General features: G+C 62.0%; 51 protein-coding genes, 2 pseudogenes and 1 riboswitch (2 of these 54 running past the window's edge). Of the genes and pseudogenes, 24 read left to right on the top strand and 29 right to left on the bottom strand.

Features of this window, described 5'->3' with window-relative positions; all coding sequences use genetic code 11:
- The 3 genes from B5T_RS03695 to B5T_RS22185 all read right to left on the bottom strand — a co-directional run.
- Positions 1 to 447, bottom strand: partial view of a FecR domain-containing protein gene (locus tag B5T_RS03695; protein WP_081586820.1) — the start only. It extends 546 nt beyond the left edge of the window; the window shows 447 of its 993 coding nt (coding positions 1–447); it begins with the start codon at positions 445 to 447; its stop codon lies beyond the left edge, outside the window.
- The gene (locus B5T_RS03690) at positions 426 to 932 is read right to left on the bottom strand and encodes a sigma-70 family RNA polymerase sigma factor (protein WP_014993119.1); all 507 of its coding nucleotides are present in this window, start codon (positions 930 to 932) and stop codon (positions 426 to 428) included. The genes B5T_RS03695 and B5T_RS03690 overlap by 22 nt, the downstream gene beginning before the upstream one ends.
- Positions 933 to 1,021: 89 nt before the next feature.
- A complete protein-coding gene (locus B5T_RS22185; protein WP_014993118.1) occupies positions 1,022 to 2,332 on the bottom strand; it encodes a peptidoglycan DD-metalloendopeptidase family protein in 1,311 nt (436 codons plus the stop codon).
- 283 nt (positions 2,333 to 2,615) lie between these two features.
- Positions 2,616 to 2,806: riboswitch (FMN riboswitch) on the top strand.
- 102 nt (positions 2,807 to 2,908) lie between these two features.
- Between B5T_RS22185 and B5T_RS03680 the strand changes: the two genes are divergently transcribed.
- Positions 2,909 to 3,400, top strand: a complete 492-nt coding sequence (locus B5T_RS03680) for a 6,7-dimethyl-8-ribityllumazine synthase (protein ID WP_014993117.1) — start codon at positions 2,909 to 2,911, stop codon at positions 3,398 to 3,400.
- 224 nt (positions 3,401 to 3,624) lie between these two features.
- On the opposite strand, the gene hpxZ is transcribed toward B5T_RS03680, so the two are convergent.
- The 9 genes from hpxZ to atzD are packed head-to-tail and all read right to left on the bottom strand — an operon-like array spanning position 3,625 to position 12,198.
- Positions 3,625 to 4,020 carry an oxalurate catabolism protein HpxZ gene (gene hpxZ / locus B5T_RS03675; RefSeq protein ID WP_014993116.1) on the bottom strand — a complete coding sequence of 132 codons (396 nt, stop codon included), beginning with the start codon at positions 4,018 to 4,020 and terminating at the stop codon, positions 3,625 to 3,627.
- Entirely contained in the window at positions 4,017 to 4,694 is a 678-nt protein-coding gene (locus B5T_RS03670) for a cysteine hydrolase family protein (protein WP_014993115.1), read from the bottom strand. The genes hpxZ and B5T_RS03670 overlap by 4 nt, the downstream gene beginning before the upstream one ends.
- Positions 4,688 to 6,217, bottom strand: coding sequence for an ABC transporter ATP-binding protein (locus B5T_RS03665; RefSeq protein ID WP_014993114.1), 1,530 nt, complete (start codon positions 6,215 to 6,217; stop codon positions 4,688 to 4,690). Before B5T_RS03665 ends, B5T_RS03670 begins: the two co-directional genes overlap by 7 nt.
- 2 nt (positions 6,218 to 6,219) lie before the next feature.
- Complete coding sequence (gene biuH, locus B5T_RS03660; protein WP_014993113.1) at positions 6,220 to 6,909, bottom strand: biuret amidohydrolase; 690 nt, start codon at positions 6,907 to 6,909, stop codon at positions 6,220 to 6,222.
- A 5-nt stretch (positions 6,910 to 6,914) separates the two neighbouring features.
- Positions 6,915 to 7,937: a formamidase gene (locus tag B5T_RS03655; protein ID WP_014993112.1), complete on the bottom strand. Its 1,023-nt coding sequence runs from the start codon at positions 7,935 to 7,937 to the stop codon at positions 6,915 to 6,917.
- An 11-nt stretch (positions 7,938 to 7,948) separates the two neighbouring features.
- Positions 7,949 to 8,869 carry an ABC transporter permease gene (locus B5T_RS03650; protein WP_014993111.1) on the bottom strand — a complete coding sequence of 307 codons (921 nt, stop codon included), beginning with the start codon at positions 8,867 to 8,869 and terminating at the stop codon, positions 7,949 to 7,951.
- The gene (locus tag B5T_RS03645) at positions 8,862 to 9,977 is read right to left on the bottom strand and encodes an ABC transporter permease (RefSeq protein WP_014993110.1); all 1,116 of its coding nucleotides are present in this window, start codon (positions 9,975 to 9,977) and stop codon (positions 8,862 to 8,864) included. The genes B5T_RS03650 and B5T_RS03645 overlap by 8 nt, the downstream gene beginning before the upstream one ends.
- A gap of 3 nt (positions 9,978 to 9,980) precedes the next feature.
- Positions 9,981 to 11,090 (bottom strand): BMP family ABC transporter substrate-binding protein, encoded by a 1,110-nt coding sequence (locus tag B5T_RS03640; protein WP_014993109.1) that lies wholly within the window; start codon positions 11,088 to 11,090, stop codon positions 9,981 to 9,983.
- Positions 11,091 to 11,115: 25 nt separating this feature from the next.
- Positions 11,116 to 12,198, bottom strand: a complete 1,083-nt coding sequence (gene atzD / locus B5T_RS03635) for a cyanuric acid amidohydrolase (RefSeq protein ID WP_014993108.1) — start codon at positions 12,196 to 12,198, stop codon at positions 11,116 to 11,118.
- 124 nt (positions 12,199 to 12,322) lie between these two features.
- Between atzD and B5T_RS03630 the strand changes: the two genes are divergently transcribed.
- From B5T_RS03630 to urtE, 9 genes are all read left to right on the top strand, one after another.
- A complete protein-coding gene (locus B5T_RS03630) occupies positions 12,323 to 13,225 on the top strand; it encodes a LysR family transcriptional regulator (protein WP_041717285.1) in 903 nt (300 codons plus the stop codon).
- Between the two features lie 174 nt (positions 13,226 to 13,399).
- Positions 13,400 to 15,181 (top strand): allophanate hydrolase, encoded by a 1,782-nt coding sequence (atzF, locus tag B5T_RS03625; protein WP_014993106.1) that lies wholly within the window; start codon positions 13,400 to 13,402, stop codon positions 15,179 to 15,181.
- A gap of 12 nt (positions 15,182 to 15,193) precedes the next feature.
- Positions 15,194 to 18,850: an urea carboxylase gene (gene uca, locus B5T_RS03620; protein WP_014993105.1), complete on the top strand. Its 3,657-nt coding sequence runs from the start codon at positions 15,194 to 15,196 to the stop codon at positions 18,848 to 18,850.
- Positions 18,847 to 19,575 (top strand): GntR family transcriptional regulator, encoded by a 729-nt coding sequence (locus B5T_RS03615; protein WP_014993104.1) that lies wholly within the window; start codon positions 18,847 to 18,849, stop codon positions 19,573 to 19,575. The genes uca and B5T_RS03615 overlap by 4 nt, the downstream gene beginning before the upstream one ends.
- Positions 19,576 to 19,635: 60 nt before the next feature.
- Positions 19,636 to 20,934 (top strand): urea ABC transporter substrate-binding protein, encoded by a 1,299-nt coding sequence (urtA, locus tag B5T_RS03610; protein ID WP_014993103.1) that lies wholly within the window; start codon positions 19,636 to 19,638, stop codon positions 20,932 to 20,934.
- Between the two features lie 94 nt (positions 20,935 to 21,028).
- Entirely contained in the window at positions 21,029 to 22,645 is a 1,617-nt protein-coding gene (gene urtB, locus B5T_RS03605; protein ID WP_041716798.1) for an urea ABC transporter permease subunit UrtB, read from the top strand.
- Positions 22,645 to 23,811, top strand: coding sequence for an urea ABC transporter permease subunit UrtC (urtC, locus tag B5T_RS03600; protein ID WP_014993101.1), 1,167 nt, complete (start codon positions 22,645 to 22,647; stop codon positions 23,809 to 23,811). Before urtB ends, urtC begins: the two co-directional genes overlap by 1 nt.
- Positions 23,798 to 24,628 (top strand): urea ABC transporter ATP-binding protein UrtD, encoded by an 831-nt coding sequence (gene urtD, locus B5T_RS03595; RefSeq protein ID WP_014993100.1) that lies wholly within the window; start codon positions 23,798 to 23,800, stop codon positions 24,626 to 24,628. Before urtC ends, urtD begins: the two co-directional genes overlap by 14 nt.
- 33 nt (positions 24,629 to 24,661) lie before the next feature.
- Complete coding sequence (gene urtE / locus B5T_RS03590; RefSeq protein WP_014993099.1) at positions 24,662 to 25,357, top strand: urea ABC transporter ATP-binding subunit UrtE; 696 nt, start codon at positions 24,662 to 24,664, stop codon at positions 25,355 to 25,357.
- Between the two features lie 101 nt (positions 25,358 to 25,458).
- Here urtE and B5T_RS03585 read toward each other — a convergent pair.
- A pseudogene (locus tag B5T_RS03585) lies at positions 25,459 to 25,653 on the bottom strand (NIPSNAP family protein); the annotation flags it as partial.
- Positions 25,654 to 25,924: 271 nt separating this feature from the next.
- Here B5T_RS03585 and B5T_RS03580 point away from each other — a divergent pair.
- Together B5T_RS03580 and B5T_RS03575 are read left to right on the top strand one after the other, a co-directional pair.
- Positions 25,925 to 26,353, top strand: coding sequence for a MarR family winged helix-turn-helix transcriptional regulator (locus tag B5T_RS03580; protein ID WP_014993096.1), 429 nt, complete (start codon positions 25,925 to 25,927; stop codon positions 26,351 to 26,353).
- 4 nt (positions 26,354 to 26,357) lie between these two features.
- Positions 26,358 to 27,206: an alpha/beta fold hydrolase gene (locus B5T_RS03575; RefSeq protein WP_014993095.1), complete on the top strand. Its 849-nt coding sequence runs from the start codon at positions 26,358 to 26,360 to the stop codon at positions 27,204 to 27,206.
- 444 nt (positions 27,207 to 27,650) lie between these two features.
- On the opposite strand, the gene B5T_RS03570 is transcribed toward B5T_RS03575, so the two are convergent.
- The 6 genes and pseudogenes from B5T_RS03570 to pdxH form a co-directional block, all read right to left on the bottom strand.
- Positions 27,651 to 28,124: a GNAT family N-acetyltransferase gene (locus B5T_RS03570; protein ID WP_014993094.1), complete on the bottom strand. Its 474-nt coding sequence runs from the start codon at positions 28,122 to 28,124 to the stop codon at positions 27,651 to 27,653.
- A 124-nt stretch (positions 28,125 to 28,248) separates the two neighbouring features.
- Complete coding sequence (locus tag B5T_RS03565) at positions 28,249 to 28,704, bottom strand: GFA family protein (protein WP_014993093.1); 456 nt, start codon at positions 28,702 to 28,704, stop codon at positions 28,249 to 28,251.
- A 55-nt stretch (positions 28,705 to 28,759) separates the two neighbouring features.
- The gene (locus B5T_RS03560; protein WP_014993092.1) at positions 28,760 to 29,038 is read right to left on the bottom strand and encodes a hypothetical protein; all 279 of its coding nucleotides are present in this window, start codon (positions 29,036 to 29,038) and stop codon (positions 28,760 to 28,762) included.
- Positions 29,039 to 29,225: 187 nt separating this feature from the next.
- A complete protein-coding gene (locus tag B5T_RS03555) occupies positions 29,226 to 29,669 on the bottom strand; it encodes an SRPBCC domain-containing protein (protein WP_041716795.1) in 444 nt (147 codons plus the stop codon).
- Between the two features lie 847 nt (positions 29,670 to 30,516).
- Positions 30,517 to 30,741, bottom strand: a pseudogene (locus tag B5T_RS23885) (hypothetical protein); the annotation flags it as partial.
- 476 nt (positions 30,742 to 31,217) lie between these two features.
- Complete coding sequence (pdxH, locus tag B5T_RS03550) at positions 31,218 to 31,847, bottom strand: pyridoxamine 5'-phosphate oxidase (RefSeq protein ID WP_014993090.1); 630 nt, start codon at positions 31,845 to 31,847, stop codon at positions 31,218 to 31,220.
- 306 nt (positions 31,848 to 32,153) lie between these two features.
- Here pdxH and hemH point away from each other — a divergent pair, with 306 nt between their 5' ends.
- Together hemH and B5T_RS03540 are read left to right on the top strand one after the other, a co-directional pair.
- Positions 32,154 to 33,239, top strand: coding sequence for a ferrochelatase (gene hemH / locus B5T_RS03545; RefSeq protein WP_014993089.1), 1,086 nt, complete (start codon positions 32,154 to 32,156; stop codon positions 33,237 to 33,239).
- The gene (locus tag B5T_RS03540; RefSeq protein ID WP_014993088.1) at positions 33,236 to 33,793 is read left to right on the top strand and encodes a gamma-glutamylcyclotransferase; all 558 of its coding nucleotides are present in this window, start codon (positions 33,236 to 33,238) and stop codon (positions 33,791 to 33,793) included. Before hemH ends, B5T_RS03540 begins: the two co-directional genes overlap by 4 nt.
- A gap of 3 nt (positions 33,794 to 33,796) precedes the next feature.
- Here B5T_RS03540 and B5T_RS03535 read toward each other — a convergent pair whose 3' ends face one another.
- Positions 33,797 to 34,819 carry an AraC family transcriptional regulator gene (locus B5T_RS03535; RefSeq protein WP_014993087.1) on the bottom strand — a complete coding sequence of 341 codons (1,023 nt, stop codon included), beginning with the start codon at positions 34,817 to 34,819 and terminating at the stop codon, positions 33,797 to 33,799.
- Positions 34,820 to 34,982: 163 nt separating this feature from the next.
- On the opposite strand from B5T_RS03535, the gene B5T_RS03530 reads away from it, so the two are divergent.
- Complete coding sequence (locus B5T_RS03530; protein WP_014993086.1) at positions 34,983 to 36,179, top strand: alkane 1-monooxygenase; 1,197 nt, start codon at positions 34,983 to 34,985, stop codon at positions 36,177 to 36,179.
- A 233-nt stretch (positions 36,180 to 36,412) separates the two neighbouring features.
- Here B5T_RS03530 and B5T_RS03525 read toward each other — a convergent pair whose 3' ends face one another.
- Positions 36,413 to 36,844: a MarR family winged helix-turn-helix transcriptional regulator gene (locus tag B5T_RS03525; RefSeq protein WP_148279196.1), complete on the bottom strand. Its 432-nt coding sequence runs from the start codon at positions 36,842 to 36,844 to the stop codon at positions 36,413 to 36,415.
- A 92-nt stretch (positions 36,845 to 36,936) separates the two neighbouring features.
- Here B5T_RS03525 and B5T_RS03520 point away from each other — a divergent pair, with 92 nt between their 5' ends.
- Positions 36,937 to 37,722, top strand: a complete 786-nt coding sequence (locus tag B5T_RS03520) for a siderophore-interacting protein (protein WP_014993084.1) — start codon at positions 36,937 to 36,939, stop codon at positions 37,720 to 37,722.
- Positions 37,723 to 37,737: 15 nt separating this feature from the next.
- Here B5T_RS03520 and B5T_RS03515 read toward each other — a convergent pair whose 3' ends face one another.
- The 5 genes from B5T_RS03515 to B5T_RS03495 all read right to left on the bottom strand — a co-directional run bounded on the left by B5T_RS03515 (position 37,738) and on the right by B5T_RS03495 (position 45,823).
- Entirely contained in the window at positions 37,738 to 38,355 is a 618-nt protein-coding gene (locus B5T_RS03515) for a flavin reductase family protein (RefSeq protein ID WP_014993083.1), read from the bottom strand.
- A 71-nt stretch (positions 38,356 to 38,426) separates the two neighbouring features.
- Complete coding sequence (locus tag B5T_RS03510) at positions 38,427 to 39,398, bottom strand: bestrophin family protein (protein ID WP_014993082.1); 972 nt, start codon at positions 39,396 to 39,398, stop codon at positions 38,427 to 38,429.
- Positions 39,399 to 40,008: 610 nt separating this feature from the next.
- Positions 40,009 to 41,445 carry an efflux transporter outer membrane subunit gene (locus B5T_RS03505; protein WP_014993080.1) on the bottom strand — a complete coding sequence of 479 codons (1,437 nt, stop codon included), beginning with the start codon at positions 41,443 to 41,445 and terminating at the stop codon, positions 40,009 to 40,011.
- The gene (locus B5T_RS03500; RefSeq protein ID WP_014993079.1) at positions 41,438 to 44,623 is read right to left on the bottom strand and encodes an efflux RND transporter permease subunit; all 3,186 of its coding nucleotides are present in this window, start codon (positions 44,621 to 44,623) and stop codon (positions 41,438 to 41,440) included. Before B5T_RS03500 ends, B5T_RS03505 begins: the two co-directional genes overlap by 8 nt.
- A 75-nt stretch (positions 44,624 to 44,698) precedes the next feature.
- Positions 44,699 to 45,823 carry an efflux RND transporter periplasmic adaptor subunit gene (locus tag B5T_RS03495; RefSeq protein ID WP_373287311.1) on the bottom strand — a complete coding sequence of 375 codons (1,125 nt, stop codon included), beginning with the start codon at positions 45,821 to 45,823 and terminating at the stop codon, positions 44,699 to 44,701.
- 948 nt (positions 45,824 to 46,771) lie between these two features.
- Here B5T_RS03495 and B5T_RS03490 point away from each other — a divergent pair.
- The 7 genes from B5T_RS03490 to B5T_RS03460 all read left to right on the top strand — a co-directional run bounded on the left by B5T_RS03490 (position 46,772) and on the right by B5T_RS03460 (position 52,569).
- The gene (locus B5T_RS03490) at positions 46,772 to 47,626 is read left to right on the top strand and encodes an AraC family transcriptional regulator (RefSeq protein ID WP_014993077.1); all 855 of its coding nucleotides are present in this window, start codon (positions 46,772 to 46,774) and stop codon (positions 47,624 to 47,626) included.
- 395 nt (positions 47,627 to 48,021) lie between these two features.
- Positions 48,022 to 49,035 carry an isocitrate dehydrogenase gene (locus B5T_RS03485; RefSeq protein ID WP_014993076.1) on the top strand — a complete coding sequence of 338 codons (1,014 nt, stop codon included), beginning with the start codon at positions 48,022 to 48,024 and terminating at the stop codon, positions 49,033 to 49,035.
- Between the two features lie 294 nt (positions 49,036 to 49,329).
- Positions 49,330 to 49,599 (top strand): DUF883 family protein, encoded by a 270-nt coding sequence (locus B5T_RS03480; protein WP_014993075.1) that lies wholly within the window; start codon positions 49,330 to 49,332, stop codon positions 49,597 to 49,599.
- Entirely contained in the window at positions 49,596 to 50,081 is a 486-nt protein-coding gene (locus B5T_RS03475) for a hypothetical protein (RefSeq protein WP_148279195.1), read from the top strand. Before B5T_RS03480 ends, B5T_RS03475 begins: the two co-directional genes overlap by 4 nt.
- Positions 50,082 to 50,260: 179 nt before the next feature.
- A complete protein-coding gene (locus B5T_RS03470; RefSeq protein WP_014993073.1) occupies positions 50,261 to 50,722 on the top strand; it encodes an OsmC family protein in 462 nt (153 codons plus the stop codon).
- Between the two features lie 29 nt (positions 50,723 to 50,751).
- The gene (locus tag B5T_RS03465) at positions 50,752 to 51,549 is read left to right on the top strand and encodes an enoyl-CoA hydratase (RefSeq protein WP_014993072.1); all 798 of its coding nucleotides are present in this window, start codon (positions 50,752 to 50,754) and stop codon (positions 51,547 to 51,549) included.
- 21 nt (positions 51,550 to 51,570) lie between these two features.
- Positions 51,571 to 52,569 carry a LysR family transcriptional regulator gene (locus B5T_RS03460; RefSeq protein ID WP_014993071.1) on the top strand — a complete coding sequence of 333 codons (999 nt, stop codon included), beginning with the start codon at positions 51,571 to 51,573 and terminating at the stop codon, positions 52,567 to 52,569.
- On the opposite strand, the gene B5T_RS03455 is transcribed toward B5T_RS03460, so the two are convergent.
- Positions 52,566 to 53,555 carry an aldo/keto reductase gene (locus B5T_RS03455; RefSeq protein WP_014993070.1) on the bottom strand — a complete coding sequence of 330 codons (990 nt, stop codon included), beginning with the start codon at positions 53,553 to 53,555 and terminating at the stop codon, positions 52,566 to 52,568. The two genes, B5T_RS03460 and B5T_RS03455, sit on opposite strands and share 4 nt — an antisense overlap.
- Before the next feature lie 136 nt (positions 53,556 to 53,691).
- Here B5T_RS03455 and B5T_RS03450 point away from each other — a divergent pair, with 136 nt between their 5' ends.
- Positions 53,692 to 54,606 carry a LysR family transcriptional regulator gene (locus B5T_RS03450; protein WP_014993069.1) on the top strand — a complete coding sequence of 305 codons (915 nt, stop codon included), beginning with the start codon at positions 53,692 to 53,694 and terminating at the stop codon, positions 54,604 to 54,606.
- A 22-nt stretch (positions 54,607 to 54,628) separates the two neighbouring features.
- On the opposite strand, the gene B5T_RS03445 is transcribed toward B5T_RS03450, so the two are convergent.
- Together B5T_RS03445 and B5T_RS03440 are read right to left on the bottom strand one after the other, a co-directional pair.
- Complete coding sequence (locus tag B5T_RS03445) at positions 54,629 to 56,617, bottom strand: acetoacetate--CoA ligase (RefSeq protein WP_014993068.1); 1,989 nt, start codon at positions 56,615 to 56,617, stop codon at positions 54,629 to 54,631.
- Between the two features lie 34 nt (positions 56,618 to 56,651).
- Positions 56,652 to 57,462 carry the 3' portion of a TRAP transporter large permease gene (locus B5T_RS03440; RefSeq protein ID WP_014993067.1) on the bottom strand. Its footprint extends 560 nt past the window's final position, so only the last 811 of its 1,371 coding nucleotides appear in the window; its start codon lies off the right edge, out of view; the stop codon is at positions 56,652 to 56,654.

Raw genomic sequence — 57,462 nt, 5'->3', positions numbered from 1 at the left:
ATCAAACACCACATCCACGGCGCTGTCGGTGTTCAGATACATCCTGCCGCCGTCGGGCAGCGCTATATCACGCTGCTCCCCCGCCGCGGTCCGATACTCCGCCGTCCAGACCGACCAGGGTAACCGCCGCCAGGCCGCCCAACCGCCCCCGCCGGCCACCATCACCGCCATCAGCGACTTGAACACAGTGCGACGATCAACCCGCTCACGACCGAGCACGGGGGTGCCGACGCCATCGGGAACCGCCGCCACCAACCCCTTCAGTTCCATCGCCGCCTGCCACGCCTGTCGATGCAGAGGGCTCCGCGCGCACCAGGCTTCCAGACGCTCTCTTTCCCCGGCACTGAGTTCACCCTTATCCAGCCTCACCAGCCAATCCGCGGCTTCCTCGATGACCTGGCGACGAGAGGCGGAATCCACGGTATTCACAGCATCAGCGCCAGACATTGGCCAAACGCCTGACGCATATAGCGTTTGATGGTGCGTTCCGACAGCCCCATGCGTTCGGCGATCCGGCGATAGCCAAGGCCCTCCAGTTGAGAAAGAATGAAAGCCTGACGGACCCCGGCGGGCATGCGATCCAGCATGGCATCGATTCGATGCAGGGTTTCGAGAAGGATCTCCCGTTCTTCCGGCGAGATGACCGATGGCTCCGGCAAAGCGGCAAGTGTTTCCAGGTAGGCGTTCTCCAGAGAGCGTCGACGGAAGTAATCCGTCACCAGACCACCGGCGATAACGCGCAAATAAGCCCGTGGCTCGCGCACATCCCGGTCGTGGCCGTCACGTTGCCGGGTCAGCAGGCGGACAAAGGTGTCCTGGGCTATATCAGCGGCCTGGGAGGAACAGCCGAGCCGGCCGCGAAGCCAAGCTTGCAGCCACCTGTGGTGGTCCCGGTAGACCGTTTCAATGGATTGGTTCGACGGAGGCGACATCCCGATCCGTATGCATGACAGATCGGCAAACAATAACGATTTTCATTTCCAGAAGCCAGTGGCAGGGCCTCCGTAACACACGGTCAGCCTCAGCCGGCGTTATCGCGGCGGTTGCCGTTACCCGCCACGGCGGTGGCATTCTCCTGCTCGTGCAGGTCGAAATAGGCCGCGTACTGGTTCTGGAAGCGGCGCAATTCATCCGCTTGCAGCCGTTCGCGGGACGGCAATGAAGCGGTCATCGGGTTCAGCGGGCGGCCGTTGAGACGCAGCTCGTAGTGCAGGTGGGAGCCGGTGCTGCGGCCGGTATTGCCGCTCAGCGCGATGACATCGCCCGGCTTTACTTCCTGCCCGGGCCGCACTTGCGCCTTTTGCAAGTGCAGGTAGCGAGTCTGATAGCCCTGGCCGTGATCGATCACCACGAAGCGCCCCGCCAACGGATGGTAGGACACCGTGCGCACCACGCCCTTGGCCGGCGCCAGCACCCTGGTACCCACCGGCATGGCGAAATCCGTTCCCAAATGGGGCGTCACGCGCCCGGTGATGGGGTGATGGCGATGCAGATTGAACGGTGAACTGATGCGGTACTCACTGTTGAAGGGGGTCCGGCGGAAGCCCGGCAGCAGACTCTTGCCTTCCGGCGTATAAAAACGGTCATCGTCGAAGCGGGCGGCACGCACCGAGATCTGCTCCCCCTCGTAATCAAACCCCGCCAACCGGGCCGCGTAGGCCCCTTCAGCGTCGTCGATATACTCCAGGTCCACCAACAGGGAAAACCGGTCGCCCTTGCGGGCCTTGCTGGCCAAAGGCAGCAATTCCCCCATCTCGGCGGCGATGGCCTGGGCACGGCCGCCCAGGGATGGCATCTCCGCCAGCGCGGCGGACAGGGAGGTACGGATCTCGCCACGCACCGCCACCTGGTGCAGATTCCGCTCGTAGGTCAGCGCCGTTCGGTGCAACTGGCCACTCCGCAGATTCCATTCCCACCCTTTGGAAGGGTCCGTCCACAATCTCAATGCCAGCAGGCGGCCTTCACCATCGGCGCGCCATTCCAGATGCTGACCGGGACTGACCTGCCGCAGAATGTCCGCGCTCCTGGGATCATTGAGCAAGGTGTAGAGGGCAGCTTCCGGCAATTGCCACTGGTTGGTCCAGAGATTGGCCAGGGAGTCCCCCTGGGCGATGGTGTAGTGCTCCCATACCGTGGGGGCCGGGTCCACATCGACGGCATAAAGGTCGGAGTCCTCGATCAACCCCAGCAGAGCGCGGTCGGTCATCAAGGCGGCGTCGCCGGAAGGCGCCCACCACCAGGACGCCAACGCAATGGCGGCCGCCAGAGCGGGCACCATGGCGCGCAGCAGGGGCGGTCTTGAGGTCCGTGTTGTGGCGGTGGATTCCGTCATGACAACCGTGATCTGGGACCGGCCGTGCCGGTCGGTCTGTTTCTGTATTCATGAACAAGGGTTCAGAACCAAGCGGCCGTGGCCCGGCCGGGGCGCGAAAACAAGGGCGCCACCATACCCGATCCCGAGGTCAGGCCCAAGCACCGGAAGCACCGGGGTTCAGGGCCGCACGGTCAGCGGGCATCCCGGTTATCGACAACGGCCTGGCGATTTGGTTGCAAATCCGCTTTTGACTCAGGGCAACAGACTTTCTATATTGCCTTGCCCGGCGGCCCTGTCGCCGGATCGTTCTCGGGGCGGGGTGAAAGTCCCCACCGGCGGTAAGGGAGCCTCTCCCAAGCCCGCGAGCGCCCGCGGCCACAGGCCATCGCCATTGTCTCCATCGGCGGTCCGGTCTGCCTCATGGTCACGGGGTCAGCAGATCTGGTGTGATTCCAGAGCCGACGGTGATAGTCCGGATAAGAGAGAACGGGACGGTTTCCCCTGCCTCCGTGGCGGCACGCCCATGCGTCGCCTTCACGCCGGCACCGGCCCACGTTCGCCCTGATTCATCTCAACGCCACTCAGGAAAACGGCATGAATCAGACCCAGAGTTCCACCCAGCCTTACCATCCCGAACAACAGCGCCTGGCCTTTATCCATGCCAGTTGGCACCAGGACATCGTGCTCCAGTGTCTGACCGGCTTTCGCGAAGAGCTGGGTCGCCTCGGCTACGGCGACGACCAGATCGACGTGATCGCGGTACCCGGCGCCTACGAAATCCCCCTGCAAGCCAAACTGCTGGCCAAATCCGGACGCTACGCGGCGATCGCCTGCAGCGGCCTGGTGGTGGATGGCGGTATTTATCGCCATGACTTCGTCGCCACCGCGGTCATCAACGGCCTGATGCAGGTGCAGCTGGAAACCGAAGTGCCGGTTCTCACCGCGGTGCTCACGCCGCATCATTTCCATGAACATACCGAGCACCATGATTATTTTTCCCGGCACTTCGTCACCAAGGGGCGGGAGCTGGCGAACGCCGCCGACGGCGCCATGCGCCGCACCTCCGACGCCAAATCCTTCCTGTAGGGTGCAGTTTGACGCCGGTGAACACTCGCGGTTTCCCCAGCGGTGACGGTAAGTGCCACCCCCGGGGAAATCGCGGTTGATCGACCGCTGGCACGCTAGCACGCCACATTCGCGAGCAAGCTCGCTTCCCACAGCGACATCGTAGCCCCCTGTGGGAAGCGAGCTTGCTCGCGAATACAGTGCGAATTCATGTCCCCAAGACCACGCTGTAAGCGCGCCGCCCCCTATTCCAGAGTCGCCAAATCCACGCTGACATGGGCCGCCACCACCTTCCAGCCGTCCTCGAAACGAATCCAGGTCTGCATCTGGCGCCCCAATTGCTGACTGTCACCGTTGCGAAATTGAGTGCTGACCGTGGCGGCATCAGCACCATAAGTGGTGATCACGGTATTCAGCAGCCGGCGACTGGCGGGCACCGGCTCGCACTGACGCCGATAGCGGGCGATGGTATCGGCACCGTATAAATTCTCGGCGACGCCGTAGCGCACCGTTGCCTCCGCGTCCCAGAAGGCCCGATCCAGCGCCGCCAGCCGGTTGGCCAACAGCGCCGCTTCATACGCCTCGAAGGCGGCGCGCACCTCGGCCACCACCGAGGGAATATTGATGTCCTGACCGGTCATGCACTCACTCCTTGTTGGAAAGCCCGGCGCAATGCGTCCAGTGAGGCGCACCGTCCGACGATGCCGCCCTGGGCCACGATCATCGCCAGAGTGGCGGCTTTGAATTCGGGGAAGTAACTTTCCGTGGCATCCTCGATCACCAGGCAGTCATAGCCCCGATCGCAGGCCTCGCGCATGCTGGTTTGTACACAGACTTCGGTGGTGACGCCGGCGAAAATCAACTGAGTGATACCCGCGTCACGCAGGCGCTGATCCAGCCCGGTGGCATGGAACATGCCTTTCCCCGGTTTATCCACCTGCCATTCACCGGGCTCGGGCGCCACCGCATCGAGGATCCGGTTGCCGGGCTCGCCGCGCACCAGGATCCGTCCCATTGGCCCGTCATCGCCAATGCGGCGCCCTGCTGGCAGCTTGTTCCGTTTCAACGGCGGGCAGTCGGACAGATCCGGCAGATGCGATTCCCGGGTGTGGATCACCGTCAGCCGCTGTTCCCGGGCCAGCGCCAGCAGCGCCGCCACTCTCGGCACCACCGGCGCCAGCCGGGACACGTCATTGCCGAGCGCCGCGCCGAACCCGCCGGGTTCGATGAAATCCCGCTGCATATCGATCACCACCAAGGCGCAGTGACCGGGGTCGAGGGGAAAAGCATCCGGCTTCGCGGTGACGCTCAACATGCCTCCGCCTCCACGCCGGCCATGTGACGTCCCAGTTCAACCCGGTTGGCGTCGGCGGCGCGGGTCTGGTAGCTGATGTGGCCGTCATGGATCACCAGGATCTGGTCCGCCAGCTCCAGCAGCTCATCCAGGTCTTCACTCAGCAGCAACACTCCGGCGCCACGATTGCGCGCTTCCAGCAGACGCTGGTGGATCATCGCCACCGAGGCGAAATCGAGGCCGAACACCGGGTTGGATACGATCAGCACCGCCACCTCCTCGGTCAGTTCCCGCGCCAGTACCACCCGTTGCACGTTACCGCCGGAAAGAGTCTGGATCGGACGCGCCGGGTCCGCCGGGCTGACCTGGAAGCGTTCGATACGTTCACCGGCCTGTTTGTCGATGGCGGCCCGGTTCATCCACCAGCCCCAACGGCACAGCGCGGGTTGATCAAACTGCCGCAACGCCAGGTTCTCCGCCACGCTCATGGTGCCGATACAAGCATTACGCAAAGGTTCCTCCGGCAGGCTGTGCACTTTCTCCCGCAGCATTTCTTCACGGCGGCCATGGTAGGGGCGGCCGTTGATCCAAACCGCCCCGCTCTCCGCCTGCCGCTGACCGAGCAGCACTTCGGTAAGCTCTTTCTGACCATTACCGGAAATACCGGCGATGCCGACGATTTCCCCGGGGCGCACCGACAGGGACACCCGGTGCACCGCCTCAACGCCCTTATCGTTATGCGCCACCATGTCCGTGACCCGCAGGCACGGTTCCGTCTTCTCGTTCACCGGCGGCCGCTCCACCGTGGTGTTATGGGTTGGCGCCCGCCCCATCATCCAGCCGGACAGCGCCTCCACCGTGGTGTCCGCCACCGCGCAGCTGCCCACCATGGCGCCCTTGCGCAGCACGGTCACGTCATCGGCAAACGCGGTGACTTCCCGGAATTTGTGCGTGATCATCAGAACCGATACTTCCCCGGCGTGAGCGAGGTCCCGCATCAGCCCGAGCACTTCATCCGCCTCCTGCGGCGTCAGCACCGAGGTCGGTTCATCGAGGATGATGAGACGGCGCTGCAAATAAAGCTGTTTGAGAATTTCCAACTTCTGTTTTTCGCCGGCGGCGAGCCCGCTCACCGGACGGTCCGGGTCCAGCTGGAACGGCATATCGTCCATGAACGCCCGCAGCCGGTCGCGTTCCGCTTTCCACCGGATTCGCAATGGCGGATCGTCGCGGGACAACACCAGGTTCTCCGCCACGCTAAGGCCCGGCGCTACCGTGAAGTGCTGGTAGACCATACCGATGCCGAGCGCATGCGCCTCGCGCGGCGCCCGGATCTGCCGCTCACGATCGCTCACCAGAATCGACCCGCTATCCAGCGGATCGTAACCCACCAGACCTTTCACCAGCGTGCTTTTACCGGCACCGTTCTCCCCCAGCAGCGCATGCACGGTACCGGCCCGCACCTTCAGGGATACCCCATCGAGCGCGCGAAAATGTCCGTAGGATTTCCCCGCGCTCAGAGTTTCCAGGCTCAGTGCCCGCATGATCAGACTCCGTCCAGGGTTCGCAACAGGGCTTCGGAATCCGACACCGCGCCGAACACGCCTCCCTGCATCTTCACCATGTTGATCGCGGCGGTGTGATTGCCGGTGTCGGTGGCACCGCAGCAGTCCTCCAGCAGCAGACACTCGAAACCCCGGTCATTGGCTTCCCGCATGGTGGTGTGCACGCACACGTCGGTGGTGATACCGGTCAGGATGAGGTTTTCGATACCACGGGTACGCAGAATCAATTCAAGATCGGTGGCGCAGAACGAACCCTTACCGGGTTTGTCGATGATCACTTCACCGTCCAGTGGCGCCAGCTCCGGAATGATCTCCCACCCCGGTTCGCCACGGACCAGAATACGGCCGCAGGGTCCCTGATCGCCGATACCGGCGCCGATGCGCCGCGAACGCCAGCGCTTGTTGGCGGGCAAGTCGGACAAATCCGGGCGATGCCCTTCGCGAGTATGAATGATGCAGAATCCTTGCTCCCGCATCAGCGTCAGCACCGCTTTGATCGGTTCAATCGGCGCCCGGGTCAGCGACAGATCGTAGCCCATGGTGTCGACGTAACCGCCGGCGCCGCAGAAATCGGTCTGCATATCGATCACGATCAGCGCGGTATTTTCCGGCGTCAGTTCGCCGTTGTACGGCCACGGGTAGGGTTCCGAATCCAGGTAACGTGGTGGCATGACATTCAATCCTTCTGGTCGACGTGATCGCCGCTGGGCGAGTAAAGGCGTTCCGGCGCATCGAACCCGAAAGCGCGTCCGTCGGTGTGCATCACCTGCTCTTCCCACGGCAGCCGGTAACGGCCGGCGGCCAGGTCGTGCATGTAGGTATAGGGGCAGTCTCCAGCTCCGCCTTTCACCGCCACGTAACCGCGATGGCCGAACTGATAGATATTGTTTTCCACGCCCCAGTGCCGCCGCGCCTCGCGCACCAGATCAGGACGCAGCTCGCAGCAGACGATTTCATCGGCCCGGCCACTTCCTTCCACCAGTGGTACGCCGTCGAAGTTGACGAACATGGCTTCGCCCATGGAATCGAAAGTGCCGTCGGAGCCGCACATGCAGACGCTGGCGGTTTGCATCAGGTTGCAGAACGCATTGGCCTGGTTGGTGATTTTCCAGGAATGCCGGATGGGCGCGGTGTAGCCGGCGGTGCGGATCATGATTTCCGCGCCTTTGTAGGCGCACTCCCGCGCCATTTCCGGGAACATGCCGTCATGGCAAATGATCAACGCCAGCTTGCACCCTTTGGGGCCGTCGCACACCGGGATTCCCAGGTCGCCTGGCTCCCAAGGCTCCACCGGCACCCAGGGATGCAATTTGCGGTAGTACAACTGAATCTCGCCCTGATCATCGATGATCAGACCGCTGTTGAACGGATTGCCCCCGGGATTGGTTTCCATGATCGAGAAGCAGCCCCAGATGCGGTTTTCCACGCACGCCTCCCGCAGCGCGCCGACTTCCGGACCATCAAGGGAACACAGGACCTCATCGGAGGTATCCATGGACAACCCGTGCAACGAGTACTCGGGAAACACGATCAGATCCATCTCCGGCATACTGCGCCGGGCCTTGCCAATCATCCGGATGACGTTCTGTGTTTGTTGCCACACTTCGTCGCGACTGTGCGGATCCGGTAACTCCAGTTGCGCCAGGCCGACAACCACGCCGTCGGGGGATTTGTTCAAGCCACCAAGGCCGCTGCTCATGTCATCGTCTCCTATCGGTTGAGACTCAACTCACCGGGCGCACCGCTGAGGGTTTGATTGGGTCGGCAGGACAGGTACATCACCAGCAGAGTGAGGGCGTAAGGCATGGCCGCGAACAGGTAATAACCACTGCTGATGCCCACCGCTTGCAACGCCGGGCCGACCGCGCCGGACGCGCCGAACAACAAAGCCGCCCACAAACAGTTCAATGGTTGCCAGCGGGCGAAAATCACCAGCGCCACGGCCATCAGCCCCTGGCCACTGGAAAGCCCTTCATTCCAGCTGCCGGGGTAATAGAGAGACAGATAGGCGCCGCCAACACCGGCCAGGAAGCCGCCGCTGGCGGTGGCCAGGGTGCGCACCAGCGCCGGCCGGTATCCCAGGGCCCGGGCGGATTGGGCGTGATCTCCCACCAACCGCAGCACCAATCCCCAACGAGTGGCGCGCAACCCCCAGTGCATCAACAACGTCAGGGCCACGCCGATAAAGAACAGAACATTCACCGACAGAGCGGAGCGCACCCGGGCGTCGTCGCTCCAGGCCCCCAGCTCGATGGACGGCAACGACGGCGCCTGCGGCTGGATGAACGCCTTGCCGAAAAAGAACGCCAGACCGGTACCCAGCAGGATCAGGGCGATACCGAAAGCAATGTCATTGACCCGCGGCAGTGAGCAGATCACGCCATGGAAAGCACCGAGCGCGCAGCCGGCACAACCGGCGGCCAGCACACCGAGCCAGGCGGAATCGGTGAGATAGGCCACAGCGTAGCCGCTCATGGCGCCGACCACGAGAATGCCTTCCAGACCCAGATTGATGCGCCCGCCTTTCTCGGTCAGACATTCGCCAAGACTGACGAACAGGAACGGTGTTCCCACCCGTATGGCGCCGGCCAGCAAAGCCAGCAGCAATACTGAATAGTCGATTTCAGCCATGTTGCACCACCCCTCCGGCCGGCGCCCGGCCCCGCTCCCGCCAGTGAATACGCCAATGCAGAACGCGGCCGTTCAACGCTTCCCAGGCCAACAGATTGACGAACAGCACGCCTTCGAGAATCAAAGTGGTGGCGTCGGGCAGCCCCAGCCGCCGTTGCAGCAGACTGCCGCTGGCTTCGACCCCGCCGAGCAGAATCGCACAGACGATGATCGCCAACGGGTTATGGCGGGCGGCGAAGGCCACCAGAATGCCACTGGTGCCATAACCCGCGATCAAAGCCGCGTTGGCGCTGCCCTGAACCGCCGCCACTTCGAACATGCCGGCAAGGCCGGCGGCGGCTCCGCCCAGCGCGCAGGTCACCAGCACCAGACGGTTTACCGGCAACCCAAGCATACGGGCGGCACGCACATTGCCGCCGACAATGGAAAAGGCGAAACCGGAAACACTGTGACGGACCAGCACATGGGCCAGCACGCAAACCACCACGCCGGCCACCAGCCCCCAGTGCACATAGAACGTATCGCTGATCACGCCCACGCTGTAGGCGTCCGGCAACGGTGCCGTGGACGGCTTGTTGAGACTGGCGGGATCCCGCAGCGGGCCTTCCACCAGATGTCGGAACACCGCCAGGGCGATATAGGAAAGCAGCAGGCTGCCGATGGTCTCGTTGACACCGCGCCGCTGGCGCATCCAGCCACTGAGACCGATCCAGAAGCCGCCCACGGCCATGGCGGCGGCGGCCATCGCCACCCACATCAGCGAGGCCGGCAATGCCGGCAGCCACAGCGGCGTCACCGCCGCCGCCAACCCGCCCAGCACCAGCGCGCCTTCGCCGCCGATGATGATCAGGCCGGCCCGCGCCGGCAGCGCCACGCATAGCGCCGTCAACATCAGCGGCGCCGCGCGCAGAAGGGTGTTTTCCCAGGAAAAGGCCGAACCGAAGGCCCCCTGATAAATCAGCGCGCCGGCTTCCAGAACCGGTATTTCCCGGGCCCAGAGAAACACGGAGAACAACAGCACGGTCGTGGCCACGGCCACCACGGTGGGCAGCGCGGGCAGGCCCAAAGCCAGCCCCCGAGCGGCAACGGGAGGAATACGTATCGACATCGGTCAGATCTGGCCGCGCACGCCTTCCACCAGATAGTCCATCCTCTCCAGTACCACATCCGTTTGTGTCAGCACCGTCCCCTCGGCCACCATCACCTCGCCGGTGTTGTTCCTGATCGGCCCGGTAAAGATGGAGAACTCGTTCTTGAGCATACTGGCCTTGACGGCATCCGCCGCCGCCTTGGCCGCGTCACTCACCGCCGGCCCGTAGGGCGAGGTCTTGACGAACCCTTCCTTCAAACCGCCACGCATGAAGTTGTTCATTGGCGCTCCGGACTGCAGAGCCATCACGTGGGCGCGGTAGGGCGTCTCCCAGTTCCATTCGGCACCGGTGAGATACCCTTTCGGCGCCAGCGCAGCCTGGCTGGCGTGGTAGCCGCAGGTCATCACGTCGCGTTTTTCCGCGGTTTCCACCAACACTTTGGGGCCATCGACGTGACAGGTGAGCACATCACAGCCCTGATCGATGAGGCTGTTGGCAGCTTCCGCTTCCTTCACCGGCAGCGACCAGTCGCCGGTGAAAATCACCGTGGTGGTGATCTCCGGATCCACCGAACGCGCGCCAAGCGTGAAGGCATTCAGGTTACGCAATACCTGCGGGATCGGCTTGGCGGCCACGAACCCCAGCTTCTTGCTCTTACTCATGTGTCCGGCGACGACACCGTTGAGGTACTGGCCCTCGTCGATGTAGCCGAAGAAGCTGCCGGCGTTGTCCGGGTGAACCCCTTTTTGCCAAAGCCCGCCGCAATGGGCGAAACGTACCTCCGGATACTTGCGCGCCACTTTAATCACATGCGGGTCGAAGTAACCGAACGAGGTGGGGAAAATAAGCTGAGCACCGTCCTGGCGGATCATCGCCTCCATGGACCGTTGCACCGCCACCGTTTCCGGAACGTTTTCCTCCTCGATCACGGTGACGTTGGGTAACCCCTTGATGATCGCCGCCGCCTCGGCGTGGGCCTGGTTATAGCCGAAGTCGTCCTTGGCGCCGACATAAATGAACCCCACGGTCACCGGTTTGTCGGCGGCGCGGGCCAGACTGACCGGCAGTGCCGTGCTGGCACCGAGCACACCGGCGGCCTTGATAAAAGTACGACGATTCAGGATTGGCATCGGAGAGACCTCGTAAATTGGATCATTAAGAAATCAGCGCGCGAGTAATCACCGCCAAAGGGCCGCCACCATCGGGCCCCTGATGTTCGGCGCCCCCGGAAACAAACAAAGCGGTATGCCCGGTACGTCCCGCCAACACCCCGCCAACCAGAGCTCGGGCATGGCGGGTGGCATTAATGTCACTGTCATCCCACATGATGTGGCGGTGACCACGAATCAGGCCGTTGCGCGACGGCTCAGCCTTGGCCAGCAGCGCCACCAGTTCACCGGCGCCATCACCGGGCACCCGGGCAAGCGCGCGGGCCACGGCATCCGCATCCAGGGCATCGGCCATCACGTCATGGCCGATCCGGAATTCCGAGTCCCATCCCGGCGCGTTACCGAGTACCAGGATTTCGTTGCGCATCAGTTCAATCCCGGCGGAAGTACTGGCGCGGCCGGAGTACAGGCCGAACTCGTGACAGACGGCGGCGTCCCGCAATTGCGCCGGCTCGAGCTCTCCCAATGCAAGCGCCACGCCAAGCGCCGAAGCGCCACGCGAATACGCCATCGACTCATAGGTATCGGTAGTAGCGACGGCGGCACCACGCCGGGCCGCTTCGTCACAGCGGGCGGAGGTCAGCAGCGGACATTTGATCTGTACGAAATGCACGTCCTCGTTGCGCTCGATGCCGGCGCGGGCCATGGCCTCGCGTACCGCTTGCGCGGTGGCATCGATCTGCGCCCACCGACCGATCTGCTCCGGCAGAAAGGCCGGTGTGAACGCGACGCCCGCCGCCAGCCCCGGCGACGTCGAGAGCGCGGGTTCGTCCATCACCTCGAACACCAGAATATGCGGTGACAATCCCCCTTCGGTGCCACCGGACATGACCAATGCAATGCGTTCCGCCACCGCCTCGTCGCTCAGACCCAGAACCTCGGAGAAAAGCCGGGTCAGCGCCAGGGTGGACAGCGCGCGGGTGAAGTCGTTGACACAACCATTGCCTTCGGTCTTGCCGAGAACCGCGATCACCTTATCCGCGTTGACCTCGCCTTCGCCCAGCGCCCGTCGCAGAGGGGAAACATCGTCCGGGGCGGCGGTGGCGAAGCGGTGAACGCGGGTTTTCATGACAGGCAATCTCCGGTGGGCCTGGAAACGGGAGCACGATAAGATTTATCCGGCGATTCAAACCAGCGCTATTTATTCACCATTGCGATGCCGTTACGGCATCACTCAGTCGGAGAGCCTGTTCATGTATAACCTGCGTCTGCTCCGTTACGTTGACGCCGTTGCCCGCAGCGGCTCCATTCGCAAAGCCGCGGAACAGCTCAACGTGGTGTCCTCGGCGGTCAATCGCCGCATCCTGGATATCGAAGATGAAATCGGCACGGCGTTATTCGAACGGCGTCCGCGTGGCGTGCGGCTCACCGCCGCCGGTGAACTGTTCATTGCCTACGCCCGCAAGCAGATCGCCGACTCGGAACGCATGCTCTCGGAGATAGAGGACTTGCAAAGTGTGCGGCGCGGGGAAGTCCGCATTGCCGCCATCGAGGGCATGGCCGCCGAGTTCCTGCCCAGGACCATAGAGGCCTTTCAGCAGCGCCACCCCAAGATCCGTTTTCGCGTTTACATCTGCGGGCGTGGCGACATCCATACCCGGCTGAAAGAGTTCGAGGCGGACATCGGCCTGGTATTCAATCCACCGGCCGATGCCGAAATCCGGCCGCTTCTCGAAGTGGAGCAACGGCTCTGCGCGTTCGTGGCACCGGATCATCCGCTGGCGGCACGAGAGTCGGTTCGTCTGTCCGACTGTATCGCCTACCCTCTGGCGGTGCCGGACACCTCACTGGGCGGGCGTGCTCTGCTGGATGAATTTCTGGCCCGCCGCTCGCTACGGCTGGAACCGGCGCTGGAATCCAACTCCTTCGAGATGATGCGGAACTTCGCCATCAAAAGCGGCGGCGTGTGCTTTCAAATACAAAGCGGCATGCCACCGGCTCATCTGCCCGGCGGCATGCATGCGCTGCCGTTGTCCGACCGGGGCCTGCGGCGCGGCCGCCTGACCTTGTGCATGGAGCATTCCCGCTCGCTGCCAGTAGCCACCGCGCGCTTCGCCGAATATTTGAAGCAACGTCTGCGGGAGGAAACCTCCTGATGCCTGCCCCTTTCTGGGGCCAGCGCCCCAGAACAGCGCACGACGGCCCCGGATAATCACCACTCCGGCGCCGGCGAATAGGCGATATTTCCCCATTTATAGCGCACCGCTGCGGGTTGGCACCGCCTTTGCACTGACTCGCATACCTACTGGTATACAACGAGGTATGCGAACGTGCTTGGCTGGACTCTGGAACAATGGCGTGACGCCTATCAGACGGGAGACTACACGCCGGTCTCGGCAATGAAAGCGCTGTACACGACTCTGCGTGACAGCGAGCGGAGTCTGTGGATTCACCTGCTGGACGAGTCCGATCTGGTGGCCCGGGCCGAGCAACTGAGCGATCCCTCCCTGCCTCTTTACGGCGTTCCGTTCGCGGTGAAAGACAACATCGACGTGGCCGGTCTGCCGACCACCGCCGCCTGCCCCGCTTTCACTTATACCGCTGAACACACCGCCCCGGTGGTACAGGCATTGCTGGATGCCGGCGCCATTCTGGTCGGTAAAACCAATCTGGATCAGTTGGCCACCGGGCTGGTCGGCGTGCGCTCGCCCTACGGCGCGGTGCCCAATCCGTTCAATCCGGACTACATCACCGGCGGCTCCAGCTCCGGCTCCGCCGCCGTGGTTTCCCAGGGGCTGGTACCGTTCGCGCTGGGCACCGACACCGCCGGTTCCGGTCGTGTGCCCGCCGGTTTCACCAACACCGTCGGCCTGAAACCCACCAAGGGCAGCATGAGCGCCCGTGGCGTGGTACCGGCTTGCCGCACTCTGGATTGCGTCAGCGTATTCGCCCTGTCAGTGGCGGATGCGGAAACCGTTTACGACCTGTATCGCGGCTACGATGCCGAGGACGGCTACAGCCGCCCGGACCCGGCGGCACGCCCCAAGGCCCTGCCGGCGCGGCCGAAGCTCGGTATTCCCGATCAACTGCCCTGGTTCGGCGACACTCAGGCGGAGCAGGTTTGGCAGCAACAGCTCAGCGCCATGGCCGAAATCGCCGAATTAGTGCCGCTGGATCTGCAGGTGCTGCACGACACCGCTGCCCTGCTCTATCAGGGCCCCTGGGTAGCCGAGCGTTACTCCGTGGCGGAACCCTTGATGCAAGAACAGGACGCGCTGCTGCCGGTGATCCGCGATGTCATCGGCGTGGCCGAGGGCATGAGCGCGGTCGATGCTTTCCGTGCTCAGTACAAACTGGCGGATCTGAAACGCCAGGCCGATGCCCTGCTGTCCCAGGTGGATGCGCTGCTGGTGCCGACCTCACCGGGCATCTATCGCATCGGCGACGTCAACGCCGATCCCATTCGTCTCAACAGCCAGCTCGGTGTTTGGACCAACTTCGTCAATCTGCTGGATCAATGCGCCCTGGCCCTGCCCGGCGGCTTCCGCGAGGACGGTCTGCCCTGCGGAATCACGCTGATTGGCCCGGCCTGGCACGACGCCGCCCTGGCCGAGTTCGGGCGCCGCTGGCAACGGCATCAGCCCTGGCAGGCCGGTGCCGTTGGCAGCGATCTGCCGCAAGTCCCCCCCGCGCAAGCCAGCGAAGACCACGCCGATCACATCACCGTCGCGGTGGTGGGTGCCCACCTCAGTGGCATGCCTCTGAATGACCAACTTACCGAACGCGGCGGCGTCTTGCTGGAAGCCACCGAAACCGCGCCCTGTTATCGCCTTTATGTCCTGGCCAATACCACGCCGCCGAAACCCGGCCTGATCAAGAGCGATGACGGCGCCGCCATCCAGATCGAACTGTGGCAACTGCCGGTCAGCGAGTTCGGCGGCTTTGTCGGGCTGATCCCGCCACCGCTGGGGATCGGCTCACTGGAAACCGCCAATGGCCGCCTGGTGAAAGGGTTCATCTGCGAAGGCTGGGCCATCGACGACGCCACCGACATCACCGCACTGGGGGGCTGGCGGGCCTACATCGCCCAACGGCAAAACACGGCAAACTAAAACGGGATCGGAATGATGTTGAAAGAAAACGGGTTGAAGGGAACCGGATTGAAAAAAGTGCTCATCGCCAATCGGGGGGAAATCGCGGTCCGCATCTGCCGCACCCTGAAACAAATGGGCATCGCCTCCGTGGCGGTATACTCCGACGCCGACCGCAACAGTCAGCACGTCAGCGCCGCCGATGAAGCGGTGGCACTGGGCGGCCAGACCGCCGCCGAAAGCTATCTGCGTACCGACGCCATTCTGAAAGCGGCGCGGGAAACCGGCGCCGACGGCATCATTCCCGGTTACGGCTTTCTTTCCGAGAACGCCGACTTCGCCGAAGCCTGTGACGCCGAGGGCATTGCCTTCATCGGGCCGACGCCAACGCAGTTGCGCCAGTTCGGGCTCAAGCACGAAGCCCGCGCCCTGGCCGAAGCCGCCGGCGTGCCACTGGCACCGGGCACCGGGCTGTTGAAGGATCTGGATGAAGCCCGGCAAGCCGCCTTGGAAATCGGCTATCCGGTGATGCTGAAAAGCACCGCCGGCGGCGGCGGCATCGGCCTGACCCGCTGCAACAGCGAAGAGGAACTGGTGGCGGCGTTTGAATCCGTGCGCCGGCTCGGTGAGAGCTTCTTCTCCGACAGCGGCGTGTTTCTGGAGCGGTTCGTGGCCCGGGCACGCCATATCGAAGTACAGATTTTCGGTGACGGCGACGGTACCGTGCTGGCGTTGGGGGAGCGGGAGTGTTCGCTGCAACGCCGCAACCAGAAAGTGGTCGAGGAAACCCCGGCCCCGAATCTGCCCGAGGCCACCCGCGAACAGTTGCGCGAAAGCGCGCGGCGCCTCGGTGAGTCGGTCAACTACCGCTCCGCCGGCACCGTTGAGTACGTGTACGACGACGAGCGCGACGAGTTTTATTTCCTCGAGGTCAACACTCGCCTGCAGGTGGAGCACGGCGTCACCGAGGAAATCTTCGGCGTCGATCTGGTGGCGTGGATGGTGATGCTGGCCGGAGGGGAGCGCCCACCGCTGGACCAGACCTACCAGGTCAATGGTCACGCCATGGAGGTTCGTATTTATGCGGAAGACCCGCTGAAGGCGTTCCAGCCCAGCCCCGGTGAACTCACCGAAGTGGTGTTTCCGGCGGCGGCGCGTCTGGACGGTTGGGTCGACACCGGCACCGTGGTCAGCCCCCACTACGATCCTCTGCTGGCGAAACTGATCGTGCATGCCGACGATCGCGAAGCCGCTCTACGGAAAATGCAGACCGCCCTGGCGGAAACCCGCCTCAGCGGCATTGCCACCAACCTGGATTACCTGCGGCAGATTCTGATCGACCCGAACGTGGCGGCAGGCCGCGTCTCCACTCGTTATCTGGAGACCTTCGAATATCGTCCCCGAGTATTCGAGGTACAGGAACCGGGGACCTACACCACGGTGCAGGACTATCCTGGCCGTGCCGGCTACTGGGATGTCGGCGTTCCGCCCTCCGGCCCGATGGATGATTACGCGTTCCGTCTGGCCAACCGCATCGTCGGCAACCACGACAGCGCCGCCGGCCTGGAAGCCACGCTGATCGGCCCGACTCTGTACTTCCATAGCGAAACGATTGTCGCCCTCACCGGCGCCACCTGTGACGCCACCCTGGACGGGGAAGCCGTCGCGCTGTGGCAACCGATACGGGTCCGTGCCGGCCAGACCCTGGTCACCGGCAAGGTGACCAGCGGCTGCCGCACCTACATCGCCATACGTAACGGTATCGACGTGCCCGATTACCTGGGCAGCAAATCCACTTTCGTGTTGGGACAGTTCGGCGGACATGGCGGCCGTACTTTGCGCAAGGGTGATGTGCTGTCCTTGTGCCAGCCGCAGTTGCCCGGCTGCCCGACCCCGGCGCCGGTGCATGAACCGTCACCGGCGGACGGCACGCTGATCCCGGACTATCCGCAGCATTGGCAAATCAAGGTGCTGTACGGTCCCCACGGCGCGCCGGATTATTTCACCCAGGACGCCATCGATACCTTTTTCGGCGCCGACTATCAGGTGCACTACAACTCCAACCGCCTGGGTATCCGCCTGACCGGCCCGAAACCCACCTGGGCGCGTACCGACGGCGGCGAGGCTGGTTTGCATCCGTCCAACCTGCACGATAACGAGTACGCCATCGGTTCGATCAACTTCACCGGCGACTTCCCGGTGATCCTGACCAAGGACGGCCCAAGCCTCGGCGGCTTCGTCTGCCCGGTGACCATCGCCAAGGCCGAACTGTGGAAGGTCGGACAGTTGAAGCCCGGCGACTCGATCCGTTTCGTCGCCATCGACTTTGATCAGGCGCTGGCACTGGAGCAGGCCCAGGATCGCAGCATCGAGAGCCTGACGCCGGTAACGCCGGCCCCGACCGCCGCCACCGTCATGCCGGAGGGCGCCGCCTCTCCCACCATGCTGGTGGAACGGGACGCGGACGGCGATGTACCGCGCATCACCTACCGCCAGGCCGGCGACAAATACATTCTGATCGAGTACGGCGAGAACGTGCTCGATCTGGCATTGCGCTTCCGTGTCCACGCCTTGATGGAATCACTGAAGTCGACGCCGGTGGACGGCATTCTTGAGTTGTCTCCCGGCGTGCGCAGCCTGCAGGTGCACTACGATTCCCGCCGTCTGCACCAGAAAGATCTGGTGGCCGCGCTACTGGAACGGGAAGCCGCCATCGGTTCCGTGGACGACCTGGTGGTACCCACCCGGGTGGTGCATTTGCCACTGGCGTTCGAGGACAGCGCCACCCTCGACGCGGTACAGCGCTATCAGGAAACTATTCGCCCGGACGCCCCCTGGCTGCCCAACAACGCGGAGTTCATCCGCCGCATCAACGGCCTGGATTCCATCGAGGCGGTCAAACGTATCGTTTACGACGCCAGCTACATGGTGCTCGGTCTCGGCGACGTCTATCTGGGTGCGCCCTGCGCGGTGCCCGTGGATCCCCGTCACCGCCTGATGACCTCCAAGTACAACCCGGCCCGCACCTACACCGCCGAAGGTACCGTCGGCATCGGCGGCGTCTACATGTGCATCTACGGCATGGACTCCCCCGGCGGTTATCAGTTGGTGGGCCGCACGCTGCCGATCTGGAACAAGCATCTGAAGAATCCGCAATTCAAACCCGGCGAGCCCTGGTTGCTGAAGTTCTTCGATCAGGTGCGTTACTACCCGGTGAGCGAGGCGGAGCTGGGGGAAATGCGCGACGCTTTCCGCGAAGGCCGCCTGCAGGTGGAAATCACCGAGGAGCCGTTCAGCCTGGCGGAGTACCGCGCCTTCCTGGAAAGCATCGAACCGGAGATGGAAGCGTTCCGCGAGCGCCAGCAAAGCGCTTACCAGGCCGAAGTGCAGCGCTGGCAGGACGAGGACGCGGCGGTGGAATCCGCGCTACTGGGCAACAAGGTGGAAATCGGCGATCTCGACGGCCATGTGGTCAGCGCCGAGATCAGCGGCAACGTCTGGAAGCTGCTGGTGGAAGAAGGCGCTCGAGTGGAAGCCGGGCAAACCCTGGTGGTGGTGGAAGCGATGAAGATGGAATTCGCCATCACCGCTAGCGCCGCCGGCACCGTCACCGGCCTGCACTGCAAGCCCGGCACCCTGATCAACGCCGGTGATCCGGTGGCGGTCATTGATACGGAGAGCGCGGCATGATCTCGTCCCCGCGTCGTGGCAAGCAGCTGGCCGACAAGGTCTATCAGGACATCAAGGACGACATCTTTGAATTCCGGCTGCTGCCCGGCGACCGTTTCAGTGAAAACGAAATGGCGCAACGTACCGGCGCCTCGCGCACGCCGGTGCGGGAGGCCCTGTTCCGGCTGGAGCGGGAAGGCTATGTGGAAGTTTCCCCGCGTAACGGCTGGCAGGTGAAGCCCTTCGATTTTCATTATTTCGAAGAACTTTACGACGTTCGCACCGTGCTGGAATGCGCGGCGGTGCGCCGGCTCTGCGAGCTGGAGAATCTGGCCGACACGCTGCAACCCCTGATGGCCCTGTGGAGTGTACCGGAGGACCAGCGGCTGCGGGATATCAGCGGCGTGCTCAATCTGGACGAGAATTTCCACAGCGAACTGGTGCGGACCGCCGGCAACGGCGAGATGACACGCATCCATCAAAACATCACCGAGCGGCTGCGCATCATTCGCCGCCTGGATTTCACCAAGCGCGCGCGCATCGATGCCACCTACGACGAGCATCACACCATCCTTGAAACGATTCTGCACCGGCGGGTGGAGCCGGCGCAGATCATGCTCAAGGCGCACATCGAGGCGAGCCGCAATGAGGTTCGCAAAATCACCCTGCATATGCTTTACGAGGCACGGCGTCAAGGGAGCGGAGAAACCGGCGATGCCCTGCCCGCGCCCACCTCCGGTTCCTGAGCCGGAGCGTGATGCGCACAACCTGGCACTTTAATCGGCAATGATACAGAGGGGAAAACCATGATCATGAAAAGACGTTGGCAACGACTGGCCCAGGCCGGGCTCGCCGCCGGTGCGCTGTCACTGTCGGCACTGGCCAATGCCGCCGACACCATCAAGGTGGGGGTTCTACATTCACTGTCCGGCACCATGGCGATCAGTGAGTCCACGCTCAAGGACACCGTGTTGATGCTGGTGGAAGAACAGAATAAGAAAGGCGGACTGCTCGGCAAGAAGCTGGAGCCGGTGGTGGTCGACCCCGCTTCCAACTGGCCACTGTTCGCGGAAAAAGCCCGTGAACTGATCAGCAAGGAAAAAGTCGACGTTATCTTCGGCTGCTGGACTTCGGTGTCACGCAAATCCGTGCTGCCGGTGGTGGAGGAACTCAACGGCCTGCTGTTCTATCCGGTTCAGTATGAAGGCGAGGAGTCCTCCAAGAACGTGTTCTACACCGGCGCGGCACCGAACCAGCAGGCCATTCCGGCGGTGGACTATCTGATCGACGATCTGGGCGCCGAACGCTTCGTGCTGGCCGGCACCGACTACGTTTATCCGCGCACCACCAACAAGATCCTCGAAGCCTATCTGAAAAGCAAAGGCGTGGCCGACGAGGACATCATGATCAACTATACCCCGTTTGGTCACTCCGACTGGCAGTCCATCGTTTCCCGCATCAAGGAATTCGGCAGCCAGGGCAAGAAGACCGCGGTGGTGTCCACCATCAATGGTGACGCCAACGTGCCGTTCTACAAGGAACTGGGGAACCAGGGCATCGACGCCGCCGACATTCCGGTGGTGGCGTTCTCCGTCGGTGAGCAGGAACTGTCCGGTGTCGACACCGGCCCGCTGGTCGGCCACCTGGCCGCCTGGAACTATTTCCAAAGCGTCTACACCGACGAGAACAACAGCTTCATCAAGCAATGGCACGACTACATCGGTGACAGCAAACGAGTGACCAACGACCCCATGGAAGCCACCTATATCGGCTTCAACATGTGGGCCAAGGCGGTGGAGAAAGCCAAGTCCACCGACACCGACAAAGTCGCCGACGCCATGATCGGCATCAGCACCGCCAACCTTACCGGCGGTACCGCGGTGATGAACAAAAACCACCATCTCTCCAAACCGGTTCTGATCGGTGAGATCCAGGACGACGGCCAGTTCGCCGTGGTCTGGCAGACCGACGGCCTGGTGGCCGGCGATGCCTGGTCCGACTTCCTGCCCGGCTCCAAGGACCTGATCGCTGACTGGACCAAGCCGATCAACTGCGGCAACTACAACAGCAAAACCAAAACCTGCGGCGGTCAGGCCGCGCAGTAATCGTTTCCGTTGTCCCCAAAAAAAGGGATGCACCATGGGAAACGCCGTCGAGGCCGGCCCCCGGCCTCCGACGCTTATGCAATGAGGAGCTACCATGCTCAGGGTTTTCGCGCTCGCACTCGCCCTATTGTGTCTGACGAGTGTGGCTCAGGCCGAATCGCCGGCCACTGAACCGACAACCGATATAGAAGACGTGCTGCAACAACTGCGCAGCCGCAGCTTCGACGACAAAGCCGCCGCCATCGATGCGCTGGCTCATTCCGGCCATCCCCGGGCGGATGCGCTGCTCAAAGCGTTGCAAGACCGGCGCCTGCTGCAGGACCGTGCCAACGACCGCATCGTGCTCGGCGAGCGGGCCGACGGCGGCTGGCAACTCCAGGACCCGCTCAGTGAAGCAGATCTGGGCACGGTGGGATCACGGGACGCCGCGCCGATCACCATCAATAACCGTCTGCGCCGGCAGATCGAGAATCTGCAAGCGGTGGTCGGCCTCAACAACCCGGACGCCATCCAGCGCCGGGCGGCCGCCATCAGCCTGATCGGTACCAAGGATCCCGACCTGCTGGCCGCTCTGCGTGAACGGCGTGCACGGGAAGACAATACCTCGGTGGCGGCGGCCATCGATACCACACTGAACACCGCCGCCCTGTATTCCGAGGACAGCGACCTGAATGCGCGCCTCAACGCCATTGAAGCCCTGTCCGGCAGCCTTGAACCGACGGTGCGCAATGCCCTGCGCAGCCGCCTCGACAGTGACGCGCCCAGTGAGCGCAAAGCGGTGGAAACCGCGTTAAAGCGTATCGACGCCCGTACCGCCCGCTACCAGACCGCCGATACGCTGTTCTTCGGCCTCAGTCTGGGTTCGGTACTGCTGCTGGCCGCCATCGGCCTGGCCATCACCTTCGGGGTCATGGGTGTGATCAACATGGCCCATGGCGAGCTGATCATGCTCGGAGCCTACACCACCTTCGTGGTACAACAGATTTTTCCCCAGGGCCATGAGTGGTCCCTGCTTGTGGCCATACCGGCGGCGTTTCTGATCTCCGGTTTTGTCGGCGTTCTGATCGAACGCTTCGTGATCCGCTATCTCTACGGACGCCCACTGGAAACGCTGCTCGCCACCTTCGGCATCAGCCTGATCCTGCAACAAGCCGTGCGGGTGATTTTCTCGCCGCTGAACCGCTCGGTGGTGACGCCGGAGTGGATGAGCGGCGCCTGGCAGATCAATCCGGTGTTCTCCCTGACCTTTAACCGGCTCTACATCATCGCCTTTGCTCTCGTCGTGTTCCTCGGCCTGCTGCTGGTGCTGAAGAAAACCCGGCTTGGCCTGCAAGTGCGGGCGGTCAGCCAGAACCGGCAAACCGCCCGCGGCCTCGGTATCCGCAGCGACCGCATCAACGCCCTGACCTTCGGGCTCGGCTCCGGCATCGCCGGTGTCGCTGGCGTGGCGCTGGCGCAGCTCACCAACGTCGGCCCCAACCTGGGCCAAGCCTACATCATCGATTCGTTCATGGTGGTGGTATTCGGCGGCGTCGGCAATCTGTGGGGCACGCTCACCGCGGCCTTCAGCCTGGGTATCGCCAACAAACTGCTGGAGCCGGTTTCCGGCGCGGTGCTGGCGAAAATCTTCGTGCTCGTGTTCATCATCCTGTTCATTCAACGTAAACCGCGCGGTCTGTTCCCGCAGCGCGGCCGGGCCGCGGAGGAATAATGAGACATTCGGATTTGAAAACCGCCCTGACCGACCGTGCCGCCCGCTGGTTCATCGGCATCCTGTTCGGCGCCGTGGCCCTGGTGGTGCTGTTGAATCAGCTGATCCCGGCGGACTCCGGGCTGCATGTGAGCAGCTACACGGTCACGCTGCTCGGCAAGTATCTGTGTTACGCGCTGCTGGCCATGGCCCTGGATCTGGTCTGGGGCTACTGCGGCATACTCAGCCTCGGCCATGGCGCTTTCTTCGCCCTCGGCGGTTACGCCATGGGCATGTACCTGATGCGTCAGATCGGCGATCGCGGCGTCTACGGCAACCCGGTGCTGCCGGACTTCATGGTGTTTCTGAACTGGCAGGAGCTGCCCTGGTACTGGCTCGGCTCCCATTCGTTTCTGTTCACCATGGTGTTGATCGCGCTGGTACCCGGGCTGCTGGCCTTCGTGTTCGGCTGGCTGGCGTTCCGTTCCCGCGTCACCGGGGTGTACCTGTCGATCATCACCCAGGCGCTGACCTACGCGCTGATGTTGGCGTTCTTCCGTAACGAACTGGGTTTTGGCGGCAACAACGGCCTCACCGACTTCAAGGACATCCTCGGCTTCTCGTTGCGCGAGGACAGCACCCGGGTGGCCCTGCTGATCGCCACCGCCATCGCCCTGGCGCTGGCCTTCGTACTGTGCCGCTACATCACCGGCTCTCGCATGGGCCGGGTGGTGATGGCGGTCCGCGACGGCGAGTCCCGCGCCCGCTTCCTCGGCTATCGCACCGAACACTACAAGCTGTGGATTTTCACCCTGAGCGCGGTACTGGCCGGCATCGCCGGCGCCCTGTATGTGCCCCAGGTGGGCATCATCAACCCCGGCGAGTTTTCACCGCTCAACTCCATCGAACTGGTGGTGTGGGTGGCGGTGGGTGGCCGCGCCACCCTGTATGGCGCGGTGATCGGCGCCATTCTGGTCAACTATGGCAAAACCGTGTTCACCGGCATCATGCCGGAAGCCTGGCTGTTCGCCCTGGGAGGCCTGTTCGTGGCGGTGACCCTGTTCCTGCCGCGTGGCCTGGTGGGCCTGGCGGATAACGTCCGTCAGCGCCTGCGCAAAAGTGATGGTAACAATAGCAACGGCACCGACAACGACGACCAGCCGGAGGCGTCCCATGAACCTGCGTGACACTTTCCGACGTGATCGTGTGTTCGACGTGGTCCGCCCCGGTACCCGCACCATCAATCCGGGCGAGTTGGACACCGGTGGCAAATACCTGTTGTACATGGAAAACATCACGGTCAGCTTCGACGGCTTCAAAGCCCTGAACGACCTGACCCTGTACATCGAACCCGGCGAACTGCGCTGCATCATCGGCCCCAACGGCGCCGGCAAATCCACCATGATGGACGTGATCACCGGCAAGACCCGGCCGGATGAAGGCACCTGCTTTTTTGGCCAGACCCTTGATCTGACCCGCATGAGCGAAACCGAAATCGCCGGCGCCGGCATCGGCCGCAAGTTCCAGAAGCCCACCGTGTTTCCGGAACACACCGCGGCGGAGAATCTGGAACTGGCCATGGCCGGCCCCAAAACCACCTGGCATACCCTGGTGCATCCGCTCAACGGCGAGCAGCGCGACCGCATCGACGCCACCCTGGACACCGTTGGCCTGCTGGACCGGCACGACCATGTGGCCGGCGCGCTGTCCCACGGGCAGAAACAGTGGCTGGAAATCGCCATGGTGCTGATGCAGCAACCGAAACTGCTGCTGGTGGACGAACCCATCGCCGGCATGACCCGCCAGGAAGTGGAGCGCACCGCCGAACTGCTTCAACAACTGGCCGGCGAGCACTCCGTGGTGGTGGTGGAACACGATATGGAGTTCATCCGCAGCATCGCCAGCACCGTCACCGTACTGCACCAGGGCAGCGTCCTCGCCGAAGGCAAGATGCAGGACGTGCAGAACGACCCGAAAGTGATCGAAGTGTATTTGGGCGAGTAACGCTCCGCCCCATACCACTGAACAGGAACGCTCATGCTGTCATTGAAAGGCGTCAATCAATACTACGGCGAATCCCATACGCTCTGGGATCTGGACCTGTCCGTGCAACAAGGCGAATGCCTGTGCGTGATGGGCCGCAACGGCGTCGGCAAAACCACACTGCTGAAAACCATCATGGGCCTGCTGCCGTCAGCCTCCGGCGAGATCCGCTTTCTCGACCAGGACCTGCGCAAGAAAGCCGCCGAGGACCGCGCCCGTGCCGGCATCGGCTACGTCCCCCAAGGCCGGGAGATCTTTCCATTACTGACCGTGGAAGAGAACCTGGAAACCGGCCTGCAGGCGCGCCCGGATCGCCAGCGCAAAATCCCCGAACGGATCTATGAACTGTTTCCCGTGCTTCACGAAATGCGTCACCGCCGTGGCGGCGACCTGTCCGGCGGCCAGCAACAGCAACTGGCCATCGGCCGCGCCCTGGCCCTGGACCCGAAACTGCTGATTCTGGACGAACCCACGGAAGGCATTCAGCCCAACATCGTCGACATGATCGGCCGCGTGATCAAAACCCTGAACCGGGAAGAAGGCCTCACCGTGCTGCTGGTGGAACAAAAACTCCACTTCGCCCGCGCCACCGCCGACCGCTTCACCATCCTCGATCGGGGCCGCAACGTGGCGGAAGGGGCCGTGGGAGAATTGGATGATGCGTTGGTGAAGAAGTATCTAACAGTCTAAGGCAGGATCATCGAGGGTTGTTTGTATCGAGGGCGCCAGAATCCGGCGCCCTCCATCGCCGGCCCTCCAGCCAGCCGGCTTATCGGAACACCAGCGTCAGTCTACTCAAAGACAGGCCTCATAAAGCTGCGCTCGCAGCTCACCACGCAGCGGGTTTCCTCCGCATACCTGAACGCGGCCTGACACTCCGCATCCTTGAAAGACGCCTTTCTGTACTCTTCGTACTTGGCCAGCGATGGAAACGTAAACAATGCGATGGCGACGTTATTGGCACCCTCGGACGGCAAAAAATAGCCGTGATGCTGACCCGTTTATGCCCATGGCCGATGGCGACGGCCAGGGCGATTTCGTGAACACCTATTTCAGTTGCCCAGCTTGCGGGCAATGGTTCAATCTCCGTCCTGAAATTTACCACTGCAGTGGTGGGGCATTTGACGCAGTTTGGGTGGACTAGCGAATAACTGAAATTCACGCCGCCTTGGCGGCACCATGCTTGCATTATGTTTGACCATTCAATCAGTTTGACGGTAAGCTTGCCCGCTCAAGCATTCCGCAAGGAAATTCGGTGTGTCCGAGAATAAAGAAAGTCGGCTGGTGACCGGTGTCATCGCCCTCAACAGCTATATCCAGAAGCGAGTGGGGCGTGCTCTCTCCGTACATGGGATTGGTGTCAGCGAGTACCTCGTGTTGAACCAGTTATTTGCAGCGCCAATGCAGACGATGCGGCGCAGTGATCTCGCGGAACAGGTCGGTTTGAGTCCGTCGGGTATCACCCGCCTGATTAATCCCATGGAAAAAATAGGCCTGGTAGAAAAGGAAGAGAGCCCTCGCGATGCCAGGGTCAGCCTTGTGAGGCTGTCGGCCGCTGGAAAGCAAGTCTATGAAGATGCCAAGGTTTCTTTTGCGCAAGCCTCGAACGCGCTGTTTGAACCGTTGGAGGGGGGCCAGATAGATGCGTTTATGGAGCTGTTGAATACGGTATCCAAGGGAGCTTAATAACATGCTCAAGCAGGACTCCAGGCAAGCCCTGATCGACCGTATTGGCATTGCAATTACTCAGGCAAGCGTGATGGCCGGCCCGGTGAACACCGCTTATTTATCGGCCGGTGCGGGGGTTCCAGTTATCTGCCTGCATGGCGGTGGCGCCGGGGCGGTAACCTGGTATCCCTCCATTGGGCCACTGGCACAACGCTTTCATGTTGTTGCGCCTGATATTGTTGGATACGGGGAGTCCGATAAACCGGATGGGAGCTATGACAAAGCCTACTTTTCTGGCTGGTTGAAGCAATTCCTGGATGCCCTTGGCATCGCGAAGGCCCATATCGTCGGGTTATCTCAAGGTGGCGCCATAGCCCTGCAATTTACCCTCGATTATCCGGAAATGGTGGATAAGCTCGTCCTCGTCGACTCCGGCGGGCTGGGTGCAAAACCGCCCTTGATGTCCATTGCAAGCATGCTTTGGCTGAACATCTTTCCATCGTCTTGGGCGAATCGCTTTTACTCCCGTTATATCCTGTTCAAGCCTGGGAACCGCGATCCGAATCACGAACGTTATTCAGTCGAGGTACTGAAGACTGCGGGTGGCAAAAAGGCCTTTTCACAGGGGCGGGGGGCTGCCGTCGCGGCATTTACAGAAGAAGCGCTACGCAGAATACGGAACAGGACGTTAATAGTGTGGGGCGAAAACGACCGGTTATTCCCTATCGAATCTGCTGCCAAGGCTGCCACGATAATTTCTAATGCCGAGCTATTGGGCATCCGGGACGCTGGCCACCTGCCGATGATGGACCAACCTGCGATGTTTAATCGCGCTGTTGTGAACTTTTTGCTGAATAAAATGGACGTTTGATCCCGTTTTATAGATTCAATCAATACGTTTAAGCTATCTGGTTTGAAGTTGGGGTCAACGTTAGACGCCTTCACAGAAATCAAGATAAGCTCGCCCAACAGGGTATCACGCTCCGAATATAGCGCCCTTTGCGCTTCTGCGTGGCTACTATAGGCAGGAAGCAACGCGCCATGTTTGCGTGCCGCCCCCATTCCTGCACGTGACATAATCTCCAAGCTCCTTATGTGGCCAGACGTCGGCAGCCGGAGGGTCAAATCTTGCCTTTTGCCCCCCCTAGAAGGAACCGTCTCACAAGGGCCAATGGCAAGATCTGCCCCCGATCACGCACGAAGGCAAAAGACAAGACCTGACTCGAATCACTTTTTCTCTTTATCGAATCGGCCGATCTTAGCCTGACACTGGCCGTCTATTGGGAAGGCACCTGATACAGCTCACCGATGAACATCATTGAGTAGAGTACTCCACCGTCAGGTGATAGGTTTTGAAACGCCGGCCCAGCAGCTCGCTGTTGTGCACCTTGTCAGCCATTTTCTCCAGGGCCCGGTATTGCGGTCGGCTTCCGAGGAGGTGAAACAGGACCTGCTCATGCCCGAACTCCCTGGCCCAACCCATCAAGGTCCTGAATACTGAGAGGCCGATTCCCCAAAATTTCCGGGAAAGCACGATAGCCAGCTCAAAACCTGCCTCATCCGGTTGAATCCCGCACCATCCCGCCAGCCTGCCGTCCACATAGATTCCACGAACCCGACAACCGGGCAACGCATCCAGCGCTTCCTTTTCCTTTACCCAGGCTCGAATGCTAGTGGAATCGAAGTGGTCATGGTCGACCAGATGCGTTCTCAGTGACGCTTCGTTCATCAATGCCAGGAGGGCTTCAGGATCAACCTGGCCAAGACCAACGAACTCGATGTTTCTCATGTCGGATTACTCAGGAACGCGCCCGGATACATGTGGCCCATTTTCGGTAACGGGATGCCACCTTCGCAGCGGCTTCCTCAGGGTACAGGAGCGGTATTACCACGTTTGAACGTGGAGCTACCCATCACTCTCTGGTGTCCGCGTATTGCTGAAGCAACGACGGAAACTGCTCCTGAGGCGGGAATTCATCGAAACTGTGGGCCGCTCCGGTGCTCGCCCATTCCAGCTTCTCCTTGGTGAACGTTTCGATAAACGGACGGTAGTCGGCGGCGTTCTCAAACATGGTAGAACGCACATTGACCAAATCAACCTCGCCTTCCGGGCGGGTGAACAGCCAGCTCATGCAGTAATCGCAGAAGAAGTGCCGCGGAGCGCCATGAAGCCCGCCAATCACCGGCTCGCCCCGGGTGACGGTGAACTCCTCACCGGGAAAAAGAGCGCTCAGACTGAACGCACTCGATGACATACGCTGACACCCGGTGCAATGGCAGGCCATGGTGACCATGGGCTTGGCGTGGACCTCGAATTCAACACGTCCGCAACGGCAGCGCCCCTTGGCGCTTGGGGAAACTTCCGGCATGGCAATGAACCTCGCTGTTCGGGGAAAGCGCTATCATAGCTAAAATCAGAAAAGGTCACGAACCGTCGCCGGTCTCCCCCTCAAACCTGACCTTAAAGCCATACCGATCGGCCAGTGCCTCAAGCGCCGCGTCATCCCCACGAATCTCCCACTCGAGCCAGTTGGTCCATTCAAGCACCAGTTCCAGCCCGTCCTTCCTGAGGGTGAAACTGTCGAAATCGATTCCCTTATCAAAAGCCAGAGGCGGGTACTCCTTGACCTTTTTCCAGCCCTCACTCATTAGCGTTTCCAGAAGCTGGTTGCCTGTCTCCGTGTCCAGATCGATCACCTTCATCCCAAGCTACTCAGGCCATCCGTACATATACGCCAATCCAGACGTTGCCATGCACCGGCGCGCGGCGAAGCGGCACGCCCGAGCGAGACTGTCTCTTTTGCCGTTAAGAAGCGCCGCCCTAAAAGACAAAGGCATGACCTGCCTTCAATCAGCTCTCAGGACCGAAAGAAAAGCGGGCCTGGCTTGATTACGCATCACCGTTGGCCTCGCCAAGCACACGCGCCAGCTTATCAATGTTTTCCTCATTTGCAGAGCCAGCGCGCTGCTTTACAGCTTGCGCGGTTTCAGCGTCTTCAAAAACCTGATCCCACGTTAAGTGGGCTCCTTCACTCACAGGCGTGAGCTCAACGGTAAGCTTGAAGTTTGGGGGACAATCGTGATGGATGACAATTTTCGAATGAGGCACAACTTCTTCGAAGAAACTTTCATTTAGATAGTCTTTTCCGTCAGAGCTGTGCATCACGAACTTCCAGCGGCCACCTTCTTTGAATTCGAATATCTCGAAGGTGTTTGAAAAGCCTTCAGGGCCCCACCACGACGCCAGCAAATCAGCCGACGCGAATGCGCCATATATTTCTTCAGGAGAGAACGGCAAGGTTCTTGAAGTGCGCAGTGTCCTTTCTTCAGTCATTAACGTAGCCTCCGGGCATGTGGACTTATTGCCACATCGAAGGCATTAGAACACTGGCCACAATAGCCAATCAACAGAAAGCCGGAAGGTCAGGCCTTGCCTTGTTCTCTCCTTAGAAGAAACGCCTCATAAAAGAAAGAGGCAAGACTTGCTCCCATACGAGCATACACGCCATGCCGGATTCACGTTCAGAAGTCAGATTATTCAACTGACTGATTCAAAAGATCATTCGGTTCGTGCACGTCTTCGACACCCCGCTCAATATAACACCGTCTACCACGCCAGGGATGCATATCACATTCAGGAGAGTATACCCTGATCTCGACCCGTTCCCCAGTTGACGAATCGGCAATGCCAGCCGTCCAGTATGGCCTATAGCTAATCTCAGTAAGGACGATTCTATAATAGCGTCCAGACCTAGCTTCGAAAACAACGACTTTGGGGTCCTCATAAAACCCTGAATGAGAATTACCGACTAGCGTAATATGTCGCTCTCCGGGCACAAGCCGGAAGGTGTTATACTCTCCGTACCCCCTGCTTACCCCATCAATGGCGGAAACATAAACATAGGGGGTCATAAAGGGTGTTTCAATGATAAGAGTCGCCACCTCATCATCAGAGAGCGATCGAGCCTCTTGCATTGAGTAAGTCATGGAACAACCGGAAATTGTGAAATTTATAATCAACACGAACAGCAACCTAAACACCTGACTCTCCAAATCACAGGAAATAACAACTAATCGATCGACAAGACAACGGAGCAGCCGGAGGGTCAAATCTTGCCTTTTGACCCCCCTAGAAGGAACCGTCTCACAAGGGCAAATGGCAAGATCTGACCCAGATGGTTTTATATGGTGACAACTTTGACCCCAGATGGTTTTTTCGTTGGCCAGCTTTCAGCAAACGTCACAACCTCTTCTACACTTTCCCCTGGATGGCTCGTTGTTGTTATATATCGGCTATTGCTACCGTCACCCACGGCCATCTCATCCATAGCCTCTTCCCATAGCTCACAATCTTTTCCTACTGCACAAAATAGCTCGTAGCCATCATCAAGAAGGCTGGATAGAAGTGAGTCATGGTCAGTGCTGTAACCTCAATTTGAGATCAGGACGAGCTTTTTATCTTCCATATCATTTAACAGGTATTAGGATGCTGGCTCGGATATCCAGTCAACACACCGGATTCCCACCACCTTGCGGCTTTTTAGTATCGCCAAATAAAACCAGAAAACTCAGTACATGACAAACCCGGCCCATTGTCTGTCCCCTTTCGCCTGACTTCTTCATTTTCCAGTGGCCATGACACCGCCCTCATGAACGGTCATCAGGAATAACCATCCACATGGATAGCGACAAGCGGCCATGACGTCCCGACCACCACGTAGAACCAAGCCGTTGAAGAAACAGCGTATCTACCCGTTGCGGCTGTAGGAGACTGCCCTGATGGCGAATCGTTGGGCATTTCAAAAAGATATTCGCCAGCAGGGCTGGCTCCTACAGTGGCTAGAGAACCAAGTTTTTTCTGTTATTAGCTACTTACTGCTTTTTAGGGCGCCAGCCGCTCCCGCAGCCATTTCCCTTCATCCTGGAAATACCGTACCCGGTCGTGGAGGCGGTTGGGGCGGCCTTGCCAGAATTGGATTTCTTCGGGAACGATGAGGTAGCCGCCCCAGTTTTCCGGCATGGGGATGTCGCTGCCTTCCGGGTATTCCTGGCGCAGTTGGGCGACGTCCGCTTCCAGGGTTTCCAGGTCCACGGGGCGGCTTTGCGGCGAGGCGACGGCGCTGATCTGGCTGCCGTAGGGGCGGGTTTTGAAGTAGGCGCGGGAGGTATCCGCGTCCAGTTTACGGGCGCGGCCCTGGACGGTGATCTGGCGGTCCATGGGTGACCAGTAGAGCACGAAGGCCACTTTGTCGCTGGCTTCGATGTCGTCGCCCTTGCGGCTGTCGTAGTGGCTGAAGAAGACGAAGCCGCCCTGCTCCACGCCTTTCATCAGTACGGTGCGTGCGGAGGGTTGCCCTTCGGCGTTGACGGTGGCCAGGGTCATGGCGTTGGCCACTGGCAGGCCGACGTTCACCGCTTCTTCCACCCACAGGCGTACCTGTTCCACCGGATCGGCAAGCAGGTCCGCTTCGCTCAATCCTTTGCCTTGGTATTCTTCGCGTATATCGCGCATTTACTGCTCCAATTGATTCGAACGGTCCTGTCGCGGCCCCTGGATTGCTACCGGCCTCACGGGCAGGGACTTGGGGGTTGCCGCAGGCAAATTCGCTTGCAGGGCAAGCTCCTACAGTGGCTTCGTTGTCCGGTCTGTGGGGAGGCCGGCTGACACGGGTAATATAGCGCACTTGCCGGCATGGGCCGACCTGATGGCCCGCGTCTATCGGGGCCATATCTGTTACCTTCTTCCGGTTCCGGTATCATGGCGCCATCGACGTCCGGTGCCTTGCCGCCGGTCAACCTCTGGCTCATCGGAACCATTATGAAGTTCACTGGACAGCCTGATTTCAGCCACCGGCGCCCGTTGCGTACCGGCGTGCTGATCACCAATCTGGGAACCCCGGACGCGCCCACCACGCCGGCCCTGCGCCGCTATTTGCGTGAGTTTTTGTCCGACCCCCGGGTGGTGGAGGTGCCGCGCCCGCTGTGGTGGCTGATCCTGAATCTGGTGATTCTGGTGATCCGTCCGCCCCGTTCCGCCCACGCCTATCGCGGGGTTTGGACGGAGCAGGGCTCGCCGCTGCTGGTGCACACCCGCAACCAGTGCGAGGGGCTGCGGCAGCGGCTGCAAGCCGAGTATGGCGAGGATCTGGTGGTGGAGTTCGCCATGCGCTATGGCAACCCGTCCATTCCTTCGGTGTTGCAGAGGATGGCCGAGCAAGGCGTTACCCGGCTGCTGGTGCTGCCGTTGTATCCGCAGTATTCCGCCAGCACCTCGGCCTCCACGTTCGATGCCGTGGCGCGGGATTTCGCCGCCCGGCGCTGGTTGCCGGATCTGCGTTTCATCAGTCATTACCATGATTACGCACCCTACCTGGATGCCATGGCGGAGCATATTCACAGCCATTGGGCACAGCATGCCCGGGCGGAAAAGTTGCTGTTTTCCTACCATGGCGTGCCCAAACGCTACCTCACCGAAGGCGACCCGTACTTTTGCGAATGCCATAAAACCAGCCGTCTTCTGGCGGAACGGCTGGGGCTCAACGAGACGCAATGGCAGGTCACGTTCCAGTCCCGCTTTGGCCGCGAGGAATGGCTGCAGCCCTACACCGACGCCACGCTCAAGGCGCTGCCCGGCGAGGGGGTGAAAAGCGTGCAGGTGTTCTGCCCCGGCTTTTCCGCCGACTGTCTGGAAACGCTGGAAGAGATCGACGTGGAGAATCGCGGTTACTTCATGGAAGCTGGCGGCGAGCGGTTCGATTACATTCCGGCGCTGAACGACTGCCCGGCCCATCTGGATGCCCTGGCGGCGCTGGTACACGATCACCTGGGAGGCTGGCCGGATCAGGACAATGGCGATGCCGCACTGGCGCAGCGTCAGCGCCGGGCGGAGGACACCCGGGCATGATCGATACCACCGCGATCAACCGCGAGCGGAGCCTGTTCCAGGACCACGAGTCGGTGTGGCTGTTCGGTTACGGCTCGCTGATTTTCAAGGTGGATTTTCCGTTCCAGGAGCGGCGGCCGGCGTCGATTCAGGGCTGGGCCCGGCGCTTCTGGCAGGGCTCCCACGATCATCGCGGCACCCCGGAAAATCCCGGCCGGGTGGTGACACTGATTGAAGCACCGGGCGCGCGCTGTGCCGGCATGGCCTACCGCGTCAGCCCCGCGGTATTCGGGCAACTGGATGTGCGTGAGAAAAACGGTTATCTGCGTTTCTCCACGCCGATGACCTTCGAGGATGGTAGTCAGGAGGACGGGTTGGTCTATATTGCCACCGCCGACAACGCCGCCTTTCTCGGCCCGGCGCCGGAAGCGGAGATCGCCGCCCACATCCACGGCAGCCACGGCCCCAGCGGCGCCAATCGCGAGTACTTGCTGAATCTGGCCCAGGCGCTACGCGAGCTTGGCGAGCAGGATGAACACATCTTCGAGATCGAGCGCAATCTGCAAGCCCTCTGAGACTCACCCCCCTTTGCGCATCCGCAATGGCGTGGTGCCGAACCAGCGCTGAAAGGTGCGGCTGAAATTGGACGGGTCCTGGTACCCCAGTTTCTCGGCGATACGCTCCACCGGTTGCGTGGTTTCCAGCAGATACCAGGCGGCCAATTCCCGGCGCACCTCATCCAGCAGTTCCTGATAGCTGGAGCCTTCCTCTTTCAGTTTACGGATCAGGGTGCGGCGGGACATGGCGTGGCGCGCGGCCATCTCATCCAGGCTCGGATAGTGCCCCTCACATTCGAGCAGCTGCACGCCGATGCGCTGACTCAGCGGCCCCCCGCTCTGAAGTTGCCTCAGTTGGTGTTCACAATCCCGCAGCGCGGTGCGGTGCAGACCGGGATCCGAAGTCAGGCAGGGGGTGGCCAGCAGCGCGGCGGGCACTTCGATGGTCAACGCCGAAGTCCCGAAGCGAACCGGGCAGCCCAATTTTTCGGTGTAGACCTCCGCCCATTCCGGCTCCGGGGTCGGCATGGACACCACCAGGTCCCTCAGGCGCCGGGAGGTCACGGTGTCGATCAGATGGAAGAAGGTGGCGAGCACCGCGCCGTTGACGTATTCCCGAACCTCTTCCAGGTCCTCTTCTTCCTCCATGGTCAGCACCACCCGCTCCGGCTCCTCGCGCAAATGCACCGTTACCGGCTGGAAGCGCACGCCGACGAAGCGGGAGAGCACCCGCAGCACCGCCCCCAGATCCGCCGCCGAGACCACCGCGAAGCCCAACGGCCCGTGGGCGGACACCGAGGTGACACCACCGATGTCCAGCCCCAGCCAGGGCTCGCCGGTGAGTTCGATGGAGCGGCGGATCAGGCGGGACATCTGCTCCAGACTCAGGTAGCGGTGCTCGCCCAGAAGCTGCTCCCAATGCAACCGGGTGCCCTCGAAGATGGTGGCGTTATCGAAGCCCCTGGAGTGCAAATGGGCGCACAACAATCTCGGGTAAGTCGGATGAATCGCCGGCCTGAGCCGGGCGGCCATCTGGATGCTCATTGGTTTCTCCCTTGCCGCCCTGAGCGGATGAATCCCAGCTTACCCTGCTGGTGTGCCCGGTCACTTGTCACTTTATGACGATTTTCTGCCACTCCTGGCGGTGCCGCACAAACCGGCTTGGGCGCACCATCCGGTGATCGGATAACAAAAAGAGGATTGCGGTATGAGCAAGGCAGGTGAGTTCACCGGCCCGTCCGGCGTGGTCTATCGGGATCGCAAACGCCATTTGTGGGTTTCTTCCATCTTCGTGCCCGCCATTGTGTTCATCGGGCCCCTGCTATACTTGGCCAACGGCAATGCGCTGATGCTGTGGATCCCGCTGGTGTTCTATTACCTGACAGTGCCGGTACTGGACATGTTGATCGGCGAGGACCAGAGCAATCCGCCAGAAGAGGTGGTGCCGCAACTGGAAGAGGATCCCTATTACCGCTGGGTCACCTACGCCCTGGTGCCGGTGATCTGGGGCGCCTGGTTTTTCGGCGCCTGGTTCGTCGGTACCCAGGACCTACCCTGGCACGGTCTGCTGGCGATGATCCTGCTTCTCGGTGGCACCTGCGGCGTCGGCATCAACCTGGGCCATGAATTGGGCCACAAGAAAGGCAAGGGCGAACGCTGGCTGGCCAAGTTCGTGCTGGCGCCCTGCGCCTACGGCCACTTTTTCATTGAGCACAACAAGGGCCACCACCGGGACGTGGCCACGCCGGAGGACCCGGCATCCTCGCGCATGGGCGAAAGCATCTGGAAATTCGTACTGCGGGAGATCCCCGGTGCCGCCCGCCGGGCCTGGAAGCTGGAGCAGGAGCGCCTGGAATCACGGGGCAAATCGGTGTGGTCCCTGGACAACGAAATCATTCAGCCGGCGATCATCACGGCCATTGCCTGGGGCACCGTGCTGGCGCTGTTCGGCATCGGCATTCTGCCGTACATTCTCGGCACCGCTTTCTGGGGCGCTTTCCAGTTGACTTCCGCCAACTATATCGAGCACTACGGCCTGCTGCGGCATAAAACCAAGACCGGCCGTTACGAGCGCACCCAGCCGTATCACAGCTGGAACAGCAACCACATGTTCTCCAATTGGGCCACCTTTCATCTGCAGCGGCATTCCGATCATCACGCCCATCCGACCCGCCGCTACCAGAGCCTGCGTCATTTCGACGACGTGCCCAGCCTGCCCAACGGCTACTTCGGTATGTTCCTGGTGAGCTATATTCCGCCGCTGTGGTACCGGCTCATGGACAAGCGTCTGTTGGAACACGCCGGCTACGACGCCCGCAATATCAACTTCGATCCGGACAAACGCGAAGCGCTGATTCGCAAATACGGGATCCAGCACGGCGATGCGCCACCGCGGGTCGTGTGACGGGGCTTCGGTCTAGAGGGGAACGGGATTCCTCTCTATCGGAGACGCTGATCGGCGTAACGCCTTTGCGGGAACGCCGTGAATACGTCCCTGTAGGCTCCCGGTCGAACGTCCCTGTTCGACAGGGTCCCGCAAAGGCGTTACGCCGATCAGCTTCGAGGTAACCGACGAGCAAGGGAGTCTTTCCCGCCGCTACCAAGCCCCTATGAAGGGATGGGAGAGAGATCTCCTTTCTATTCCTCGCGCAGATTGTCCAGCATGCGCCCGGCGAGACCGACAAAGGTATCGATCTCGTCTTTCTTCATTCCCTTCAATAATCGCGTCACCACATCCTGTTCCGCTTCCCGGGCACGGGCCATCAAAGCCTCGCCTTTCTCACTCAGAGAGACAATCTGACTGCGCTTGTCATCGGGGTTCGGTGTGCGCTGGATCAGCGACATACTTTCCAACTCTTTCAACAGGCGGGTGATCTGCGCCTTGTCGCGCCCGGAAGCCAACACGATCCGGTTGGCGGTGCACGCCGGGGTGGCGTCGATCATGTGCAGGATGCGCACATGCATGCCATTCAGAGGCAAGCCGTACTGGCGGATGGCTTTTTTACTGCTGACCTTGAACTGAAACGCCAGTTGCCAGATCGCATTACGGATATCGGCTTCTTTTGACACCACTGTTGACTTTGTCAATTACCGGGAATATGGTTGATATTGTCCACCAAATAGCTCGACACCACAACCCACATCCAGTGGAGAGACAGACCATGCCAAGGCCCGCTCCCCGGATTCTGGAAGTCCTGCGCACCGAGAACCTCACACCCAACATGAAACGGGTGGTTCTGGGCGGCGGCGATCTCAGTGACTTTCCCGAGAATCATGAAAGCGCCAATTTCAAATTGCTGATTCCCCGCGAGGGACAAACCGACATTGCGCTGCCGCCCTACGGCGACACGCCGCCGGAGCACCGACCGGTGGTACGCACCTATACGTTGCGTCACTTCGATAAGACCCGAGGTGAGATTTTCGTCGACTTCATGATGCACGCCGACCATGGCCCCGCGTCCCACTGGGCGGCCCATGCCCGCCCCGGGGATCGCATCGGGTTTGCCGGACCGGGGGCGCCGAAGTTCGTCGATTTCGACGCCGCCTGGTTCCTGTTCGCCGGTGACATGTCGGCGTTACCGGCGATCAGCGCCAATATCGAACGTCTGCCGGCCGGTGCCCAGGGCTACGCGGTACTGGACATTCTCTCCCCCGCGGATCAGCAGCCATTGCCTTTCCCCACCGGCCTGGAAGTGCACTGGCGAGTCAACCCCGACCCGGAGCAGCCCGCCCTGGGGCTGGTGGACAAGGTCATGTCCCTGCCCTGGCTGACAGGCTCGCCGGCGGTGTGGGTAGCGGGGGAAAGCGGCGCGGTGCGCGCCATTCGCCGCTATCTGGTCCAGGAGCGGCGGGTGGACCGGCGCCGCTTGTACGCCAGTGGCTATTGGCAGATCGGGTTGACCGAGGACACACACCAGGTCGCCAAGCGCCAGGAAAAAGCGGAGTGAAGGAAGCCCCGCCGATCAGCGGGGCCGGTACATCTCGAAATACTGGGAGGGATCCACGGAGAAATAACCGGCCGGACCGCCGGCGCGCAGAATCGGCTCGGCGGCGGCGGTATCGTAGATGCCGTCCTTGAGTAAATGAGCGGCGATATGCACGCCCACCACTTCCCCGAACACCACCCAGGTGTCCACCGCTTCTCCGGCGGCGGTGTTCAGACGCAGAATCTGGCTGAGCTTGCACTCAAAGGAGACCGGCGTTTCCGCCACTCTCGGCACCGATACCCGCCGCGACGGCTCCGCCGTCAGCCCCGCCAGTTCAAATTCATTCACTTCCGGCGGGACTGCCTTGCAGCTTTGATTCATCGCTTCCGCCAGCGCACGGGTGGCCAGATTCCAGGTGAACTCCCCGGTGGCTTCGATATTCCGCACACTGTCCTTATAAGTAATGCTGGAGAAGCCGATGATCGGCGGGTGGTAATTGAACGCATTGAAGAAACTGTAGGGCGCGAGATTGAGCACACCCTCGCTGCTGCGGGAGCCGATCCAGCCAATCGGGCGCGGTGCCACCAGCGCATTGAACGGATCATGGGGCAAACCGTGGCCCTTGGCGGGCTCATAGAAGTAGGCGTCTTGCATCAACCGTCTCCACAGCGAGGAGTTGTCATGTTGAGCCAGCGGGCACCGACGGGCAAGCCGCCGCTCCCGATTTACTGCAACTGATGGTTCACCACCGGCAGTGGCGCTGGCGCCGGGTCGCCCAGGGCTTCCGCCACGGAGATTTCATTGGTCCGGCAGATGGTGTCCAACGGCAGATCGTTGGCTTCGCGGCCAAAGGGCATTTCCAGATGTTCCGCCAGGCGGTCCAGTCCAAAGAAGGTGTAGGCCACCACCGCCACGAACAAAGGCGTGCCCCAGCCCAGGGAGCCGATCAGCACGAACGGCAGCAAATAACAGTAAATGTAGGCGGTGCGATGGGCCAGCAGGGCGTAGGCAAACGGCAACGGCGTCTGCGCGATGCGCTCACTGGCGGCCTGCACACTGGCCAAAGCGGTCAAGCGCTGATCCAGCAGGCTCACGCCGATGCTGTCCAGATGTCCTTCCCGATAGCGCTCCCCCACCCACTCACCGGCCCGGCGCAAAAACCAGTCGGCACCGTTGCGATGGGCCAGGGCCTGATCCACCACCGCCGGAGTCTGCACTTTTAACAGGTCCTCGCGCACGTCTTCCCCACGCAGTTGCCCACGCAGAGCATGGGCATACGCCAGAACCAACCCCAGCAGTTCCCGACGGCGCGGCTCGTCATTCCCCAACTCTTCGTTACCCAACTTTTCGTTACCCAACTTTTCATTACCAAGCTCTTTATTACTAAGTAAGGTGCCACTGGCCCTGGCCAGGCTGCGGATCTCATACACCATCTGGCCCCACTGTTTGCGCGCTTCCCACCAACGGTCATAGGCGGCGTTATTGCGGAAACTGAGCAGGATAGACAGCACGATCCCCAGCAAGGTCACCGGCATCACCGTGTAGTGGCTGACATCCAATACGTGGTACTGGCTCACCAGGGTCATTGCCGAGGCAAACAACGCCACCAGCAGGATGTGCGGCAGGATATCCGGCACCACCGAGCCACGCAGGGCGATCAATAACGCAATGGGATTGGGACGGTCACGAACGATCATCGGAGAATCCTTCAAGGCAGGGCGCGCCGATGATAGGGAATCCGATGGCAAATCGCCATCAAACGAAACAGGGAGAAAAAAAGAAGGTCGTCCCTGACCTTTTGGGGGTAAGAAATCGGAGCGGTGGACCAGCACCGCCGATTTAACGAGAGACCGCTAAAGGGCCTGTTGGCAGAAAGTTATATGGGATCCCGCTGGCGAGTGAGAATCACAACACCAGCGGAGTACGCAGATAGCAGGCGGTGAGCGCCAGAAAATGTTGGATCGCCGGATTGGTGGTCCGTATCGAGCGCTGCAAAGCATGGGTATCGAACATGTCGGTTCCTCCTATCGCGTTGTGTCCTTTATGTGTGTCCATTGTCGCCGTCGGAAGCGGTATTGCTAATACCCAGGGCTCCATGAACCTTGCTTGATTCTGCAAGCGGGTATTTTTCCGTCTTTATGGACACTGCTGTCTTACGATTATCAAACCATCCTTGAAGCGGTTGTAGGAGCTAGCCTTGCTGGCGAATTCTTCCACCGTTGAGGGCCGCTTCATTCGCCAGCAGGGCTGGCTCCTACAGTGGCTTCGTAGCCGTGCCCCCTTCTGGCAAGCGGACCCGACCGTTACTTAGCGCGCCGCGCTTCGCCTTGCCGGATCCTGCTCCGGTGTCACTGGTGCGCCGGCCAGGGCGCGGTACAGATCCACCATCGCCAGGGTCACTTCGGTGCGGCTGCGGATGAAGGCGTCGCGGGTGTCCATCAGTTCCCGTTCACTGTCCAGCACCTCGAAGAAACCGATGAAGCCTTCCCGGTAACGCAGGCGCGCCAGTTCGGCGGCCTGTTGCGCGGCGTCGGTGGCGTGGCGCAACAGCTCGGTGCGTTCACGGGCCCGCTGGTGACGCACCAGTTGGGTTTCCGTTTCTTCCAGCGCCGTGAGCACGGTTTGCTGGTACTCGGCGATGACGGCCTGAGTCTCGGCATCGGCGGCATCAATGCGGGAGTGGACCTTGCCAAAATCGAGGAAGGTCCAGTCCACCCCCAGGGCAATGCGCCGGCTTTCCGCCGGACCGCTGAACAGGTCACCGTCACGGGAGGCGACGCTGCCGATCAGCCCTTCCAGCGTGAAACGCGGAAACAGGTCGGCGGTGGCCACGCCGATGCGGGCGGTGGCGGCGGCCACGCGACGCTCGGCGGCGCGGATATCCGGGCGCCGGCGCAACACACCAGACGGCGTACCGGTGGCCAGATCCGGCACTTGCGCCGGCAGGTCACCGGGCTCGGCCAGGGTGGTCACCAGACTGTCCGGGGTGCGCCCGGTCAGCACCGCGATGCGGTACATGTAAGTCCGAATCGCGGTTTGCAGTTGCGGCACCGTGGCCCGCACCGCGTCCAGTTGTGCCCGGGCACGGGCCTCATCCAAGCGCGTGGCACTGCCGTCTTCCATGCGAGCCTGAACGATGTCCAGCGCCTGCTGCTGATTTTCCACATTGCGGCGGGCGACCTGCATCTGTTGTTGCAGGCCACGCAGTTGGAAGTAGCTGTTGGCGATGCGACCGGCCATGGCCACCTGCAGCGCTCCCAGGTCCGCTTCCGCGGCATCCAGTTCCGCCGCTTGCGCCTGGGTGGCGCGCCGCAAACGCCCGAACAGGTCCAGCTCCCAGCCGGCGGCAACGCCGGCCTGATAGAGCTCCACCCGCTCCGCGCCGCCCGGAGCATTGCGCTCCACTTCCGCCAGGTGTTGCTCGGCGGCACTGCCATTGACGGTGACGCTCGGCAGTTGCTCCCGGCGGGCACCGCGCAGCAGCGCTTCCGCTCTCTGGTAGCGCGCCAGCGCGGCGCGCAGATCGTGGTTGGCGTTGAGTGCCTGATCAATCAGGTCCGCCAGCAACGGATCGTCGAAGCCGGACCAGAAACGGCGTTCAGCGTTTTCATCGAACGGCCGCACCTGGTCGGCGCCAACGAAGCGCTCCGGCAACGGCGCCTCCGGCTCCTGATAGTCCGGCCCCACCGCGCAACCGGCCAGGGCCACCATCAGTGGCACAAGACTCAGGGCGTACTTATGCATGGCTTTCTCCTGAAAGACCGTGGGCTTCGCCGTCCATGGTGGACGCGTGGGAGTGCTTGAGGGGACCGGCGAGTTTGCGCAGGCCGACATAGAACACCGGCGTCAGGAACAGTCCGAACAAGGTGACACCGATCATGCCGGCGAACACGGCGATCCCCAGTGCCTGGCGCACTTCCGCGCCGGCGCCATGACCGAGTACCAGCGGCACCACGGCGGCGGTAAAGGTGATCGAGGTCATGATGATCGGACGCAGACGCAGGCGGCAGGCTTCCAGAGCGGCCTTCACGGTCTCCATGCCCTGCAGTTCCAGCTCACGGGCGAACTCCACGATGAGGATGGCGTTCTTACAGGCCAGACCAATCAGAACCACCAGTCCTACCTGTACGAAGATGTTGTTGTCGCCGCCGCCGAACCACACACCGATCAGCGCGGAGAGCATACACATCGGCACGATCAGGATTACCGCCAACGGCAGTATCCAGCTTTCGTACAGCGCCGCCAGCACCAGGAACACCAACAGAATGGCCAGCGGGAAGACCACCAGCGCCGCGTTGCCCTGGGTATACTGCTGGAAACTCAGGTCGGTCCATTCGAAGCTCATGCCGTTGGGCAGAACCTGGTCCGCCAGTTCCGTCAGCTTGTCCATGGCCTGGGCGGACGACATCACCCTTGGATCGGCTTCGCCGGCCAGGTCGGCGGCGGGGTAGCCGTTGTAGCGCAATACCGGATCCGGTCCGAAGGTTTGCCGGATATCCACCATGGAACCGATCGGCACCATTTCGCCCTGCTCATTGCGGGTCCGCAGATTGGCGATGTCCTCGACACTGTCACGGAACGGCGCGTCGGCCTGGGCGATCACCTGCCAGGTGCGTCCGAAGCGGTTGAAGTCGTTCACGTAGGTGGAGCCCAGATAGGTCTGCAGAGTGTCGAACAGCTCCGTCATCGGCACGCCCTGGGCTTTCGCTTTGGTGCGGTCGACCACCGCGTCCAGCTGCGGCACGTTGGCCTGATAACTGGTGATCGGGAAGGTCATCCCCGGTGTCTGCGAGATGGCGCCCTGGAAAGCACTGACCGCCTCCTGCAAAGCGCCATACCCCAAGCCACCCCGGTCCTCGATGAACATCTGGTAACCGGCACCGTTGCCCAGCCCGAGAATGGGCGGCGGCATGAAGGAGAACGCGAAGCCCTCGCTCAACGCGGAAATCTTGGCGTTGATCTCGGCGTTGATCTCTTCCGCGCTGCGCTCACGCTGATCGAACGGCTCCAGCGGCAGGAATACCAGACCGGTGTTGGAGGTGTTGGTGAACTGCAGCGCATTGAGTCCCGGGAACGAAATCGAGTGCGCCACGCCGTCCGCCTCCATGGCGATGTCCGTCACCGTCTTGAGCAGCTTGTCGGTGCGCTCCAGGGAAGCGCCTTCGGGCAATTTCACGCCGGCGATCAGATACTGCTTGTCCTGTGTCGGGATGAACCCCGGCGGCACCACCTTGAACATCAAACCGGTGCTGACCAGCAACACCAGATAGACCATGAACACCACCGAGCGACGGCTCAATGACCGCTTTACCGCACCCTGATACTTCTCGGAACTGCTGTTGAAGAAACGGTTGAACGGACGGAACAGCCAGCCGAACAGCCCGTCGATGATGCGAGTGAGGCGGTCCTTCGGCGCATCATGGGAGCGCAGCAGTCTGGCCGCCAATGCCGGTGACAGCGTCAGCGAATTGATCGTGGAGATGACGGTGGAAATGGCGATGGTCACCGCGAACTGGCGATAGAACTGACCGGTGACCCCGGACAGAAACGCCATGGGAATGAACACGGCGCACAATACCAGACCGATGGCGACGATCGGGCCGGACACTTCCTTCATCGCCTGGTGGGCGGCGGCCACCGGAGTGAGCCCCTCCTCGATGTTCCGTTCCACGTTTTCCACCACCACGATGGCGTCGTCCACCACGATCCCGATGGCGAGCACCAACCCGAACAGCGTCAACGAGTTGATGGAATAACCGAGTAACAGCAAGACCGAGAAGGTACCGATTACCGATACCGGCACCGCCAGCAACGGAATGATCGAGGCACGCCAGGTCTGCAGGAACAGCGTCACCACCAGCACCACCAGCAGCACCGCTTCAAGCAGGGTTTTCACCACGGAATGAATGGAGTCGCGCACGAAAATAGTGGTGTCGTACACCGCTTCGTACTTCACCCCTTCCGGAAAACGGGTGGACAATTCGTCCATGGCGGCGATCACCGAATCACGGATTTCCAGGGCATTGGCGCCGGGCGCCTGAAAGATACCCACCGCCACCGCGTCCTTGCCATCCAGTTGTGAGCGCAGGGTGTAGTCACCGGCGCCCAGTTCCAGACGGGCGACATCGGAAAGCCGGACAATTTCGCCCTGCTCACCGCTTTTCAATACGATGTCACCAAACTCCTGCACCGTACGCAGCCGGCCCTGGGCATTGATCAGGGTGAGGAAATCACTGTTGGGCATCGGCTCGGCGCCGAGCTGGCCGGCGGAAACCTGAACGTTCTGTTCACGAATGGCGCCCACCACATCACTGGCGGTCATGCCCCGCGAGGCAATCTTGTCCGGGTCCAGCCAGGCGCGCATGGCGTAGTCACCGCCGCCGAAGATTTGCGCATCACCGACGCCCTGGATCCGGGCCAGTACATCCTTCACATGCAGGCGCACATAGTTACGCAGGTAGAGCGTGTCGTAGCGGCCGTCCGGCGAGGTCAGATGCACCACCATCAAAAAGGTGGGCGATTGTTTCTGGGTGGTCACGCCCTGGCGGCGCACGTCCTCGGGCAACCGTGCCAGCGCCTGGCTGACCCGGTTCTGCACCCTTACCGTGGCGTCATCGGCGTCGGTGCCGGGGCGGAAGGTGACGGTCATTTGCAGCACACCGTCGGAGCCGGCCACCGACTTGAGGTACATCATATCCTCAACGCCGTTGATGGACTCCTCCAGGGGCGTGGCCACGGTTTCGGCGATCACCTTGGGGTTGGCGCCGGGGTAAACCGTGCGCACCACCACCGAGGGCGGCACCACTTCCGGGTACTCGCTGATCGGCAGCATCGGGATCGAGATGGCGCCGACCGCGAGGATGATGATCGACAGCACCGCGGCAAAGATCGGGCGGTCGACGAAGAAACGAGAAAAATTCATGACAAGAGTACCCTCTTGGCGCGCCCCGGAGAGCGCGCTCGATCCATGGACTTGGGTTATGTCGGTGTCAGTCGATCAGGGCGTCGCCGCCACTTCCGGTTCCTTGGTGGCCGCCGCGCGCATCTCCACCAGCGTCGGCGCCACCGGCATACCGGACATGAACACTTTCTGCACACCGTTGACGATGACCCGCTCGCCGGGCTTCAACCCGTCGCGGATCACCACCAGGCCATCCACGGTACGGCCGGCGTCGACGTTACGGCGGGAGGCCTTGTTCTCATCGTCCACCACGTAGACATAACGGCGGTTCTGATCGGTAAGCAGCGCCTTGCTGTCGATCAGCAGCGCCGTGTCGAGACGTTCGGCGGGCAGTTCCACCCGGGCGAATTGCCCCGGCTTGAAGCGACCATCCGGGTTCGGTACCACGGCGCGGAACTGCAACGTGCCGGTGCTGGCGTTGAGACGGTTATCGATGAAGTCCACCTTGCCCCGATGCGGGTAGCCGTTTTCACCGCTCAACCCGATACGCACTTCGGTGCCCTCGCTGCTGCCCAGCAGCTCACGGCCGCGCACGTAGGAATCGCTGTCGCTCTCGAAATACACATAAACCGGATCCACCGACACCAGTGTGGTCAGCAGGGTCTGATCGGCGTTAGCCAGGTTGCCGCGAGTGACCATGGCGCGGCCGGCACGGCCAGTGATTGGAGAACGCACCTCGGTGTACTCCAGATCAAGACGGGCGGTTTCCAGCGCTGCTTCGGCCGCGTTCATGGCCGCACGCGCTGACACCATCGCCGACGCCCGGCGGTCGTATTCCTCGCGGGAGATGGCGCGGCTGGCCACCAGCCGTTCCGCCCGGGAGGCCTCACTCTTGGCCAGTTGATACTGGCTGCGGGCCTGGGCCAGGTCGGCGGCGGCGGCCCGTTCACGGGCGCGGTAAGGGCGCTGGTCAATGACGAACAACACATCGCCTTGTTCCACCAGTTCCCCTTCCTCGAAGCTCACCTTGTCGATGTAACCGCTGACGCGGGGACGCAGGTCCACGGTTTCCGGTGCCGCCACCCGGCCGGTGAAGTCATCCCACAGTGTCACCGGGTCGTCCAGCACCTTCGCCACCTTGACCGCCGGCGGCGGCATCTGCGCCTGCTCCTGCTCGCCACGGGCATCGCAGCCGGCCAGGCCAACGGCCACCATCAGCATGAGGGCGAGCCCGATGATCAGCTCTCCCCCGCTGGCGTACTGGGTATTGATTGAATCCATGTTGCGCTCGCTCCTGCTGTTCGGGCCTTGCAGGCAATACGCCTGCCTTCAATTGAAAATAGTTCCCATTTGCAAAACTCTAAAAACTGACTGACCGTCAGTCAATAACGGGGCACCATCAAGAAAGACAAGATGATCGACACCATGGGTGTCGGACTCACTCTCACCCCAGGCCGCGAACGTTAATTCCTCAACCAATATTGAGGTCAACGGCATTTCTTGATGGGTTTACCGATGGTCGATATAGGCACCGCCTATTCGACAGCGATGTGGACCGGGGCCCCCGCTTGCCACCTGACGGACCCGCCCCGCCAACTGGCGGCGGGTCCCTTCCACGACGGACACAATAGCGGGCAACCACCAGTCGGCGGTATCCGTTTACTGCGGGATAATTGCCTGATCCTGTGAACAATACAGAATCAGGCAGCCGCCCCCGCCAAAGCCCCATCCGGATTGGAGATCCACTATCCGGCAAGTGCCAACAACATCACGCCACCAAAGCCCCCATCCGGAACAAGGGCAATAGTGTTGAAACAAAAGGCTTTGCACCATATTGCTGCGTCATAAAACCGACATCAATTCAATTTGATGCACGCACCACTTTCAGCCGGATCAGGCCAGATTGCGGATTGTCGCGGATCACCATGACAACCCCTCCGGCTTGCCTGAAATTGCTTGTTACTCCACAGTCATTGCACGATCCTGCAGCATTCCAGGAGCCGCGCTTACCCTGTCACGGGCAGTGCGTATACTGCCGACAAACACACGGAGGGCACTATCGTGGCGCATCACTCCCTTTCCCTTTCAGCATCCGGGCAGGACGTCGAACTCGAACAACTCCGTTCCCGGTTAACCCGAACCGTCCTGCGGCATGCTCCTGAGGATGGTATGGAAGAATCCACACTGTCGGGCCTGCATCTGGGCCGGGCCAACACACCCACGCAATGCACCTCGGCTATCTACGAGCCCTGTCTGTGCGTCATCGTCCAGGGCAGCAAGACGATCTGGCTTGGCGACCGCGAAATCGTCTATGGCCCCTTGAGCTACCTGGTGTCATCGGTCCATCTGCCGGTACTGGGGCAAGTCAACGTGGCCAGCCCCGGCGAGCCGTTTCTGTCCATTCGCCTGGACGTGGATTCCCAGGAAGTGGCGGATCTGGTGTTCGAACTGGGCGAGACATTGAACGATGAGGATCAGTGCCCGGAGATCAACTGCGGGCTGTGCATGGCGCCCATCGACACCGCCATGCTGGACGCCACCACCCGTCTGGTGGAACTGCTGGACAAGCCCGCCGACACGCCGATCATGGCACCGCTGATCCGGCGCGAGATCCTGTATCGCGCGCTGATCGGCGAAATGGGCGCGCGCATGCGCAAGTTCGCCGCCGCCGACAGCCAGTCCCACCGGGTTTCCAAGGTCATCGCCCTGCTCAAGGATCGCTATACCCAGCCGCTGCGGGTTCGTGATCTGGCGGATCAGGTCAACATGAGCGAATCGTCCCTGTTCCACAGCTTCAAACAGGTGACGCGCATGTCGCCGCTGCAATTCCAGAAGAAACTGCGCCTGCATGAGGCCCGACGCCTGATGCTCAGCGAGGGTCTGGAAGCGGCCACCGCCAGCTATCGGGTGGGTTATGAAAGCCCGTCCCAGTTCAGCCGCGAATACAGCCGTATGTTCGGCGCGCCGCCGCGCGCCCACGTACAGAGCCTGCTGACCGGTGAGGGCGTCGGCGCCCCCGCCTGACACCATCCATCTCCAGGGGCGGCCGCGCCCGCCCCGTCTTCCTGTTTCACGTCTTCATTCCGAACCAGCACGGTGCACTCCCGCCGGGCCACCCATCCATTGCCCCATTAAAGTGCGCGCCTTATGCACCGTGGCCCACGCTGACACGGTTTCGTCACGGCACGGAACTTGAATACAAGAGGCCGTCCGCTTGCCGGGACCCGGGCGGGCCTGCTTGAATCAGAACGGATCCGCCCCCATATAGGGCGCAAATTCGGCTTCCCGCTTACCGGCCCGGACAGCTACGGACGGATACCCACCCCGGTGTCCGGCCGCGACGGTCCCCCCACCCACAACGTGGCGACGGACCCACCATAATTTTTCTGCATTCCAAAAGACCAGAAGGAGAGGAAACCATGGCGGAAACACGCGTGACCATCATCCCGGGCGACGGCATCGGCCCGGACATCGTCGATGCCACCGTTCGAGTCCTGGATGCTCTGGACTGCGGCCTGGCCTATGACTACGCCATCGCCGGGCAAACCGCCCTGGACAAGGGCCTCGACCTGGTCCCCCAGGAAACCCTCGACATGATCGGCAAGAATCCGGTGGCACTGAAAGGGCCGATCACCACCCCGGTCGGCAAGGGCTTCCGCTCGGTCAACGTCACCCTGCGCAAATACTTCGACCTGTTCGCCAACGTCCGCCCCGCCCTCTCCGTCCCCGGTGTCCGTTCCCGCTACGATAACGTTGATATCCTCACCGTCCGCGAAAACATCGAAGGCATCTACTCCGGTGAAGGCCAAATGGTCAGCGAAGACGGCGAACGGGCGGAGCTGCGCAGCGTGATCACCCGCAAGGAATCCAAGCGCCTGATCCGCTTCGCCTATGAAGCCGCGCGCCGGCTGGGCCGCAAGAAAGTCACCGTGGTGCACAAAGCCAACATCATGAAATCCACCTCCGGGCTGTTCCTGGATGTGGCACGCAGCGTGGCCAAGGAATACGACGACATCGAGCACGAGGAAATGATCGTCGACAACTGCGCCATGCAACTGGTGATGAATCCCCACCGTTTCGATGTCATCGTCACCACCAACCTGTTCGGTGACATTCTTTCCGACCTCTGCGCCGGCCTGGTGGGCGGCCTCGGACTGGCACCGGGCGCCAACGTCGGGGAAGACAAGGGCATCTTTGAAGCCGTGCACGGCAGCGCGCCGGACATCGCCGGCAAAGGGGTCGCCAACCCCACCGCCCTGATGCTCGGCGCGGCCATGATGCTCGACTACCTGGATCTCAACAGCGAGGCCGAGCGCCTGCGCAATGCTCTGCGCACGGTGGTCGGTGAAGGGGACAAAGTCACCCCCGATCTGGGTGGGCGCAGCAGCACCACGGAATTCACCGATGAAGTGATTCGCAAGCTGGCGCAGTAATATGGCTGCGAAGCCGCTGTGGGAGCTTGCCTGCAGGCGAATGTTGCTCAACGCCTGAGCGAACCCTCATTCGCTTGCAGGCAAGCTCCTACAGCGGCTTCGTAGTTCGGTTTGAGGGAAACGGTGAGGCAGCGGCTCACGACCCACCATTCCCGGCCCGCTCGTGAGCCGGATCAAGAAACCCCATGGTTTTGCATTTTTAACGGCCTGCCCACTAGGCGCCATGGCCATGCACTCTATATGCTGAAGTTTCGTTGTTCATATCAGAACGCAGCTCTATACCAAGGAGGCGTCATGAACCAGTCAGCGGAAACCGAGGCCCTGAAAAAAGACCTTGAGCAGTTGCGCCGGGACTTCAAGGCCCTGGCCGACGCGGTCAAGCATTCCACTCAGGAACGCGCCCAGGAGCATCTCAACAGCGCCCGGGAAACCTTCGAAGGCGCCCGCCAAAGCGCCTCCCGGCAAGCCGAGCATCTGGGGGAGGAGATCAAGGCCCGCCCTTTTACCAGCGTGCTCACGGCGTTCGGCGTGGGCCTGGTGCTCGGCAAACTGCTCGGCCGTTGAGCGTGAAACTGCGCGGCATGCTGGCCGGGCTGTTCAGTCTTAATGCGATGATCTGGCTGATCATGCTGATCAGCCTGGCGGCATTGCTGAGCCTGACGGCGGCGGCCTGGATCGCACTGACGCCGCCATTGGGCGCGGCTCTGGCCGCGCTGATCAGCGGCGCCGGTCTGCTGGTGGTGGCCGCCGCCCTCGGCTACGGCCTGGTTCGTGCCAATCGGCCCGATCCAGCCCGGGACGAAGCCCCGCCACCGGCGCCGAGCCCGACGGAAAGCGTCCTGGAGTCCGGTCTGCGTCCCCTGGTGGGCGATCAGACCCTGGAGTGGGCGCGCCGCAATAGCGGCCTGCTGATGATCGGCGCCTTCACCGCCGGCGTGGCGATTGCCGCCAGCCCCACCCTGCGCCGCGCACTGACCCAGGTTGCCGGCCCGGTGGTGACACGTAAGGCCGTGGACACCTGGCGGGCCTTTAATCAGCAAGACTGACCCACGGCGCCGCCTCCTTATCGGACGGCGCCGATTTCCTTCTTGCATTAGCCTGTCTAAGCCAATTCCCTAGAAAACATCGCTTTTCATTAAGCAGAGCTGATGCAATGGTACTGCTCACCGAGGGCGCCCCAGCCCGTTTTCAGAAGCCAGTCCATTTTCAAAAGGGAGCAGAGCCGATGTCAGAACATCACGCCGCCATTGCCTGGACCCGTGCCGACCACCCGGACGGCAGCGGAAGCTACTCCCGTAACCATCTGGCCACCCTCAACGGTGGCCAGACCGTGCAAGTCTCCGCCGCGGTGGATTACCACGGGGACGCCCACTGCGCCGACCCGGAGCAACTGCTGGTGACCTCGGTGTCCAGTTGCTACATGCTGTTCTTCCTGGCCATCGCCGACGTCAAGGGCTACCGGGTGGAGCGCTACAAGGACACACCGGTGGGCTTTCTGGAAAAGAACGAGGAAGGCCGGCTGGCGGTGACCCGGGTGGAACTGCGACCCACCATCGAGTTCGCCGACGGCCAGACACCGGAACCGGCCGAGCTGCAACGCCTGCATGCCGGCGCTCACCGTAATTGCTTCATCGGCAATTCGCTGAAGACCAAGGTGCGCCTGCGTACCCAGTCCGCGGCGGCCTGAGCGGATAACGCAAAACAAGGAGAATCGTGATGAGCGTGCAAGCCGATCTCAATGCCCCGCTGATACTGCGAGAAGACCAGGATGGCCTGGTCACTCTGACTCTGAACCGGCCCCGCCACTACAACGCCCTGTCCGAGGAGATGCTGGCGGCGCTGAAAACCGAGCTGGACGCCCTGGCCGACGACGAGACCCTGCGCTGCGTGGTGTTGCGGGCGGCGGGCAAGGCGTTCTGTGCCGGCCACGATCTGCGTCAGATGCACTCTCATCTGGGCGAGGAGGATTATTACCGGCAGCTGTTCGCCACCTGCAGCGGTGTGATGCAAAGCCTGCTGGCGGTACCGGTACCGGTGATCGCGGTCATTCAAGGGGTGGCCACCGCCGCCGGCTGTCAGTTGGTGGCCAGTTGTGATCTGGCGGTGGCCACGGACAGCGCCCGCTTCGCCGTCTCCGGCATCAACGCCGGGTTGTTCTGTTCCACGCCTTCGGTGGCGTTGTCCCGCAATGTCTCGGCCAAGCGCGCCTTCGAAATGCTGGTGACCGCGCGCTTCATCAACGCCGCCACCGCCGCCGACTGGGGCTTGATCAATCACGCCGTGCCGGAAGCGGAACTGGACGGCGCGGTGACCGCCCTGGCCACTTCGATCATGGAGAAAAGCCCGGCGGCAATCCGCCATGGCAAGGCCATGTTCTACCGGCAACGGCAGCTGCCCCTGGACGAGGCCTATCGTTTTGCCGGAGAAGTGATGGCGCGGAACATGATGGAAGCGGACGCCGCCGAAGGTATCGACGCCTTCCTCAACAAGCGGGCGGCACAATGGCAATACTAAGCCAATGGCAGCGCTAAGCGGATGAACGAGCACTCCCGGCCCTCCTTGCCCGCCGGCTTCATGCGGCGCCTGCCACCGCTGGTGGCACTGGCCTATTTCGAGGTGGCGGCGCGCACCCGCAGCTTCGCCGCCGCCGCCAAGGAATTGAGCGTGACCCCGGCGGCAGTGAGTCATCAGATCAAAGCCCTCGAGGAACAACTCGGGGTGGCGCTGTTCATTCGCCACCATCGCCGGGTCACGCCGACGGCGGCGGCGCTGAGCATCCTGCCCCGGTTACAGGACGGCTTCGCCGCGCTGGTCGATGCCGTCGATGAACTGCGCAGCCAGGGCGAAGCCAAGGACGTCATCACGGTGTGCGCCGAGCCGTTGTTCGCCACCAAATGGCTGGTGCCACGCCTGCATCGTTTCTACGCCCGCCATCCGGAGGCGGAAGTGCGTCTGCAGGCCAGTCTGCATTCCGTGGACACCGCTCCCGGCGGACCGGTCACCGCTGCCGCCTTCTCCCGCGCCGGTATTGATCTGACGATCCGCTTTGGTTATGGCCAATACCCGGAGATGAACAGCTCACCACTGTTGGCAGTGGCGCTGGTGCCGGTAGCCGCTCCCGGAACCGGGCGGAACACCATCACCGAGGTGCTCGATAACGGCGCCCTGCTCACCGACAATACCGCCGGCCGTTCCAACGAGCGGTTCGGCTGGCGCGAATGGTGTGAAGCGGCCGGCGAGTCTTTTCCCGCCGACGCTCGCGAGCACCACTTCGGCAACGGCTTGCTGGCTCTGGAGGCCACCCTCACCGGCCAGGGCGCCTGGCTGGTCTGCCCGGAGCTGGTGGAGACGGAACTGGCCGCCGGCACCCTGCGGCGGCTGAGCGAAGTGGCGCTGCCCTGCCGATTCCATTATTTCATCGTCAGCCCGGAGCGCGCCTCCCCCCGGACCATCGTCACCGACTTCCGCGACTGGTTGCTGGATGAGCGCCGGCTGGCCAGCGGGCAGCCCATTGGAACCGCCGTGCCCGGCTAGTTTCCCACGGTACGCATGCCTTCCTCGCCATAGCGTTCGCCGGCGGCGCCGTGGCGGGGAAAGATCGCATCCAGCCGCGCCAGTTCATCGTCGCTCAGCCGCACCTCCAGCGCCGCCAGATTCTCCTGCAAATAACGGCGGCGCTTGGTGCCGAACAGGGCGATCACATCCTCGCCCCGAGCCAGCACCCAGGCCAGCGCCAGCTGCGATGGCAGTACCTGTTTCTGTTCGGCCAGGGCATGCACCTGATCCACCAGGTCCAGATTGCGCTGGAAATTCTCGCCCTGGAAACGCGGATTGTGGCGGCGAAAATCGCCTTCCTCGAAATCCTCCGGCGAGCGGATCGCGCCGGTGAGAAAACCCCGCCCCAGCGGACTGTAGGCGACAAAGCTGATGCCCAGTTCACGACAGGTGTCCAACACCCCGTCTTCCGGATCCCGTGTCCACAGAGAGTATTCACTCTGTAAGGCACTGATGGGATGCACCGCCTGCGCCCGGCGCAGGGTATCCGGCGCCGCCTCGCTCAATCCGAGGTAGCGGACCTTCCCTTCCCGCACCAGATCGGCCATGGCGCCGACGGTGTCCTCGATCGGCACTTGCGGATCCACCCGGTGCTGGTAGTACAGATCGATGGTGTCCACGCCCAAGCGGCGCAGACTGCCTTCCACCGATTTGCGCACATAGTCCGGGGCGCCATTGATACCACGGGCGTGCGGATCCGAGGGATCGCGGACAATGCCGAATTTGGTGGCCAGGAACGCCTGATCGCGCTTGCCGGCGATGGCACGCCCCACCAGTTCTTCATTGGTGTGCGGTCCATACATGTCGGCGGTATCGATCAGGGTAACGTCCTTCTCCAAGGCCGCGTGCAAGGTGGCAATGGATTCCCGGTCATCCCGGTCCCCATAGAAATCACTCATGCCCATGCAGCCCAGCCCCAGAGCGGATACCAACGGACCATCCCGGCCCAGTCGTCGTTGTTGCATCTTTGTGCTCCTCAACAGACATGCTCTTTGCAATGGAAGGAAACAGACCGGCACAGTGTGTTCGTTCAACCCTGGCTGATAAACCGGTATTCATGGTTAACTCTGTTCACGATTACCGAACAGTAACTGGTGCCTTATGGACCGTTTGCGAGCCATGGAAATCTTTGTCCGGGTGGTGGATGCCGGTAATTTCACCCGGGCCGCGGAAACCCTGTTGCTGCCCAAGGCCACGGTGAGCACCGCGGTGCGGCAACTGGAAGATCATCTTGGTGTACAGCTGCTGCACCGCACCACCCGGCGGGTGTCCCTGACTCTGGACGGCGGCGCCTACTACGAACGCTGCCTTCATCTGCTGGAGGAACTGGCGGACACCGAGGCCCTGTTCACCGATGGCCACCGGCCGTCCGGGCGCTTGCGCGTCAATCTGCCGGCCAGGCCCGCGCGGCTGGTGATCCTGCCCCGGCTGATGGCATTCTGCGACCGCTACCCGGAGATCCATCTGGAACTGGGCATCAATGACCGGCTGGTGGATCTGGTCCAGGAAGGTGTGGACTGCGCGCTGCGCGTTGGCGAGCTGCCCGACTCCAGTCTGGTGGCCCGGCGCCTGGGCTACCTCACCGAGATCAGTTGCGCCTCGCCCGATTACCTGGCCCGGTATGGCACGCCGGAAACGCCAAAGGACCTTTCCCGTCACCAGGTCATCATCTATCACTCCGGCCGCACCGGACGGCCGCTGCCCTGGGAATACACCGAGCACGGCCGGATTCACGAATGCCAACCGGAAGGGCGCCTTACCGTGGACAATTCCGAGGCCTACATCAGTGCCGCCCTGTCCGGCTTCGGCCTGGTGCAAGCGCCGCTGTACTCCGTTCGCCCCCATCTCGACGGCGGCGAATTGGTGGAAGTGCTGGCGGACTACCGGCCGGCGCCGAGCCCGGTGTCGGTGGTGTACGCACACCACCGACACCGCTCGTCCAAGGTCCGCGCCTTCGTCGACTGGCTGGAGCAGACGCTGCGCGACCTTCCGGGTCTGGAACGTCATCCGCCCTAGCGGCCGCGATCAGCGCGATCCGCTAACCGTGCAACAGGTTCGCCTGACGCAGGCGGTCACGTATCCGATCCAGCGCCTCGGGGTTGGCCAGGGCATCGCGGTTATCGCCACGGACGGCGCCGTTGAGCAGCCCGGCCACCGCCAGCTCCACCTTCTTGCCACTGCGGGTATAGGGGATATCCGGCACGGCGATAACATGCCTGGGAACGTGGCGGGGGCTCGCGCCTTCACGGATTCTCGTCCGCAGACGTTGAATCAGTTCCTCGCTCAGGTCGCCGCCGTCATTCGCCACCACCAGCAACACCACTTCCACATCGCCGTCGATCTGGCGGCCCACCACCAGGCTGTCCTTGACCCGCTCCTCGGTTTCCACCTGACGGTAGATTTCCGCGGTGCCGATGCGCACGCCGCCGGGATTCAAAGTGGCATCGGAACGGCCATGGATCACCGCGCCGCCGTGTTCGGTGAAGTGAATAAAATCGCCGTGGGCCCAGACTCCGGGGAAGGTTTCAAAATAAGCCGCGCGATAACGCTCGCCCCGAGGGTCACCCCAGAACGCCACCGGCATGGACGGCAGCGGCTGGCGGCATACCAACTCACCCCGGCCTTCGCTGACCGGCTCGCCGTGCTCCCCATACGCCACCGCGTCCACGCCCAGGAAGCGGCATTGGATCTCGCCCCGGCGCACCGGCAAAAGCGGCGTGGCGCCGACAAAACAGCCGCAGATATCGGTGCCGCCGGCAATGGAGCCCAGCAGCACGTTCGGAGCACCATCGGCATAAACCCAGTCGTAATCCTCCGGCAGCAACGGCGATCCGGTGGAGAACAATACACGCAAAGCGGACAGATCCAGGGTCTTTGCCGGTGTCAGGCCGGCCTTGCGGCATCCCGCCAGGAAGCGCGCGCTGGTGCCGAAGTGAGTCACCTTCTCGTCCGCCACCAGACGCCACAGCATGTCCAGATCCGGGTAGCCGGGTGAACCGTCCACGGTGATGACGGCGGCGCCGGTGAGCAAAGCCGAGGCCTGCCAGTTCCACATCATCCAACCGCAGGTGGTGAAGTAGAGAAACCGGTCCGCCGGCCCCACATCGCCATGCAGCATCAGTTCCTTAGCGTGATTGACCAGCAACCCGGCGGCGCCGTGGACGATGCACTTGGGCTTACCGGTGGTCCCGGAGGAATAGAGAATGTACACCGGATGATCCGGCGGCAACGGCGTGAACGAGGGCGCCTGGCCTTGGCCTTCCGCCAGCGCCTCCGGCCAGGGCGTGACCCGATCGCCGGCCACCGCCGGCTGATCCGGCAGTTGCTGGACACTGACCACGCAACGCAGGCTCGGCAATCCCTCGATCAGCCCGGCGAAGTCTTCCTGGCGGGCGAACACCTTGCCACCGTAGCCGTAACCGTTCACCACGATCAAAGCGGCGGGTTCGATCTGGCCAAAGCGATCCAGAATGGCGCCTGTGCCAAAGTCCGGGGAGGCGGAACTCCAGATGGCGCCCAGGCTAGTGGCCGCCAGCATGCCCACCAACGCCTCGTAACCGTTGGTCACCACCGCGGCGACGCGGTCCCCCCGAACGATGCCCCGGGCACGAAGAAAGGCTTCCAAAGCCCCCACGTCCGCCTTCAGTTGCGTATAACTTTTGCGCAGCACCGGCCGGGTTTCACAATAGGCCACCACCGCTTCCCGGTCGGCGTGTTCCCCCTCCGCCAGACGCAACAGGTTGGCGGCGAAGTTCATTCGCATGCCGGGAAACCATTCGGCGCCGGGCATGCCGCGTCCGCCCAGCACCCGCTCGGCGGGAACCTCGTGGATCAGTCCGCAATAGTCCCACAGCTGTTGCCAGAACAGCTCCATCTCCTCGATCGACCACTGGTGCAAAGCGTGATAATCGGCGAAGGGGCCGAATCCCCGCGTCTCCAGCCAGGTCTTGAAACGTCCCATCTGGCAATTGGCCAGGGTGTCCGCCGAAGGGGACCAGACCACGGGGGAAGGTGCCATGTTGCTCATTCATTTCTCCTGTTACTGCATGCCTGTTAAAGCCCTAAGGCCCGCCGTAGATTTCATTGGGCAACCAGGTGGCCAGGGGCTCGAACCAGAACACCAGGGCCAAGCCCAATAACTGCAGGGCGATAAACGGCAACACGCCCAGATAGATGTGCCGTGTGGTGATCTCCGGCGGGCACACGCCCTTGATATAAAACAGCGCGAATCCCACCGGCGGTGTCAAAAACGAGGTCTGCAAACACAGCGCGAACAGAATCGCGAACCACACCGGTTCCACGCCGAGGGAGAACACCACTGGCGCCACCAGCGGCAGAATGATCAAGGTGATCTCCACCCAGTCCAGAAAAAAACCGAGCAGGAAGGTGACCAGCAGAATGGTCAGCAGAATGCCGGTGGTACCGAACGGCAAACCGGTGATCGCCGCGCGAATCACGTCATCGCCGCCCAATCCGCGCAGCACTGCCGCGAACACCGTGGCGCCGATGAAAATACCGAAAATAAACGCCGTGGTACGGCTGGTTTGATAAAGCGCGTCCTTGAGCACCGTCATATTCAGACGCCGGCTGAGCAGCGCCATTAACAGGGCCCCCGCCGCGCCCACGCCGGACGCTTCCGTGGTGGTGGCGATACCGAAAAAGATCGAGCCCAGCACGGCGATGATCAGCGCCAGCGGCGGCACCACCGACAAGAACAGATCCCATACCGCCCGTCCGTCCAGACGGTCATGATGCTTCGGTGCCGGCGCCAGATCTTTTTTCAACCAGGAGGCGATAACGATGTAGAGAATGTACATCGCCCCCAGCATCATGCCGGGGATCAGGGCTCCCATGAACAGTTTGCCAACGGAA

Source organism: Alloalcanivorax dieselolei B5 (genome assembly GCF_000300005.1).
Lineage (GTDB): Bacteria > Pseudomonadota > Gammaproteobacteria > Pseudomonadales > Alcanivoracaceae > Alloalcanivorax > Alloalcanivorax dieselolei.
Note: the sequence above shows the minus strand (reverse complement) of the source record. Positions and strands in the feature narration are given on the sequence as shown.

Bases quoted from the DNA above. Each gene is read 5' to 3' on its own strand.
- pdxH (WP_014993090.1), bottom strand. From the start codon at position 31,847: ATGCGCGATATACGCGAAGAATACCAAGGCAAAGGATTGAGCGAAGCG.
- B5T_RS22185 (WP_014993118.1), bottom strand. From the start codon at position 2,332: ATGACGGAATCCACCGCCACAACACGGACCTCAAGACCGCCCCTGCTG.
- B5T_RS03650 (WP_014993111.1), bottom strand. From the start codon at position 8,869: ATGGCTGAAATCGACTATTCAGTATTGCTGCTGGCTTTGCTGGCCGGC.
- B5T_RS03655 (WP_014993112.1), bottom strand. From the start codon at position 7,937: ATGAGCAGCGGCCTTGGTGGCTTGAACAAATCCCCCGACGGCGTGGTT.
- B5T_RS03540 (WP_014993088.1), top strand. From the start codon at position 33,236: ATGATCGATACCACCGCGATCAACCGCGAGCGGAGCCTGTTCCAGGAC.
- urtE (WP_014993099.1), top strand. From the start codon at position 24,662: ATGCTGTCATTGAAAGGCGTCAATCAATACTACGGCGAATCCCATACG.
- hemH (WP_014993089.1), top strand. From the start codon at position 32,154: ATGAAGTTCACTGGACAGCCTGATTTCAGCCACCGGCGCCCGTTGCGT.
- B5T_RS03465 (WP_014993072.1), top strand. From the start codon at position 50,752: ATGAGCGTGCAAGCCGATCTCAATGCCCCGCTGATACTGCGAGAAGAC.
- B5T_RS03510 (WP_014993082.1), bottom strand. From the start codon at position 39,398: ATGATCGTTCGTGACCGTCCCAATCCCATTGCGTTATTGATCGCCCTG.
- B5T_RS03460 (WP_014993071.1), top strand. From the start codon at position 51,571: ATGAACGAGCACTCCCGGCCCTCCTTGCCCGCCGGCTTCATGCGGCGC.
- B5T_RS03640 (WP_014993109.1), bottom strand. From the start codon at position 11,090: ATGCCAATCCTGAATCGTCGTACTTTTATCAAGGCCGCCGGTGTGCTC.
- B5T_RS03670 (WP_014993115.1), bottom strand. From the start codon at position 4,694: ATGTTGAGCGTCACCGCGAAGCCGGATGCTTTTCCCCTCGACCCCGGT.
- biuH (WP_014993113.1), bottom strand. From the start codon at position 6,909: ATGCCACCACGTTACCTGGATTCGGAACCCTACCCGTGGCCGTACAAC.
- urtB (WP_041716798.1), top strand. From the start codon at position 21,029: ATGCTCAGGGTTTTCGCGCTCGCACTCGCCCTATTGTGTCTGACGAGT.
- B5T_RS03505 (WP_014993080.1), bottom strand. From the start codon at position 41,445: ATGCATAAGTACGCCCTGAGTCTTGTGCCACTGATGGTGGCCCTGGCC.
- B5T_RS03680 (WP_014993117.1), top strand. From the start codon at position 2,909: ATGAATCAGACCCAGAGTTCCACCCAGCCTTACCATCCCGAACAACAG.
- B5T_RS03565 (WP_014993093.1), bottom strand. From the start codon at position 28,704: ATGCCGGAAGTTTCCCCAAGCGCCAAGGGGCGCTGCCGTTGCGGACGT.
- uca (WP_014993105.1), top strand. From the start codon at position 15,194: ATGATGTTGAAAGAAAACGGGTTGAAGGGAACCGGATTGAAAAAAGTG.
- urtC (WP_014993101.1), top strand. From the start codon at position 22,645: ATGAGACATTCGGATTTGAAAACCGCCCTGACCGACCGTGCCGCCCGC.
- urtD (WP_014993100.1), top strand. From the start codon at position 23,798: ATGAACCTGCGTGACACTTTCCGACGTGATCGTGTGTTCGACGTGGTC.
- atzD (WP_014993108.1), bottom strand. From the start codon at position 12,198: ATGAAAACCCGCGTTCACCGCTTCGCCACCGCCGCCCCGGACGATGTT.
- B5T_RS03530 (WP_014993086.1), top strand. From the start codon at position 34,983: ATGAGCAAGGCAGGTGAGTTCACCGGCCCGTCCGGCGTGGTCTATCGG.
- B5T_RS03495 (WP_373287311.1), bottom strand. From the start codon at position 45,823: ATGCTGATGGTGGCCGTTGGCCTGGCCGGCTGCGATGCCCGTGGCGAG.
- B5T_RS03555 (WP_041716795.1), bottom strand. From the start codon at position 29,669: ATGACTGAAGAAAGGACACTGCGCACTTCAAGAACCTTGCCGTTCTCT.
- B5T_RS03615 (WP_014993104.1), top strand. From the start codon at position 18,847: ATGATCTCGTCCCCGCGTCGTGGCAAGCAGCTGGCCGACAAGGTCTAT.
- B5T_RS03485 (WP_014993076.1), top strand. From the start codon at position 48,022: ATGGCGGAAACACGCGTGACCATCATCCCGGGCGACGGCATCGGCCCG.
- hpxZ (WP_014993116.1), bottom strand. From the start codon at position 4,020: ATGACCGGTCAGGACATCAATATTCCCTCGGTGGTGGCCGAGGTGCGC.
- B5T_RS03645 (WP_014993110.1), bottom strand. From the start codon at position 9,977: ATGTCGATACGTATTCCTCCCGTTGCCGCTCGGGGGCTGGCTTTGGGC.
- B5T_RS03535 (WP_014993087.1), bottom strand. From the start codon at position 34,819: ATGAGCATCCAGATGGCCGCCCGGCTCAGGCCGGCGATTCATCCGACT.
- B5T_RS03490 (WP_014993077.1), top strand. From the start codon at position 46,772: ATGGAAGAATCCACACTGTCGGGCCTGCATCTGGGCCGGGCCAACACA.
- B5T_RS03450 (WP_014993069.1), top strand. From the start codon at position 53,692: ATGGACCGTTTGCGAGCCATGGAAATCTTTGTCCGGGTGGTGGATGCC.
- B5T_RS03570 (WP_014993094.1), bottom strand. From the start codon at position 28,124: ATGAGAAACATCGAGTTCGTTGGTCTTGGCCAGGTTGATCCTGAAGCC.
- B5T_RS03500 (WP_014993079.1), bottom strand. From the start codon at position 44,623: ATGAATTTTTCTCGTTTCTTCGTCGACCGCCCGATCTTTGCCGCGGTG.
- B5T_RS03515 (WP_014993083.1), bottom strand. From the start codon at position 38,355: ATGCAAGACGCCTACTTCTATGAGCCCGCCAAGGGCCACGGTTTGCCC.
- B5T_RS03455 (WP_014993070.1), bottom strand. From the start codon at position 53,555: ATGCAACAACGACGACTGGGCCGGGATGGTCCGTTGGTATCCGCTCTG.
- B5T_RS03630 (WP_041717285.1), top strand. From the start codon at position 12,323: ATGTATAACCTGCGTCTGCTCCGTTACGTTGACGCCGTTGCCCGCAGC.
- B5T_RS03470 (WP_014993073.1), top strand. From the start codon at position 50,261: ATGTCAGAACATCACGCCGCCATTGCCTGGACCCGTGCCGACCACCCG.
- B5T_RS03690 (WP_014993119.1), bottom strand. From the start codon at position 932: ATGTCGCCTCCGTCGAACCAATCCATTGAAACGGTCTACCGGGACCAC.
- urtA (WP_014993103.1), top strand. From the start codon at position 19,636: ATGATCATGAAAAGACGTTGGCAACGACTGGCCCAGGCCGGGCTCGCC.
- B5T_RS03520 (WP_014993084.1), top strand. From the start codon at position 36,937: ATGCCAAGGCCCGCTCCCCGGATTCTGGAAGTCCTGCGCACCGAGAAC.
- B5T_RS03560 (WP_014993092.1), bottom strand. From the start codon at position 29,038: ATGAAGGTGATCGATCTGGACACGGAGACAGGCAACCAGCTTCTGGAA.
- B5T_RS03665 (WP_014993114.1), bottom strand. From the start codon at position 6,217: ATGCGGGCACTGAGCCTGGAAACTCTGAGCGCGGGGAAATCCTACGGA.
- B5T_RS03480 (WP_014993075.1), top strand. From the start codon at position 49,330: ATGAACCAGTCAGCGGAAACCGAGGCCCTGAAAAAAGACCTTGAGCAG.
- B5T_RS03445 (WP_014993068.1), bottom strand. From the start codon at position 56,617: ATGAGCAACATGGCACCTTCCCCCGTGGTCTGGTCCCCTTCGGCGGAC.
- B5T_RS03575 (WP_014993095.1), top strand. From the start codon at position 26,358: ATGCTCAAGCAGGACTCCAGGCAAGCCCTGATCGACCGTATTGGCATT.